Annotated in this window: 40 protein-coding genes and 1 tRNA gene; 21 read left to right on the top strand and 20 right to left on the bottom strand. The window is 73.0% G+C overall.

Annotated elements, in window-relative coordinates:
• From KSNIM_RS18305 to KSNIM_RS18285, 5 genes are all read right to left on the bottom strand, one after another.
• A partial coding sequence (locus KSNIM_RS18305; RefSeq protein ID WP_263104280.1) for a copper resistance CopC/CopD family protein occupies nucleotides 1-1496 on the bottom strand: 1496 nt, incomplete at its 3' end.
• A 5-nt stretch (nucleotides 1497-1501) separates the two neighbouring features.
• Nucleotides 1502-1978: a copper chaperone PCu(A)C gene (locus tag KSNIM_RS18300; protein WP_263104279.1), complete on the bottom strand. Its 477-nt coding sequence runs from the start codon at nucleotides 1976-1978 to the stop codon at nucleotides 1502-1504.
• Nucleotides 1975-2649: an SCO family protein gene (locus KSNIM_RS18295; RefSeq protein ID WP_263104278.1), complete on the bottom strand. Its 675-nt coding sequence runs from the start codon at nucleotides 2647-2649 to the stop codon at nucleotides 1975-1977. Before KSNIM_RS18295 ends, KSNIM_RS18300 begins: the two co-directional genes overlap by 4 nt.
• Nucleotides 2650-2727: 78 nt before the next feature.
• Nucleotides 2728-3462 (bottom strand): YcnI family protein, encoded by a 735-nt coding sequence (locus tag KSNIM_RS18290; RefSeq protein WP_263104277.1) that lies wholly within the window; start codon nucleotides 3460-3462, stop codon nucleotides 2728-2730.
• 137 nt (nucleotides 3463-3599) lie between these two features.
• Nucleotides 3600-4400 (bottom strand): hypothetical protein, encoded by an 801-nt coding sequence (locus KSNIM_RS18285; protein WP_263104276.1) that lies wholly within the window; start codon nucleotides 4398-4400, stop codon nucleotides 3600-3602.
• Nucleotides 4401-4627: 227 nt separating this feature from the next.
• Between KSNIM_RS18285 and KSNIM_RS18280 the strand changes: the two genes are divergently transcribed.
• From KSNIM_RS18280 to KSNIM_RS18260, 5 genes are all read left to right on the top strand, one after another.
• Complete coding sequence (locus tag KSNIM_RS18280) at nucleotides 4628-5281, top strand: ATP-binding protein (protein WP_263104275.1); 654 nt, start codon at nucleotides 4628-4630, stop codon at nucleotides 5279-5281.
• Nucleotides 5282-5356: 75 nt separating this feature from the next.
• Entirely contained in the window at nucleotides 5357-5587 is a 231-nt protein-coding gene (locus tag KSNIM_RS18275) for a hypothetical protein (RefSeq protein WP_263104274.1), read from the top strand.
• Nucleotides 5588-5632: 45 nt separating this feature from the next.
• Nucleotides 5633-6922: an amidase gene (locus KSNIM_RS18270; RefSeq protein ID WP_263104273.1), complete on the top strand. Its 1290-nt coding sequence runs from the start codon at nucleotides 5633-5635 to the stop codon at nucleotides 6920-6922.
• A 40-nt stretch (nucleotides 6923-6962) separates the two neighbouring features.
• Nucleotides 6963-7598, top strand: a complete 636-nt coding sequence (locus KSNIM_RS18265) for a TetR/AcrR family transcriptional regulator (protein WP_263104272.1) — start codon at nucleotides 6963-6965, stop codon at nucleotides 7596-7598.
• A 113-nt stretch (nucleotides 7599-7711) separates the two neighbouring features.
• Nucleotides 7712-8608, top strand: coding sequence for an alpha/beta fold hydrolase (locus tag KSNIM_RS18260; RefSeq protein ID WP_263104271.1), 897 nt, complete (start codon nucleotides 7712-7714; stop codon nucleotides 8606-8608).
• An 83-nt stretch (nucleotides 8609-8691) separates the two neighbouring features.
• On the opposite strand, the gene KSNIM_RS18255 is transcribed toward KSNIM_RS18260, so the two are convergent.
• A complete protein-coding gene (locus KSNIM_RS18255; RefSeq protein ID WP_263104270.1) occupies nucleotides 8692-8931 on the bottom strand; it encodes a DUF5302 domain-containing protein in 240 nt (79 codons plus the stop codon).
• A 335-nt stretch (nucleotides 8932-9266) separates the two neighbouring features.
• Here KSNIM_RS18255 and KSNIM_RS18250 point away from each other — a divergent pair, with 335 nt between their 5' ends.
• Entirely contained in the window at nucleotides 9267-10088 is an 822-nt protein-coding gene (locus tag KSNIM_RS18250) for a protein phosphatase 2C domain-containing protein (protein WP_263104269.1), read from the top strand.
• Nucleotides 10089-10190: 102 nt separating this feature from the next.
• On the opposite strand, the gene KSNIM_RS18245 is transcribed toward KSNIM_RS18250, so the two are convergent.
• Together KSNIM_RS18245 and KSNIM_RS18240 are read right to left on the bottom strand one after the other, a co-directional pair.
• Nucleotides 10191-11141 (bottom strand): pirin family protein, encoded by a 951-nt coding sequence (locus KSNIM_RS18245; RefSeq protein WP_263104268.1) that lies wholly within the window; start codon nucleotides 11139-11141, stop codon nucleotides 10191-10193.
• A 133-nt stretch (nucleotides 11142-11274) separates the two neighbouring features.
• Nucleotides 11275-11766 (bottom strand): SseB family protein, encoded by a 492-nt coding sequence (locus KSNIM_RS18240; protein WP_411543736.1) that lies wholly within the window; start codon nucleotides 11764-11766, stop codon nucleotides 11275-11277.
• Nucleotides 11767-11978: 212 nt separating this feature from the next.
• Between KSNIM_RS18240 and KSNIM_RS18235 the strand changes: the two genes are divergently transcribed.
• Both KSNIM_RS18235 and KSNIM_RS18230 read left to right on the top strand, forming a co-directional pair.
• Nucleotides 11979-13808: an acyl-CoA dehydrogenase gene (locus tag KSNIM_RS18235; RefSeq protein ID WP_263104267.1), complete on the top strand. Its 1830-nt coding sequence runs from the start codon at nucleotides 11979-11981 to the stop codon at nucleotides 13806-13808.
• Nucleotides 13809-14075: 267 nt separating this feature from the next.
• Nucleotides 14076-15377: a M18 family aminopeptidase gene (locus tag KSNIM_RS18230; protein WP_263104266.1), complete on the top strand. Its 1302-nt coding sequence runs from the start codon at nucleotides 14076-14078 to the stop codon at nucleotides 15375-15377.
• 75 nt (nucleotides 15378-15452) lie between these two features.
• Here KSNIM_RS18230 and KSNIM_RS18225 read toward each other — a convergent pair whose 3' ends face one another.
• On the bottom strand, nucleotides 15453-17273 hold the full coding sequence (locus tag KSNIM_RS18225; RefSeq protein ID WP_263104265.1) for an NHL domain-containing thioredoxin family protein: 1821 nt from the start codon (nucleotides 17271-17273) through the stop codon (nucleotides 15453-15455).
• A gap of 115 nt (nucleotides 17274-17388) precedes the next feature.
• Nucleotides 17389-18249: a hypothetical protein gene (locus KSNIM_RS18220; protein WP_263104264.1), complete on the bottom strand. Its 861-nt coding sequence runs from the start codon at nucleotides 18247-18249 to the stop codon at nucleotides 17389-17391.
• A gap of 129 nt (nucleotides 18250-18378) precedes the next feature.
• Here KSNIM_RS18220 and KSNIM_RS18215 point away from each other — a divergent pair, with 129 nt between their 5' ends.
• From KSNIM_RS18215 to KSNIM_RS18200, 4 genes are all read left to right on the top strand, one after another.
• Nucleotides 18379-19182: an aminoglycoside 3'-phosphotransferase gene (locus tag KSNIM_RS18215; protein ID WP_263104263.1), complete on the top strand. Its 804-nt coding sequence runs from the start codon at nucleotides 18379-18381 to the stop codon at nucleotides 19180-19182.
• Between the two features lie 91 nt (nucleotides 19183-19273).
• Nucleotides 19274-19858 carry a cysteine hydrolase family protein gene (locus tag KSNIM_RS18210; protein ID WP_263104262.1) on the top strand — a complete coding sequence of 195 codons (585 nt, stop codon included), beginning with the start codon at nucleotides 19274-19276 and terminating at the stop codon, nucleotides 19856-19858.
• Nucleotides 19855-20769, top strand: coding sequence for a GlxA family transcriptional regulator (locus KSNIM_RS18205; protein WP_263104261.1), 915 nt, complete (start codon nucleotides 19855-19857; stop codon nucleotides 20767-20769). Before KSNIM_RS18210 ends, KSNIM_RS18205 begins: the two co-directional genes overlap by 4 nt.
• A 383-nt stretch (nucleotides 20770-21152) precedes the next feature.
• Nucleotides 21153-21638 (top strand): LURP-one-related/scramblase family protein, encoded by a 486-nt coding sequence (locus KSNIM_RS18200; RefSeq protein ID WP_263104260.1) that lies wholly within the window; start codon nucleotides 21153-21155, stop codon nucleotides 21636-21638.
• A gap of 43 nt (nucleotides 21639-21681) precedes the next feature.
• On the opposite strand, the gene KSNIM_RS18195 is transcribed toward KSNIM_RS18200, so the two are convergent.
• The gene (locus KSNIM_RS18195; RefSeq protein ID WP_263104259.1) at nucleotides 21682-22902 is read right to left on the bottom strand and encodes a glutathionylspermidine synthase family protein; all 1221 of its coding nucleotides are present in this window, start codon (nucleotides 22900-22902) and stop codon (nucleotides 21682-21684) included.
• Between the two features lie 5 nt (nucleotides 22903-22907).
• Complete coding sequence (locus tag KSNIM_RS18190) at nucleotides 22908-23222, bottom strand: hypothetical protein (protein WP_263104258.1); 315 nt, start codon at nucleotides 23220-23222, stop codon at nucleotides 22908-22910.
• Between the two features lie 110 nt (nucleotides 23223-23332).
• On the opposite strand from KSNIM_RS18190, the gene KSNIM_RS18185 reads away from it, so the two are divergent.
• Nucleotides 23333-23755 (top strand): DUF350 domain-containing protein, encoded by a 423-nt coding sequence (locus KSNIM_RS18185; RefSeq protein WP_263104257.1) that lies wholly within the window; start codon nucleotides 23333-23335, stop codon nucleotides 23753-23755.
• 75 nt (nucleotides 23756-23830) lie between these two features.
• On the opposite strand, the gene KSNIM_RS18180 is transcribed toward KSNIM_RS18185, so the two are convergent.
• Entirely contained in the window at nucleotides 23831-24433 is a 603-nt protein-coding gene (locus tag KSNIM_RS18180) for a GNAT family N-acetyltransferase (RefSeq protein ID WP_263104256.1), read from the bottom strand.
• Nucleotides 24434-24580: 147 nt separating this feature from the next.
• The gene (locus tag KSNIM_RS18175; RefSeq protein ID WP_263104255.1) at nucleotides 24581-25864 is read right to left on the bottom strand and encodes an adenylosuccinate synthase; all 1284 of its coding nucleotides are present in this window, start codon (nucleotides 25862-25864) and stop codon (nucleotides 24581-24583) included.
• A 127-nt stretch (nucleotides 25865-25991) separates the two neighbouring features.
• Here KSNIM_RS18175 and KSNIM_RS18170 point away from each other — a divergent pair, with 127 nt between their 5' ends.
• The 3 genes from KSNIM_RS18170 to purM all read left to right on the top strand — a co-directional run bounded on the left by KSNIM_RS18170 (nucleotide 25992) and on the right by purM (nucleotide 29814).
• Entirely contained in the window at nucleotides 25992-26810 is an 819-nt protein-coding gene (locus KSNIM_RS18170) for an acylglycerol kinase family protein (RefSeq protein ID WP_263104254.1), read from the top strand.
• Nucleotides 26811-27029: 219 nt separating this feature from the next.
• Complete coding sequence (gene purF, locus KSNIM_RS18165) at nucleotides 27030-28607, top strand: amidophosphoribosyltransferase (protein WP_263104253.1); 1578 nt, start codon at nucleotides 27030-27032, stop codon at nucleotides 28605-28607.
• Nucleotides 28608-28728: 121 nt separating this feature from the next.
• Nucleotides 28729-29814, top strand: a complete 1086-nt coding sequence (purM, locus tag KSNIM_RS18160; protein ID WP_263104252.1) for a phosphoribosylformylglycinamidine cyclo-ligase — start codon at nucleotides 28729-28731, stop codon at nucleotides 29812-29814.
• Nucleotides 29815-29940: 126 nt separating this feature from the next.
• On the opposite strand, the gene KSNIM_RS18155 is transcribed toward purM, so the two are convergent.
• Both KSNIM_RS18155 and KSNIM_RS18150 read right to left on the bottom strand, forming a co-directional pair.
• A complete protein-coding gene (locus KSNIM_RS18155) occupies nucleotides 29941-30186 on the bottom strand; it encodes a DUF3073 domain-containing protein (RefSeq protein ID WP_263104251.1) in 246 nt (81 codons plus the stop codon).
• Nucleotides 30187-30566: 380 nt separating this feature from the next.
• Entirely contained in the window at nucleotides 30567-31742 is a 1176-nt protein-coding gene (locus tag KSNIM_RS18150; RefSeq protein ID WP_411543735.1) for a Glu/Leu/Phe/Val dehydrogenase dimerization domain-containing protein, read from the bottom strand.
• 161 nt (nucleotides 31743-31903) lie between these two features.
• Here KSNIM_RS18150 and KSNIM_RS18145 point away from each other — a divergent pair, with 161 nt between their 5' ends.
• Nucleotides 31904-32827, top strand: coding sequence for a hypothetical protein (locus KSNIM_RS18145; protein WP_263104250.1), 924 nt, complete (start codon nucleotides 31904-31906; stop codon nucleotides 32825-32827).
• 511 nt (nucleotides 32828-33338) lie between these two features.
• Nucleotides 33339-33545, top strand: coding sequence for a developmental transcriptional regulator BldC (gene bldC, locus KSNIM_RS18140; RefSeq protein ID WP_014137253.1), 207 nt, complete (start codon nucleotides 33339-33341; stop codon nucleotides 33543-33545).
• A 336-nt stretch (nucleotides 33546-33881) separates the two neighbouring features.
• Here the strand turns inward: bldC and KSNIM_RS18135 are convergent.
• Nucleotides 33882-33955: transfer RNA gene (locus KSNIM_RS18135), tRNA-Asp, on the bottom strand.
• A gap of 127 nt (nucleotides 33956-34082) precedes the next feature.
• On the bottom strand, nucleotides 34083-38048 hold the full coding sequence (gene hrpA / locus KSNIM_RS18130) for an ATP-dependent RNA helicase HrpA (RefSeq protein ID WP_263104249.1): 3966 nt from the start codon (nucleotides 38046-38048) through the stop codon (nucleotides 34083-34085).
• A gap of 205 nt (nucleotides 38049-38253) precedes the next feature.
• Between hrpA and KSNIM_RS18125 the strand changes: the two genes are divergently transcribed.
• The 3 genes from KSNIM_RS18125 to KSNIM_RS18115 all read left to right on the top strand — a co-directional run bounded on the left by KSNIM_RS18125 (nucleotide 38254) and on the right by KSNIM_RS18115 (nucleotide 40684).
• Nucleotides 38254-39075 carry a class I SAM-dependent methyltransferase gene (locus KSNIM_RS18125; RefSeq protein WP_263104248.1) on the top strand — a complete coding sequence of 274 codons (822 nt, stop codon included), beginning with the start codon at nucleotides 38254-38256 and terminating at the stop codon, nucleotides 39073-39075.
• Between the two features lie 74 nt (nucleotides 39076-39149).
• Entirely contained in the window at nucleotides 39150-39494 is a 345-nt protein-coding gene (locus KSNIM_RS18120; protein WP_263104247.1) for a WXG100 family type VII secretion target, read from the top strand.
• Nucleotides 39495-39556: 62 nt separating this feature from the next.
• Nucleotides 39557-40684, top strand: coding sequence for a hypothetical protein (locus KSNIM_RS18115; protein ID WP_263104246.1), 1128 nt, complete (start codon nucleotides 39557-39559; stop codon nucleotides 40682-40684).
• A gap of 60 nt (nucleotides 40685-40744) precedes the next feature.
• Here KSNIM_RS18115 and KSNIM_RS18110 read toward each other — a convergent pair whose 3' ends face one another.
• Both KSNIM_RS18110 and KSNIM_RS18105 read right to left on the bottom strand, forming a co-directional pair.
• Nucleotides 40745-41386 (bottom strand): hypothetical protein, encoded by a 642-nt coding sequence (locus KSNIM_RS18110; RefSeq protein ID WP_263104245.1) that lies wholly within the window; start codon nucleotides 41384-41386, stop codon nucleotides 40745-40747.
• Nucleotides 41387-41555: 169 nt separating this feature from the next.
• Nucleotides 41556-42228, bottom strand: a 673-nt coding sequence (locus KSNIM_RS18105; RefSeq protein WP_263104244.1) for a hypothetical protein, incomplete at its 5' end; no start/stop codon positions are given.

The raw sequence follows: 42228 nt of genomic DNA, 5'->3' as shown, positions 1-42228 counted from the left end.
CGGGCCAGTTGGGCGCGGCGCGCCCGGTCGTCGCCCTTCCCGCCCCCGGCGGCCGCCGCGGCCGCGCGCTTGCCGCCGACGGCAGCCCCCGTCCCGGCCTCCTGCTGCGCCGCCTCGTCCGGCCCGGTCCTGTCCGCGGCCCCGTCCGACGCCTCGCCGGCCGTCCGCAGCCGGGCCACCCAGGCGCGGGAGATCCAGGCCAGGCCGACCATGCCCGCCACCAGGCCGGTCTTGATCAGCAGCAGCCGCCCGTACTCCGTGTCGACCAGCGCCCCCCAGCTGCCCAGACCGCGCCAGGACTGGTAGACGCCCGTCACCGTCAGCACCGTCACGGCGCCCAGCGCCAGCTTGGAGAAGCGTTCGACCGCAGCGGCCGGCACGCCGTGCCGCAGTCCGACCAGCAGGGTGGCCAGGCCGCCCAGCCACAGGGCCATCGCCAGCAGGTGCAGCGCGGCGGTGGGCAGCGCCAGCGGCACCTGGATGCCGACCGAGGAGTGGTCCGCCCCGACCCAGGTCGCGCTCAGGGCGACGGCGAGCACCGCCCCGCCCACGCCCAGGCCCAGCCGGGCGTCCCGCAGCGGCCGCTCGGCGGCGCGCTGCTCCAGCGCCCGGAGCTCCGCCTCCTCGCCGTCCTCGGCGCCGCCCTCCGCGGCGGCCGTCGGCTCCGAAGAGTCCCCGGCGGCCCCGGCGTCCCGGGAGTCCTGCGCCGTCCGGTCCTGGCCGAGCTGGCCGACCAGCAGCGACAGGAAGACGCCGCCCGCGGCGAGCAGCAGCAGCCGGGCGGCGAGCGCGGTGCCGATCCGCTCGTCCAGGGTGGACCGCACCAGCGACAGGTCGAAGGCCTGCGAGATCCCGGTGCCGCGCTCGTACGGGCCGCGCAGCAGCAGCACCGCGACGGTGGAGACCAGCAGGGCGATCCAGCCGGTCATCAGCAGCCGCTGCACCTGGTGCACGGCGACGCCGCGCGGCCAGCAGATCAGCACGAAGGCGGCCGCGCCGACCAGCAGCGCGAAGGCCGCGTAGGCCACCGTCCGGGCGGTGCCGTAGGCGGCCGCGACCACGGCGTCCGGTTCGGCGCCCTGCACCGCGGAGGCGGAGACCGTGGTGTCCGAGGGCGCGCCGATGGAGAAGGTGAAGGCGCCGCCCACCGGGTGCGAGTCCTCGGAGACGGCCCGCCAGGCGACGGTGTACGTGCCGTTGCCGAGGCCGGGACGCAGCGTCACCCGGGCGCTGGCCTCCTTGCCGTCGGCGTGCGCCGCGTCGCCGTTGTCCACCTGCTTGCCGGCCGGGTCCAGCACCCGCACCGAGTCGGCGGTCAGCGAGACGCCCTCACTGAAGGTCAGCGTGACGGCGGCGGGTGCGGTGGCGGTGACCGCTCCCTGCGCCGGGTCGGTGGAGACCAGCGCGGCGTGCGCGGCGGCGGTGCCGGCGCCGCCGAACAGCACGGCGACGGCCGCCGCCAGTACGGCCAGCAGCGCTGCGACTCTCCTCGGCATCAGTGTCAGCTCCCGGGCCGGTAGGTGAGCGGCTTCACCGGCACGGTGACGGTGATGGTGCCGCTCTTGGCGAAGGTGAGGTCCAGTTCCAGTTCGTCCCCGACGGCCGGCGGCTTCTGCCATCCCATGATCATGAGATGGTGGCCGCCGCGGGCCAGCTCCAGCGCGCCGTGGGCCGGCACCTGGAGGCTGTCGACCGCGGTCATCGTCGACTCGCCGGAGGTGTGCATGGTGACGGAGCCGGCGTCCGGGCTGGTCACCGCGACGAGCCGGTCGGCCGTCCCGCCGTCGTTGCGGACGGTGAGGTAGCCGGCGCCCATCCCGCCGGGCAGCGCCGGCACCGGGACGTAGCTGCCGATGACGCTGAGCTCGGCCCGTCCGTCGTCGGATCCCGTCCCGCACGCCACGAGTATCGTCCCGGTGGCCAGCACCGCCGACAGTCCCGCGCCGATCAGCGCCGAACGCCGGAACGCCCGGCTCACGCCGGCACCCCCTTCGCCAGCAGCGCCAGGTCGTGGGTGTAGGTCTCGACGGTGCTGCTGCCCATCCACAGCAGGTGCGCCTTGTCGTCGGAGGGCAGGAAGGCCAGCACCTGGGCGCCGTGCGCGGAGGTCACCGAGCCGTCGGCGTTCACCACCGGGTCCTGCACGGCGACGCCCACCGTCCGGGCCGCGGTCTTCACCTTGGCGAGGTCGCCGGTGAGGCCGATGAAGCCCTTGCCCATCGAGTCCAGCCAGGTGCGCAGCACCTTCGGGGTGTCCCGCTCCGGGTCGGTGGAGACGAACACGACGTCGATCTTCTTCTGCTCCTCGGCGGACAGCTTCGACATCGCCACACCGATGTCGCCCATGGTGGTCGGGCAGACGTCGGGGCAGCTGGTGTAGCCGAAGAACAGCACCACGGGCCGGCCGGCGGTCCGCTTGCGCAGGTCGAACGGCTGCCCGGAGGTGTCGGTCAGGAGCAGGTCGGGCTTGTCGAAGTGCTTGCTCAGCACGCTGCCCTGGTACGCGGACCTGCTGCTCTCCTTGCTGACCGTGGCGGCGCCGCTGCCGCCGCCCCCGGAGGAGGAGCAGGCGGTGAGCGCGAGGGCGCCGGACAGGGCCAGGGCGGCCGCGCCGAGCAGCCGGGCCTTCGGACGGGGGGTGTGGGCCATGGCGTTGGGATTTCCGATCGTGCGGGTCGGGGGTCGGCCCGGCGGGCCGCACCGGGGTGCGGCCCGCCGGGCACCGGGTCAGGAGGTGGAGCCGCTCTTGCGGCGCAGGCCGGCCACGCCGAGCGCGGCACCGATCACGCCGACCACGATGCCGACCACGCCGAGGGTGCGGGCGGTGGAGTCGTCGGACTTGGCGGCGGCCTTGTCACCGGAGGCGTCCTGGGAGGCGTGGTGGTCGGCGGCGGGCGCGGCGGAGCCGGACGCGTCGGCGGCCTTGGTGAGGGTCAGCACCGGGGCGGGCTTGGCGGGCTCGGGCTGGCCCTCCTTGGCCTCCTCGATCCAGCGGACGACCTCGCCGTTGTCGTAGGTCTGCAGCGCCTTGAAGGTCAGCTTGTCGGTGTCGGTCGGCATGGCGCCGAGCGAGACCCGGAACTCCTGGAACTGCCCGGGCACGATCTTGGTGCCGGCGTCCGCGGTCCAGGTGATCTTGGAGACCGCCTCGGTGATGTCCTTGCCGTGCGAGCTCAGCGGCTTGTCGAGCTTGGACTTCTCCAGGACGGCCGTCCACCCGGGCAGCGGCTGGATCCGCACCGAGGCCAGCGGGTGGTCCATCGGCAGGCTCACCTCCAGCTTCACGGTGGAGGCGGTGTCACTCTCGTCCGGCACCCGGAACGCCACGGCGGTGTAGCCGCCCTGCGGGACGCTGCCCGGCTGGACGGTGACGTGGGCGGCGGCCGGCCCGGCCAGCGTGACGACGGCGGCACCGGCGACGGCGGCGGCGAGGGCGGTCCGGCGGGCAGGAGTGGTACGCATGACGGGCTCTCCCTGGGGAGCGGGGCGCACGGCGGCGGGGCCGCAGGGTGCGCCGGGCTGGTGGTGGGGCTGGTGAGGGCCGTTCCGCATCGGTGCGGTCCGGCCGGCAGCGCGCGCCACGGGCCCGTGCGGGCCGGTCAGCGCGCGAACGCCACCACGGGCGGCCCGCGCCGCACCAGGCTGTGCACCAGGGCGAGCGCCCCGGGCAGGGGGACGTCCTCGGCCCGGCGGCGGGGCACGGCCGGCGCGGCCGCGGGAACGCCGAGCAGGACGGCGGCGAGCATCGCCACCGCCCGGCGCAGCGGCGCGGACCACTCGCGGGCCGCCGCCGCGGTGAGCTTCACCAGGCGCCAGAGCGCGGCCTCGCCGCGCCGCAGCCACCAGCCGGCCACGACCGCCGCCGCCAGGTGGCCCAGCAGCATCGCCGGGCTCGTCCCGAACATGCCCGAGGCGGCGTGCCCGGCGCCCGCCGCGGCGTACGCGTGCGGGTCCAGGCCGGCGTCGCTGATCACCTGCTCCGGGGTCGTCCCCGCGGGGAGGTGCGTGACCCCGTTGCCCGGTACGTCGTCGCAGAGCAGGCGCCCGGCGGCCTCCGGCATCGACATGCCCGCCATGTGGTGGGCGCGGGCCGGGGTCAGCGCGTGGAAGAGCAGGTGCAGGCCCAACTGGCTCGCGCCGAGCGCCGCGGTGATGGCCGCGAGCGAGCGCTCGCGCCCGCCGAGCGCCGACGCCAGCAGCACCACCGCGGTGAAACCGGCGGCCAGCGCGGGCAGGGCGACGTCCCCGCCGCCCACCACCGCGTGACCGGCGGCCGCCACGAGTGTGCACACCAGCGCGAACGGCACGGCACGCGCCACCCGCAGGTCCCAGGCCGCGGCCGGTACCCCGTCGGAGGGGGCGGCGGCGCCTGCGAACGGGGCGGCGGAGTGGGCAGTCATGGCCGGGACATCATCTCACCGCTCACACCTCCCCCACGGGCAGGGTGGGAAATACGCCGAATGACCCTTTCGGCCCGGCGTGCAGGCCTGAGCGCGCGCCGCACGGCACACTGTTCCGCACCAGTCCATCCACCGAACGGGCGGTCGCGGCCCGAGCCGACGGTTCGCCGCCGAAACCCCCGGAGATACCAAGGTGTATGTGGAGCCGTAGCCAGGAGGGACCTCCCGTGGACATCTGGTGGACTCTGCACCTCAAGCGCGACCCGGCCAGCGTGCCGCTCGCCCGCCGCATCCTGCTCGGCGCCATGGACACCGCCGGTGTCGACCCGCAGATCGCCTACGACCTCGGGGTCGCCCTCACCGAGGCCTGCGCGAACGCCGTCGAGCACGCCGCGACCGGCCGTCCGGACGACGGGTTCCAGGTCACCGCCGCGATCGCCGGCGACCGGCTGCGGATCGAGGTCGTCGACTCCGGGCCGGGCCTGCCGCCGATCGCCCCGGCCGTCCCGGGCGTGCTGCCCGCCGAGGGCCACCGCGGCCCGGCCGGCGCCGTGTCCCGCCCGGCCCCGCGCCGCTGCCGCACCCGCCGTGGCCGGGCCACCCTCGGCCCCCCGCCGGTCGGCGGCCACCGCCCGCGCCGCACCGACCGCCCCGGCCCGTACGACACCCACGTCCTGCCGGCCGGCCGCCCCGCCCCGGTCCGCACCCCCGACCCGGACCTGCTGCCCGACCTCGGCGCCGAGTCCGGCCGCGGCCTCTTCCTGATCCACGCCCTCACCGACCACGTCCAACTCCGCAACCACCCCCTCCGCGGCGCGATCGTCAGCTTCGACAAGATCCTCAAATGGCAGGACGACGCCCTGCTCCGCGCCGCCTCCTGACCGCGTGGGGCGGCGGCCCCGGCCGCACCGGCCCTCCGGATTGCCGCCCGCCCGGCCCCGGCGCAGCATGGCGGCATGAGGTATCAGATGCACGCCGAGTACGGCCCGTCCGGTCCGTCCGACGGGGTGAAGACCTGGCACATCACCCATGACGGTTCGTCCGTCGCCCTGTGCGGGCGGGAGTTGAGCCCGGCAGCGACCGTCCAGGACCCGGAGTTCTGGTCCCGTTCGCCGGACCTCAACTGCCACACCTGCGGGGCGCTGTTCCTGCGCGAGACGCCGTACATGCCGGCCGAGCACGAGTGATCGGATCGCCTGTGCCGGGCCCGGCGGGCCCGTAGCGTGGGCGCCATGGAGCCGATCACGCCCCTCGTCCCCGCGGCCGCCCGCCTGCGGGCCGGCGAGCCGCCGCTCGGCGAGCACGTCGAGCGTCTGTGCACCCGGGTCGACCGGATCGACCCGGCGCTGCGCGCCTTCGTCCCGGAGCCCGGCCGGCACGACCGGCTGGCGGCGGCCGCGAAGGAGCTGGAGGCGCGCCACCCCGATCCGGCCCGGCGTCCGCCGCTGTACGGCGTGGCGGTCGGCGTCAAGGACGTGGTGCACGTCGACGGCCTGCCCACGCATGCCGGTTCGGCGCTGCCGCCGGGTGTGCTGGCCGGGCCGGAGGGCCCGCTGGTGGGACGGCTGCGCGCGGCCGGGGCGCTGATCGCGGGCAAGACGGTGACGGCCGAGTTCGCCGTCCTCGCACCCGGGCCGACCCGCAACCCGCACGACCTCGGCCACACCCCGGGCGGTTCGAGCAGCGGTTCCGCGGCGGCGGTCGCGGCGGGCCTGGTGCCGCTGGCGATCGGCACCCAGACCGTCGGGTCGATGATCCGCCCGGCGGCGTACTGCGGCGTGGTGGGCTTCCGGCCGACGTACGGGCGGATGCCGCCGGAGGGGGTCGTCCCGCACGCGCCGACCCTGGACACCCCGGGCTGCTTCGCGGCCGACCTGGCCGGCGTCCGGCTGGCCGCCGCGCTGCTCTGCGACACCTGGGCCGAGGAGCCCGCCGCGGCACCGGAGCGGGAGCCCGTCCTCGGCGTCCCGGCCGGCGGCTACCTCGACGAGGTGCACCCCGAGGCACTGGCCGCCTTCGAGCGCACGGTGCGGGGGCTCGGTCCGACGGTCCGCCGGGTCGACGTGCTGGGCGACTTCGACACCGTGAAGCACCACCTGCGGACGATCATCCGGTACGAGCTGGCGCAGGTGCACCACGATCTGTTCACCCGCTTCGGCAGCCTGTACCGGCCGGAGACGGTGGCCGCGATCCGGCACGGCCGGGAGGTCGACCGCGCCGACTACCGGGCCGCGCTGGCGGCGCGGGCGGACTTCCGGCGCCGGGTGGCCGAGGTGACGGCGGAGCAGGGTGTGGACGTGTGGGTGACCCCGGCGGCCACCGGCCCGGCGCCGCTCGGCCTTGACTCCACCGGCAGCGCGGTGATGTCGCTGCCCTGGAGCCACGCGGGGCTGCCCGCCGTCTCGCTGCCGGCCGGTGCGCTCGGCGGCCTGCCGCTCGGCCTGCAGTGCGTGGGCGCGGAGGGCGGCGACGAACGGCTGCTGGCCGCCGCGGCCGTGATCGGGGAGCGCCTCGCGGCGTAGGCTGGCCGCCGACAGCGAGGACGGCCGGCGGAGGAGCGCGGTGGAGACGCCGACCACGGACGGGCGGGTGCAGCGGGGCAACGAGACCCGCCGCGCGGTGCTGGGGCGCGCCGTGGAGGTCGCCTCCGTCGAGGGGCTGGAGGCCCTGTCGATCGGCCGGCTGGCCACCGACCTCGGGCTGAGCAAGAGCGGGGTGTTCGCGAGCTTCGGCTCCAAGGAGGAGCTGCAGCTGGCCGCCGTGCGCGCCGCCCAGCGGATCTTCCGGGACGCGGTGGTCGTCCCGGTCGAGGACCTGCCCCCGGGGCTCGGCCGGCTGCGGGCGGTCTGCGACTCCTGGCTGGCGTACTCGCGGCGCAGGGTCTTCCCGGGTGGCTGCTTCTTCTACGCGGTGTCGGCCGAGTTCGACGCCCGGCCCGGCCCCGTCCGGGACGCCCTGGCCGCGGCCGCCAGGGCCTGGGAGGAGCACCTCGCCGAGCTGGCGCGGGCCGCCCGCGCGGCCGGCGAGCTCCGCGCCGACACCGATGTCGACCTGCTGGTCTTCGGCCTGATCGGCATGCTGGAGGCGGCCAACGCCCAGTCGCTGCTGTACGGCGAGGAGCGCCGCTACGACCTCGCCGCGGCCGGTGTCCTGGCGCTGCTGCGCGGTGCCGCGGCCGCCCCGGAGCAGCTGGCCTGACCCGTTCCGTACTGCCCCGGGCGGCGCCGCCGGGGTAAAACTGCACGAACGGTCGTGCTAATATCTCGCTCCGTTAGGCTCCACCCACCCCGCACCTCCACCGGGGAGACACCATGGACCGCACCAAGACCCTCGTCGGCGCCGCGCTCAACACGACCGCGCTGATCTCCCCGGAGCTCGCCGGCCGGGCCGCCTTCGGCCTCTTCCGCCGCCCCGGCGGTCGCAGCCGCGTCCGCCCGGCCGAGCGCGAGGTCCACGACCGGGCGCGCACCTCGTACCTCACCGTGGCCGGCAAGCGCACCGCGGTGTACCGCTGGGGCGACGGCCGCCGTCCGGTGCTGCTGGTGCACGGCTGGCAGTCCCGGGCCGCGCGCTTCGCGCCGCTGGTGGCCCGGCTGCTGGCCGAGGGCCGCAGCCCGGTCGCCTTCGACGCGCCCGGCCACGGCGGTTCGGCCGGGTCGACCACCACGATCCTGGAGTTCGGCGAGGCCATCGGCCGGCTGCACGCACAGGACGGCCGCTACGAGGCCGTGGTCGCGCACTCCTTCGGGGTGGCCTGCGCCTTCCGCGCCCTGGACGAGGGACTGCGGGCCGACCGACTCGTGGCGGTCGCCGGGGTCACCGACTTCCGCTTCGTGATCGGCGGCTTCCGTGCGCAGCTCGGGCTGTCCGAGCGCGTCTCGCAGCAGGTCGCCCGACGCGTCGAGGAACTGCTCCTCCCCGGAGCCGGGACCGTCTGGCAGCGCTTCGACGCCGCGGGCCGCCCGGCCGACGTCGTTCCGACCACCCTGGTGGTGCACGACGAGGGCGACCCGGTGGTGCCGTTCCGCCAGGCCGGCCGGCTGCAGGCCGCGTACGGGGAGCGGGTGCGCCTGCTCGCCACCCGCGGGCTCGGCCACCAGCGGGTGCTGAGCGACCCGGCCGTGCTCGACAACGTGCTCGGCTTCCTGGCCGAGCCGGCCCGCCCGGCCGCCGAACCGGCGGACCGCACCGCGGGCGCAACCGCGTAGCGGAGGCGCGGCACGGGAGCACCGGCACGGGAAACGCGACGGCGGGCGGACCCCGTGGGGATCCGCCCGCCGTCGGCGCTCGGTCAGCCGCCGCTCTTGCGGCGGAAGGTGCGCTTGCCGCCCGCCGCGGCATGGGTGCCGTGGATCTTGGAGCCCTCGCCGCCCTGCCCGGCGCCGCCGCTCCCGCGGCCGCCCTGCTTGCGCTCCAGCGCCGCGAGGAACTTCGCCTTCACGTCCTCCTGGGCGGGTGCCGGTGCGTCCTCCTCGACCGGGGCGGCCCCGGTCTCGGCCTGCTCGGCGGGTGGGGCTGATTCCTTGCTCATGGCGCGACCTCCGGTACGGGGCCCCGGGACAGGGGCCGGGTGCAGTGCACACCCTGCCACGGCGGCGGCCGCTCGGCGGGTTCATTTCACTTCGTCGGGGAACCGGGGCCCACCGATCAGGTAGAAGAGCGCCAGGATCGGGAAGCCGATCGACGCGATCACGAGGACGAAGAACTGCCAGACCATCGCACACTCCTGGGGCGAGAGCGGGTGATCTTCCGACCGTAAGCCGCGCTCCGACCGGTCGCCACCGCGCGCTCCGGCGCACGCCGGCAGTGCCGCACAGGACCGTCCGACCCCTGTACCGGGCGGCCGCCCGCCCGCAGACTGGTCCGATGCAGGTACAGCTCGCCGGAGAACCGTACGGGCAGGGCCGTGAGAGCGAGGACTTCGCCGCCGCCTCCGCCGAAGCGCTGGTGCTGCTGGACGGCTCCAGCATGCCGACGGAACTGGAGTCCGGGTGCCGCCACGGCACCGCCTGGTACACCAGACGGCTGGGGGTCCACCTCCTCGCCCGGCTCACCGACCGGGCCGACCGCTCGATCACCGAGTGCCTGGCCGACGCCATCGTGGAGACGGCCGCCCTGCACGGCGGTCGCTGCGACCTCGGGAACCCGAACACCCCGGCGGCCATGGTGGTCGCCGCCCGCACGGTCGGCGGCTCGCTGGAGTACCTGGTGCTCGGGGACTCGCTGCTGGTGCTGCACCCGCGCGAGGGTGCGCCCCGGGTGATCGGCGACAACCAGCGCTTTCCCGGCGGCGAGCTGCTGCGCCGCCAGGTCTGGACGACGGTGCCGGGCAGCACCGAGCGGGCCGAGCTCTACCTCGCGTACGCGCAGGCCGTCCGGGCGGCCCGGAACTCCGGGCACGGGCCGTGGATCGCCGCCGCCACGCCGCGCGCCGCCGAGCACGCGGAGACCGGCTTCGTCCCGCTCGCCGACCTGCGGGGGGTGGCGGCGCTGACCGACGGCGCGGCGCGCTTCACCGAGCGCTTCCGGCTCGGCAGCTGGTCGGACGCGCTGCGGCTGCTGGCGGAGTCGGGGCCGGCCGAGCTGATCGCCCAGGTGCGGGCGGTCGAGGAGGCCGACGCCGACTGCACGCGCTGGCCGCGCGGCAAGAAGTCGGACGACGCCTCCGCGCTCTACGCCCGGATCTGACCGCGCGGGTACCGTCCGGATCCGACCCGACCCGTCCCGGCCGCGGACGCGCCCCGGGGCCCGGCGTGTCGCCGGGCCCCGGTCGGGTCGATCGGTGCGGGGTCAGTCGATCGGGTGGCCGAACGAGCCGGACTGGAAGTCCCGCATGGCCTGTTCCAGCTCGCGGTGGCTGTTCATCACGAACGGGCCGTACCAGGCGACGGGCTCGCGGATCGGCTGCCCGCCCAGGACGATCACGTCCAGGTTGGGGTGGCGGGAGTCCTGCTTGGCGTCCGCGGTGATGGTGATGGTGTCGCCGTCGCCGAAGACCACGGCCTGGCCGGTGTGCACCGGCCGCCGCTCGGTGCCGACCGTGCCGTCGCCGTTGAGCACGTAGGCGAGGGCGTTGAAGTCGGGCCGCCAGGGCAGGGTGACCGAGGCGCCCGGGGTGACGGTGGCGTGCAGCAGGGTGATCGGGGTGTGGGTGGCGCCCGGGCCCTGGTGGCCGTCCAGCTCGCCGGCGATCAGCCGCAGCACGGCGCCGCCGTCCGGGCTGGTCAGCAGCTTCACGTGGCCGCCGTGGATGTCCTGGTAGCGCGGCTGGGTCATCTTGTCGCTCGCGGGCAGGTTGACCCACAGCTGGATGCCGTGGAACAGGCCGCCGCTGAGCACCAGCGACTCCGGCGGGGTCTCGATGTGCAGGATGCCCGAGCCGGCCGTCATCCACTGGGTGTCGCCGCCGCCGAGGTGGCCGCCGCCGCCGTGCGAGTCCTTGTGGATGAACTCGCCGTCGATCAGGTAGGTGACGGTCTCGAAGCCGCGGTGCGGGTGCCACGGGGTGCCCTTGGGCTCCCCGGCGGCGTACTCCACCTCGCCCATCTGGTCCATCATGATGAACGGGTCGAGGAACTTGGTGTTGATCTTGGCGAAGGCGCGGCGGACGGGGAAGCCCTCGCCCTCGAAGCCCTCCGGCGCGGTGGCGACGGCCAGCACCGGGCGGGCGGCCGCGACCGCGGGGTCGGGGGTGGCGACGCGCGGCAGGGTCAGCGGGTTCTCGACGGTCACGGCGGGCATGTCGGCCTCCTTCTGGGGGTTCTCTGGCCTACGTCCGACAGGTTAGTTCAATCCTCAACCAATAGCAAGTTGAACATTGAACTAAATGGATGGAGGTGTGCGGGAGGTCATGGACCTCCCGCTGGGCTCTGGGTCAGCCGTACATCCGGCGCATGGTGAAGTCCACCATCTGCTCGACGGCCTTCGCGTCGAAGACCATCCGGTGCTCGCCCTCCATGTCGAGCGCGAAGCCGTAGCCGGTCGGCAGCAGGTCCAGGATCTCCGCGCCGGTGACGCTGAAGTGCTTGGACTCCTTGCCGGCGTAGCGCCGCAGCTCCTTGAGCGAGCTGAACATCGGGATCACGGGCGTCGGGGTGTTGTGCAGGGCGAGGAAGCCGGGGCGGTCGCCGCGCGGGCAGTGCACCTTGGAGGTGATGAAGATCGCCTGGAAGTCCTCGACCGGCATCGAGCCGGTGGTGAAGGCCCGGACCGCGTCGGCCAGCGAGGGCGGCGAGGGCTCCGGGTAGAGGGACTGCTGGGCGGCCCCCTGCTGGGGGTCGCCGTACGGGCCGGGGCCGGGCATGCCGTTCATCCCCGCCTGCTGCTGGTAGGGGTCCTGGTACGCGGTCTGCTCGTAGCCGTACACGGGACAAGGCTAGCGGGCCGGGCCGCCTCACAGGGGGGACGGATCGCACAAGGTGTGCGCGTCCGGGGTTGTGGGACGTGACCACGTTCATAAGGCTTTGCCGTGAGAGGGCTTGCCCAAGTTACTGCCGGGTAGCATCATGGTGCGTACTGGTGGGTAAGTGGCGCTCGATCGGCGGGCCCACGGCAAGCAGACGAACCGGAGAAACGGTCATGGGTCACTACAAGTCCAACCTGCGGGACGTGGAGTTCAACCTGTTCGAGGTGTTCGGCCGCGAGCAGGTGTACGGCACCGGCCCGTTCGCCGACATGGACGTCGACACCGCGAAGAACATCCTCAGCGAGATCTCCCGCCTCGCCGAGAACGACCTCGCCGCGTCCTTCACCGACACCGACCGCACCCCGCCGGTCTTCGACCCGGAGACCAACACCGCGCCGATCCCGGCCACGTTCAAGAAGAGCTACCAGACCTTCATGGACGCCGAGTGGTGGCGCCTGGGCATCCCGGAGGGCATCGGCGGACAGGTCACCCCGTCCTCCCTCGTCTGGGCCTACGCGGAGCAGGTCCTCGGCTCGAACCCCGCCATCTGGATGTACTCCTCCGGCCCGGCCTTCGCCGGCGTCGTCTACGAGGAGGGCACCGAGGAGCAGCACAAGGTCGCCCAGCGCATGGTCGACGGCCTCTGGGGCGCCACCATGGTGCTGACCGAGCCCGACGCCGGCTCGGACGTCGGCGCCGGCCGCACCAAGGCGATCAAGCAGGAGGACGGCTCCTGGCACATCGAGGGCGTGAAGCGCTTCATCACCTCCGGTGAGCACGACATGTCCGACAACATCATCCACCTGGTGCTGGCCCGCCCCGAGGGCGGCAAGCCCGGCACCAAGGGCCTCGGCCTCTACATCGTGCCGAAGTACGACTTCGACTGGGAGACCGGCGAGCTCGGCGAGCGCAACGGCGTCTACGCCACCAACGTCGAGCACAAGATGGGCCTCAAGGCCTCGAACACCTGCGAGATGACCTTCGGCGCCAAGCACCCGGCCAAGGGCTGGCTGCTCGGCGAGAAGGTCGACGGCATCCGCCAGATGTTCAAGATCATCGAGTTCGCCCGCATGATGGTCGGCACGAAGGCGATCGCCACCCTGTCCACCGGCTACCTGAACGCCCTCGAGTACGCCAAGGAGCGCGTGCAGGGCGCGGACATCGCCAACTTCCTGGACAAGACCGCCCCGCGCGTCACCATCACCCACCACCCGGACGTCCGCCGCTCGCTGATGACGCAGAAGGCGTACGCCGAGGGCATGCGCGCCCTGGTGCTCTACACCGCCTCCGTCCAGGACGACGTGCTGGCCGCCCGCCTGCGCGGCGAGACCGACGAGGCCGCCGAGCGCCTGAACGACCTGCTCCTGCCGATCGTCAAGGGCTACGGCTCGGAGAAGTCCTACGAGCAGCTCGCCCAGTCCCTGCAGACCTTCGGTGGCTCCGGCTACCTGCAGGAGTACCCGATCGAGCAGTACATCCGCGACGCCAAGATCGACACCCTGTATGAGGGCACCACCGCCATCCAGGGCCAGGACTTCTTCTTCCGCAAGATCGTCAAGGACGGCGGACAGGCGCTCACCGCCGTCTCCGAGCAGATCCAGAAGTTCATCGCCACCGGCGAGGGCGGCGACGCCCTGGCCGCCGAGCGCGAGGCGCTCGGCAAGGCCGCCGGCGACCTGGAGGCGATCGTCGGCAAGATGCTCGCCGACCTGACCGCCGTCCAGCAGGACGTCACCAACATGTACAAGGTCGGCCTCAACGCCACCCGCCTGCTGCTGGTCTCCGGCGACGTCGTCATCGGCTGGCTGCTGCTCCGCCAGGCCGCCGTCGCGCTGGCCAAGCTGGAGGCCGGCGCCTCGGAGAAGGACGTCCCGTTCTACCGGGGCAAGGTCGCCGCGGCCCGCTTCTTCGCCCGCAACATCCTCCCCACCACCGCCCCGCAGCGCCTGATCGCGGAGGCCGTGGACAACGAGATCATGGAGCTCGCGGAGGAGGCCTTCTGAGGCCCCTGAAGTCTGCCTGACACACCCTCACGCCGTGGGGCCCGGTCCGCCGACCGGGCCCCACGGCGTTTCGCTGCCGGACGGAACCGGGCAAACACCGCGTCACGGACGGCATGACGGCCCGTCGGGAATGCGCTGTGTCCCGGTGTTCTCACCGTTGTGTCACCGTTTTTGAGTTCGCCGCGTCATGTCCGTGTACGGGCATATGCTCAGATGCGGACCCGGTACCCCCATCCGGCGTCCGACCTCCCTCAACCCAGGAGCAGCATGTCGACCGCCGACCGCCCGGCCCACTTCGACCGGACGCACACCGACGATCTGATCGCCTTCCTCGGCGCCGCACCCTCGCCCTACCACGCCGTGGCCGCGTCGGCCGAGCGGCTGGAGAAGGCGGGCTTCCGCAGGGTCCTGGAGACCGACGCCTGGGGGGCCGAGGCCGGCGGCCGGTACCTGATCCGCGGGGGCGCGCTGATCGCCTGGTACGTGCCCGAGGGGGCCGGGCCCGAGACGCCGTTCCGGGTGGTCGGCACCCACACCGACTCGCCGAACCTCCGGGTCAAGCCGATCCCGGACACCGGCTCCTCCGGCTGGCGCCAGGTCGCCGTGGAGATCTACGGCGGCGTCCCGCTGAACACCTGGCTCGACCGCGACCTCGGCATCTCCGGCCGCCTCGCGCTGCGCGACGGCACCGCCCGGCTGGTCCAGATCGACGAGCCCCTGCTGCGGGTCCCGCAGCTCGCCATCCACCTGGACCGCGCGGTCAACGACGGCCTGAAGCTCGACAAGCAGCGTCACCTCACTCCGATCTGGGGGATCGGCGAGGTGACCGAGGGCGCACTCCTCGAGTACGTCGCGGGCAAGGCCGGCGTGGCCGCCGCCGACGTCGCCGGCTGGGACCTCATGACCCACGACGTGCAGCCCGCCTCCTACCTCGGCCGGGACCGCGAACTGCTGGCCGGCCCCCGGCTGGACAACCTGCTCTCGGTGCACGCCGGCACCGCAGCCCTGGCCGCCTCCGCCACCGGCGACGCCCCGCTGTCCTACATCCCGGTGCTGGCGGCCTTCGACCACGAGGAGACCGGCAGCGAGTCCGACACCGGTGCGCAGAGCCCGCTGCTCGGCAACGTGCTGGAGCGCACCGTGTACGCCCGCGGCGGCACCACCGAGGACCGCGCCCGGGCACTGGCCGGCACCGTCTGCCTCTCCTCCGACATGGGGCACGCCGTACACCCCAACTACAGCGAGCGGCACGAGCCGGGCCACCACCCGATGCCCAACGGCGGCCCGATCCTCAAGGTCAACGTCAACAACCGGTACGCCACCGACGGCGTCGGCCGGGCCGTGTTCGCCGCCGCCTGCGAGAAGGCCGGCGTGCCGTGGCAGACCTTCGTCTCCAACAACGCCATGCCGTGCGGCACCACCATCGGCCCGATCACCGCGGCGCGGCTCGGCATCACCACGGTGGACTGCGGCATCGCCGCGCTCTCCATGCACTCCGCCCGCGAGCTGTGCGGCGCGGAGGACCCGTACCTGCTGGCGAGCGCCGTCAAGGCCTTCCTGGAGGGCTGAGCCGGGGCCGGGGGCGGTCCGCGGGCGGTGGGGGCCGCCGCGCGGACGGCCCCCGGACCGGTCACCCGCCGGCGGTCACTCCATGCCGGCGAGGACCAGCGGCAGCCGGCTCACGCCCTCGGCCGCCAGCTTCACCGGTACGCCCCAGTCCTGCTGGTGGACGTGGCAGGCCGGGTACTCGATCTCCGGGTCGTCGTCGCAGGACGCCGCCATCGCCGACACGTGCAGCACGCCCTCGGCGACCGCCTCGTTGAGCACCAGCTCGCGGGAGAGGTCGGTGTCCGCGCCGGCGCCCGAGAGCAGCAGCTCCGGCGGGGTGGAGCTGACCAGCAGCCGGGTCGACGGGCCGTAGCGCTCGTCCAGCTTCTGCCCGGACGGCGCCTGGAAGACCACGTCCAGCTGCAGGGCCCCGGGGGCGACCTCGGTGGCGGCGCGCTGGGTGCGGTGCGCCACCGACTCGACCTGGACGGCCTCCTCGGGCAGGCGCAGCCGGGTCAGCCGGTGCCGCGCCGACTCCACCACGACGATGTCGCCGTCCACGACCACGGCCCCGGAGGGCTCGCGGACATCGGTGGCGAGGGTGGTCACCTCGCCGGTCGCCGGGTCGAAGCGGCGCAGCGCGTGGTTGTAGGTGTCGCTGATCGCCACCGAGCCGTCCGGCAGCACGGTGACACCCAGCGGGTGCTGGAGCAGCGCCTGGTCGGCGGCGCCGTCGCGGTGGCCGAAGTCGAACAGGCCGGTGCCGACCGCGGTGTGCACCGAACGGGTTTCACGTGAAACCCAGCGCACCGCCGAGGTCTCCGAGTCGGCCACCCAGAGCCGCTCGCCGTCCGCGGAGACCGCGAGGCCGGACGGCTGGGCGAACCAGGCCTCGGCCACCGGGCCGTCGACCAGGCCCTCGTTGGTGGTGCCGGCCGCGGCCGCGACCGTGCCGGCCGCCGGGTCGAAGGCCCACAGCTGGTGCACGCCGGCCATGGCGATCCACACCCGGCCGTCGAACCAGGCGACGTCCCAGGGCGAGGAGAGGTCGACCTCGCGGGCCGGGCCCTCGGTCGCCGAGCCCTGCCACCACTGCCGGCCGGTGCCGGCCAGCGTGGTGACGCTGCCGTCGGCGAGCCGGACACCGCGCAGCGCGTGGTTCACGGTGTCCGCCACCACGACGTCGTAGCCGAGGTCCAGGCCGGCCGGCACCAGGGCCAGGCCCTGCGGCTCGCTGAACCGTGGCGCGGCACCGTCCACCAGGCCGCGCTCGCCGTCGCCGATCCGGCGCAGCACCGTCTCGCCGTCCTCGGCCAGCTCCACCAGCGAGTGGTGTCCCGAGTCGGCCACCAGGTAGTGGCCGTCCGGCAGCCGCACCGCCTTGCCGGGGAACTTCAGGTCGCCCGCCTGCGGCTCCGGCGCCACGTACGGTCCGTCGCCGCGGCGCAGCGTGCCCTTGGCGGCGTGCTCGGCCTCCAGCTCCTCGACCAGGGCGGCGATCGCGTGCGCATGGCCCTCGCCGGCGTGCTGCGCGACGACGTACCCCTCGGGGTCGATCACCACCAGCGTCGGCCAGGCCCGCACCGCGTACTGCTTCCAGGTGGCCAGCTCCGGGTCGTCCAGCACGGGGTGGTGCACCTCGTAGCGGGCCACCGCGTCGACGACCGCCAGGTGGTCGGCCTCGTGGACGAACTTGGGCGAGTGGACGCCGACGATCACCACCGTGTCGCGGTGCTTCTCCTCCAGCTCCCGGAGTTCGTCCAGGACGTGGAGGCAGTTGATGCAGCAGAAGGTCCAGAAGTCGGCGATGACGATCTTGCCGCGGAGGTCGGCCAGCGTCAGGTCCTTGCCGCCGGTGTTGAGCCATCCGCCCTTGCCCACCAGTTCGGGGGCGCGTACGCGTGCACGAGAAGCCATGTCCTCATCCAACCCCATCGGCCGGCGGGCGCATTCCGCTGCCGGCCGGCGAGGTGTCCGGGAGCCCCGCCGGACGGGGGCGGGGCTCCGAGGACGGGGCACCGGGCGGTGCAGGCTAGCGGTTCCCCCAGGTTCCGGTGCTCCACAGTGCTCCGGCCGGGTCGCTCCGGCCCTTCCGGTAGATCACCAGGTTGCCGTCGTCCTGCACCCTGGCGTAGGCACCGGGCGAGTGCAGATTCGGCGTGGACCACCCGATCAGGCCGTTGGACACGGTGGAGAGGTACAGCGCGCCGGTGACGTTCGAAACGAAGGCGATCGAGCTCGGCCTGTTCGAGGTCCGGGTGGACCACAGCGCGGCGCCGTCCCGCTTGCGGTACAGCACCAGGTTCCCGTCCGTCTGGTTGACCAGCCAGACCGAGTTCGACGTGATCCACTGGCCCGGCCTGATGCCCCGGCTGGAGTCGAGCACGCTCTCCGGGCGGGAGGGCCCGTCGACGGCCGGTGCGACACCGGTGGCGGTCTGCCAGAGCATCCCGCTGGTACTGCTGTTGACCCCCCACCAGCCGTCCAGCAGCTGCGCGTACGCGCCCGGGTGGCCCCAGCTGCCGCTGCTCCACAGGGCGTCCGACGGAGCGGATCCGCCTCGGCGGTAGACCACGAGGTTGCCGTCCGGCTGCATGTAGGCGTACGCCCCCGGGTGGCCGAACGTGCCGCTGTGCCAGACCGCCGGGCCGTGGTTGCCGGTCGGGCCGACCAGGTAGAGCACCAGGTTTCCGTCGCCCTGCATCACCAGGCTGGACTCTCCGCTGGTGAGGCTCTGCCCGGGTGCGAGCCGCTCCCCGCTCCCCAGGAAGGACGTCCCCGCGGTGGCCGTCGGCTGCAACGCGGGCGCGGCGGTGGCGGCAGGAGCCGCGACGGCGAGCACGACGGAGCCGAGCAGGGCCGCGGCGACGCGTCCGAGCGTCTTGTTCCGCATGTGGCGGAACCCCCTCTTCTCTTGTAGGCCCACGATTCATACACCCTGGCGGCACCGGCCGGTAAGCGGGTTTTCCGTCGGGGCCTGCGGACCTCGCGCTCCCCGTGCGGCGGGGACGAGAATGGGCCGGTGATCATCGCCAGTGCGCCCTCCGGGCCGGTCGAGGTGCCGCCGTTCGTCGTGGAGTTCGCCCGGGGGCGGCCGGTGCGGGCGGTGTGGCGCAACACCCTCGGCGGGCTGACCTTCCAGGTCGGGGCGGACGGCGGACGGCAGTTCGTGAAGTGGATGCCGGCCGGCCGCGGCGCGCTCACCGCCGAGGCGGTCCGGCTGCGCTGGGCGGCGCGGTTCGCCGCCGTGCCCCGGGTGCTGGACGAGGGCTCGGACACCGCCGGCTCCTGGCTGGTCACGGCCGGCCTGCCCGGCCGCTCGGCGGTGGACGGCCGCTGGCTGCGCGAGCCCGCCGTCGCGGTGCGCGCCGTCGGCGAGGGGCTGCGCGCCCTGCACGAGGCGCTGCCCGCCGCGGACTGCCCGTTCGACTGGTCCGCCGGGCCGCGTCTGGACGCCGCCCGTGCCCGCGCCGCCGCCGGCCGGACCTCCCTGGCGGACTGGCCGGAGGAGCTGCCCCGGTTCCGCACCGTCGACCGGGCCCTGGCCGCCCTCGCGGAGGTCCCGCCCGCCGACCGGCCGGTGGTCTGCCACGGCGACGCCTGCGCGCCCAACACCCTGGTCGACGTGGACGGCCGGCCGAGCGGCCACGTCGACCTCGGCGCGCTCGGCGTCGCGGACCGCTGGGCCGATCTCGCCGTCGCCACCTGGAGCACCCGGTGGAACTACGGCCCGGGCTGGGAGCGGCCGCTGCTGGACGCCTACGGCATCGCGCCGGACCCGGAGTGGACGGCCTACTACCGGCTGCTGTGGCACCTGTCCGACTGAGCCGGGGCGCCCCGACCGGTGACCGGATCGGTCCGGGTCGGGGCGTGATCATGTCTGGGGCGCGGGCCCCGCACCGGCCACCATGGAGGACATGAAGAGCGCACTCGTCGTGATCGACGTCCAGGAGTCCTTCCGCCGCCTGCCCAACTGGGAGGCCGTCTCCGACAAGGGGATCGTCGACAAGGTCGGCCGGCTGGTCGCCGCCGCCCGGGAGAAGGGCGACCTCGTGGTGTGGATCCTGCACACCGAGCCGGGCAGCGGCACCCCCTTCGACCCGGAGTCCGGGCACGTCCGGCTGATGGACGGCCTCAAGCCCGAGGACGGCGAGCCCGTCCTCACCAAGACCTCGCACAACGCCTTCACCACCACCAACCTGCAGCAGCAGCTCACCCGGCACGGCGTCGGCGAGGTGGTGGTCAGCGGCATCCGCACCGAGCAGTGCTGCGAGACCACCGCGCGGGTCGCCTCCGACCTCGGCTACCAGGTCGTGTTCGTCACCGACGCCACCGCCACCCACCCGATCGAGCACCGGGAGGCCCCCGCCGGCCGCAGTCTGGCGGAGATCCTCGCGGACCCGCGTACCCTGTCCACCGACGAGATCATCGCCCGGACCGAGTACGCCCTCGCACGGCGGTTCGCCCGGATCGCCACCGTGGAGGAGCTGACCGGATCGTGACCAGGGTGGTCTTCCTGCTGGCGCCGCGACTCCACCTGCTGGACCTCGCCGGTCCGGCCCAGGTGTTCTCCTCGGCGGCCGACCTCGGCCACGCCTGGGAGATCGGGTACGTGGCCGAGCAGGAGGACGTCACCACCGCACAGGGCATCGGGCTGAAGGCCGCCACCTGCTGGCCCGAGCTGTCCGCCGGCGACCTGGTGGTCGTCCCGGGCTGGCGCTCGCCGAGCCTGCCGAGCGGGCCGGTCTTCACCCGGGAGACCCTGGAACGGGTGGTCGCCCACCACAGCGCCGGCGGCACGGTGGCCAGCATCTGCTCCGGCGCGGACGCGCTCGGCCGGGCCGGCCTGCTGGACGGCCGCCGCTGCACCACCCACCACGACCTGCAGGACGAACTCGCCAGCCGCTACCCGCGCGCCTCCGTCGTCCCCGACGTGCTGTTCGTCCAGGACGGCGGCGTCCTCACCTCCGCCGGGATCGCCAGCGGGATCGACCTGGCGCTGCATCTGCTGGCGGTCCGCCACGGGCCGTACGTCGCCGCCCAGGTGGCCCGCTCGATGGTCGTCCACACCCGCCGCAACGGGGACGAGCAGCAGGCCAGCGCGATGCTGCGGCACCGCGCCCACCTCAGCGACGCGGTGCACCGGGTGCAGGACGTCATCGACGCCCGGTTCACCGACCCGCTGCTGCTCGCGGGGCTGGCCGCCGGCGCCGGCGTCAGCGAACGGACCCTCACCCGGCGCTTCACCGAGGCGACCGGCCTCACACCGCTGCGCTACCAGCAGCAGCTGCGGCTGGAGCACGCCGAGCACCTGATCACCCAGGGATCCACCGTCGAGTCGGCCGCCCGCACCGTGGGCTTCCAGGACGCCCGGATGCTGCGCCGGCTCCGCGCCCGGCCCGCCGCGGACTGACGCAGCGGGCGCCGGTGGGACGGCGCCGGCGGATCAGAACGGACCACGCCGGGGCGGTGGCCACCCGCGCCGGGGTCCGCGGCCGCTCGTACGACGGGGAGAGCCGGGGCCCCTACGGCGCTGCGCCGACGTGCTAGGCGACGAGGCTGTTGAGCCAGCCGTCGAGTACCACGCGCCACGCCCGAGGGGCGGCGCGCCGAACGCCGGTGCCGGTTCTGGGGAGGCCTCGGCCGCCTGGTCGTGCGGGCGTTCCCTGCTCGGGGCCACGCCACTGTGGATCTGGATCGTGGTCTTCCTGCTCTTCCACACGGCGGAGGGCTGACCTGCGGCCCCGCGTCCGGCACGATGTGCTCGGCAGTGTCCGTCGAGGGAAGCAGGCAGGCATGAAGTACGTGGTCAAGGAGCGGCTGTTCGCGGTCGGCGACGACTACTGGATCGAGGACGGCGACGGCGAGAAGGCCTTCCTGGTGGACGGCAAGGTGCTGCGGCTGCGCGACACCTTCGAGCTGCAGGACCCGTCCGGCACCGTGGTCGCCGTCATCAAGGAGAAGGTGCTCACCGTCCGCGACGCGATGCGGATCGAGAACGCCGAGGGCGACACCGTCGCGACCGTCCGCAAGAAGCTCTTCACGCCGTTCCGCGACAAGTACCTGGTGGAGCTGGAGGCCGGCGGCGAGCTGGAGGTGCACGGCGACCTCATCGACAAGGAGTACAAGGTCGAGTCGGACGGTGAGACCGTCGCCGAGATCTCCCGCAAGTGGTTCCGGATCCGCGACACCTACGGCGTGGAGATCGCGGACGGCGCGGACGTGCCGCTGCTGCTCGCCGTCGCCGTCTGTCTGGACCGGATGGTCGAGCACAACGCCTGACGCCCCGACGGCCCGCGGCGCGCCGCCGCGGGCCGGCCGGTGCTCAGACGATGACGTGCGGCAGGAAGCGCGCCCCGACGTGGGTGATCGGCGAGTCGTGCGTCTCCCGGATGCCGAGCCCGGCGGCCTCGCCGTCCACCACCCAGGCGCCCAGCACCGGCTGGTTGCCGTCGAACACCGGGAGTGGGCACAGCTGCTGGAAGCAGAAGCCCTCGGCGCCGTACCGGTCCGGGTCGCCGGCCCAGGCCGGCAGCAGGGTCTCGTCGCCGCCCGGCTCGACGATCCGCACGCCCGCGCCCTCCCGGCCGAGCAGCGGCTTCGCCGCGTAGCCGGTGGCGGCGAGCTCGCGCGGCCCGTCCAGGTAGGCCGGCAGCAGGTTGGGGTGGCCGGGGTGGAGCTCCCACAGCACCGCCAGCAGCGCCTTGTTGGAGAGCAGCATCTTCCACGGCGGCTCGATCCACAGCGTGGAGCCGGTGGAGCCGCCGAGGTCGACGGTGGCCAGCAGCTGCGCGCCGAACTCGTCCTCCGCCAGCCACTCCCACGGGTAGAGCTTGAACGCGGACCGGATGTAGCGGTGCTGCAGGTCGACGAACCGGCCGGTCAGCCCGTCGAGGCCGATGTCCTCCATGGCGATCGACACCGTCTCCAGGCCGGCCTGCCCGGCCGTCTCCTGGAGGTAGAGGGTGGTCATCCAGTCCTCGCCCTCAAAGTCGCCGCGCGAATGCGCGAAGTGCACCGGCCCGGGCGGCAGCAGCTCCTTCTGCCGGCCCCAGGCGGCGACCAGCCGCTCGTGCAGCGAGTTCCACTGGTCCGCCTCGGGGAAGCGCTCCTCCATCCAGAACCACTGCGGGCTGGCGGCCTCGATCAGCGAGGTCGGGGTGTCCGCGTTGTACTCGAACAGCTTGGCCGGGCCCGTACCGTCGTAGGCCAGGTCGAACCGCCCGTAGAGGGACGGCTGCTCCTCGCGCCGCCGCCAGGAGGTGGCGATCACCTCGGCGAGCCGCGGATCGGTGATGCCGTAGTCGGCGAACCGGCCCGAGCGCACCACGTGGTCGGCGGCCTCCAGGCACATCTCGTGCAGTTCCTCGACGACCTCCTCCAGTGCCTCGACCTCGGGCAACGAGAACTCGTAGTAGGCGCTCTCGTCCCAGTAGGCGTACTCGGTGCCGGGGTCGCGCGGGTCCTCGCAGACGGCGTAGATCAGGCCCTGGGCCTCGACCGTGGCCTGCCAGCCCGGCCGCGGTTCGACGGTGCGGCGGCGCATCGGGGTCAGCCCCCGCTCGAGCCGGAGCTGCCGCTCGGGCAGCCGAAGCCGCCGCGCTTGGTGGCGGCCTTGTCGAAGGTGCCGCCGGCGGCGGTCAGCGAGCCCGAGCCGCAGTAGTACCAGCGGCCGGCGGCCGCGGTGGTGCCGCCGGAGCAGGAGTGGTCGTCGAGCACCTTGAGGGTGCCCGGGTCGACGCAGCGCCGGGGCGAGCTGCCGCCGGACGAGGAGCAGCCGGTGAGGGCCAGCGCCAGCGTCCCCACCATGCCGAGGGCGACGACGCCCGAGCGGCGGCGGGCGGAGGAGGGGTCGGTCTGCGTCATGACGGGTGATGGTACTTAAGGCTCCCCAGAGCCGGAACCATGGGGTATCTTTTGCCGGTCCTTGACACTTCGGGTGGCACCTGGCGTGCACTCCGCCCTGGGGGAGCAGCATGAACGACATCGTCCACGGCCTCGGCGTGGCCGCCGCCTACGGCGCCGTGGGCCTCGTGCTGCTGCTGCTCGGCGTGGGTCTGGTCGACGCCCTGACGCCGGGCAAGCTCGGCCGGCAGATCTGGCTGGAGCGCAACCGGAACGCCGCCGTGGTGCTCAGCTCCGCGCTGATCGGCATCGGCGGCATCGTCTTCACCGCGATCATGTACACCTACGACGAGTTCGGGAAGGGCCTGGCCGCGACCGCCCTCTTCGGCCTGCTCGGCCTGGTGCTGATGGCCGCCGCGTTCTGGCTGGTCGACCTGCTGACCCCGGGGAGGCTCGGCGAGGTGCTGGTCGACCCCGAGCCGCACCCGGCGGTCTGGGTGACCGCCGCCTGCAACCTCTCCGTCGCCGCCATCGTGGCCGCGTCGATCGCCTGAGCCGCGCGAGCGGCCCGAACGCGGCCGGCATCCCGTCACCGGGGTGCCGGCCGCTGCTGTTGCTGCGGTGCCGGCTCAGCCCGCGGCCAGCCGCTCCGTCAGCCGTGCCTTCGCCGCAGGCCACTCGTCTCGGAGCATCGAGAAGTAGACGCTGTCGCGCCAGCTGCCGTCCGGCCGGCGGCGGTGGCGGCGCAGGGTGCCCTCGTACCGGGCGCCGAGGCGGCGGATCGCGTTCTGCGAGCGCTCGTTGAGGTGGTCGGTCTTCCAGGTGACGCGGCCCATGCCGAGCTCCTCAAAGGCGTGCGTGAGCAGCAGCAGCTTGGACTCGGTGTTCACCGCGGTGCGCCAGACCCGCCGCGCGTACCAGGTGCCGCCGATCTCCAGCAGCTCGTCGAGCGCGCTGAAGTCGAAGTAGCAGGTGACGCCGACCGCCCGGCCGTCCGCCAGGGACACCACGGCGAACGGGACGCAGCCGCCCGTGGCCGCCTCGGCGAGCCGGCCGGCGATGTTCGCGGCCATCGCCTCCTCGGTGCCCGGCACCTCGTATGGCAGCCAGCGCCACACCTCCTCGTCGCCGCCGCTCGCGGCGAACAGGTCCGGCACGTGGGCGGGGGTCAGCGGCTCCAGCCGGACGTGGCGGCCGGTCAGGACGGTCGGTGCGGGCAGTTTCGCGGTCATGCCGCCGACCATAGCCGTGGTCTGCACTAGGGGCAATCCATTTCTGCACTAGTGCAATGAGTCCGGGGCATGCGGAAGGGCCCCGCACCACGGTCGGTGCGGGGCCCTTCGACGGGCGTCCCCGGGGTTGTCCCGGCGGGAGCGCCGCTAGATGAAGGAGTTGATCTGGATGGTCTCGGTGCGGCCGGGGCCGACGCCGATCGCCGAGATCGGCGCGCCGGACATCTCCTCCAGCGCCTTCACGTAGGCCTGTGCGTTCTTCGGCAGGTCGGCGAAGGTCTGCGCCTTCGAGATGTCCTCGCTCCAGCCCGGCAGGGTCTCGTAGATCGGCTTCGCGTGGTGGAAGTCCGACTGGTTGTAGGGGAGCTCCTCGACCCGGCGGCCGTCGATCTCGTACGCCACGCAGACCGGGATCTGCTCCCAGCCGGTGAGCACGTCCAGCTTGGTGAGGAAGAAGTCGGTGAGGCCGTTGACGCGGGTGGCGTAGCGGGCGATCACCGCGTCGAACCAGCCGCAGCGGCGGTCGCGGCCGGTGGTGACACCGCGCTCGCCGCCGATCCGGCGCAGCGCCTCGCCGTCCTCGTCGAGCAGCTCGGTCGGGAAGGGGCCCGAGCCGACGCGGGTGGTGTACGCCTTGAGGATGCCGATGACCCGGTCGATCTTGGTCGGGCCGATGCCGGAGCCGGTGCAGGCGCCGCCGGAGGTCGGGTTCGACGAGGTCACGAAGGGGTACGTGCCGTGGTCGACGTCCAGCAGGGTGCCCTGGCCGCCCTCCAGCAGGACGACCTTGCCGGCCTTCAGCGCCTCGTCGAGGACGAGGGTGGTGTCGGCCAGGAACGGGCGGATCTTCTCGGCGTAGCCGAGGTACTCCTCCAGCACCAGGTCGGCCGGGATGGCGCGGCGGTTGTAGAGCTTGACCAGGATCTGGTTCTTGTCGTGCAGCGCCGCCTCGATCTTCTGGCGGAGGATCGACTCGTCGAAGAGGTCCTGCACCCGGATGCCGACGCGGTTGATCTTGTCCGCGTAGGTCGGGCCGATGCCGCGGCCCGTGGTGCCGATCCGGCGCTTGCCGAGGAAGCGCTCGGTGACCTTGTCCAGGGTGCGGTGGTACGGCGTGATCAGGTGGGCGTTGCCCGAGATCAGCAGCTTGGAGGTGTCGATGCCGCGCTCGTTCAGGCCGTTCAGCTCGGAGAGCAGCACGCCCGGGTCGATGACGACGCCGTTGCCGATGACCGGAGTCACGTTCGGACTGAGGATGCCGGAAGGCAGCAGGTGGAGGGCATACTTCTGGTCGCCGATGACCACCGTGTGACCGGCGTTGTTGCCGCCCTGGTAGCGGACGACGTAGTCGACGGAGCCACCGAGGAGGTCAGTAGCCTTCCCCTTGCCCTCGTCTCCCCACTGGGCGCCAACGAGCACGAGTGCCGGCACAGGCGTACACCCCTTCCGGTTGGGGCATCCTGCGGAAGACCGCAGTCTGCCCCGAGATAGACGAAGCCCCTGGCGCAATAGCGCAAGGGGCTCTTGCACCGAGAGATTACCTGAGGAAGGACCGGTCGTGTCGTCCCTGTCCACGCCCGCATCCCGCCCCGACGGACGCGGTGCGGGGGAGCCGCTGCTGGTACTGGTCGACCCGGCGGCCGGTCGGGCCGACGGCGAGTCGGTGCGGATCGCCCGGGACGTGCTGAGCGGGGGCGCGGACGCCAAGGTCGTGCTGCCCGAGAGCCGGTCCGAACTCGACCGCGTGCTGTCCCACCGGGGTCGTCGGCGACCGGTGGTGATCGGCTCCGACCAGGCCGTTCAGAAGGTGCTGCAGGCCCTCCATCGACAGCGTGACCTGGGCACGGATCCGGTGGGAGTGGTTCCGGTCGGCCCGGCCGCCTCCGTCCTCGCCTGCCGCACGCTCGGGGTGCCGGAGCAGCCGGTGGCCGCCGCCCGGGCGGTGCTCGGAGGTGCGCCCCGCAAGCTCGACCTGGTGGTGGACGACGGCGGCGGGGTGGTGCTCACCGAGTTGCGGATCGGCGCGGAGCCCCGGCGGACCCTGCCCTCACTGCGTTCGCTATGGGCGAAACGGGCTGCGCCCGACCAGGCGACCGTTCCCGACCCGGAGTCCACCCCGATGCGGGTCGAGGCGGACGGGCGGCTGCTCGCCGACGTCCACGAGCGGATCCGGCTGCTGGAAGTGCGGCCGGCCGGCGGCGAGCTGGAGCTGGTCATCCGCACCGCCGGGACGGAGCGCCGGCTGCGCGCCGCCGCGCTCAGCGTGGCCGGCCGGGGCTTCGGCTACAGCGCGGACGGCTGCCCGGTCGGGCCCGTCCGGCATCGGACGTGGACGGTGCATCCGGGGGCCTGGTCGCTGCTGCTGCCGGCCGGGTGAGCAGGATCACGCCGGGCCCCGGCCGTCGACGCCCCGTCAGGCGCAGCTGCGGCCCGAAGAGCGCGCGTGACAAGGGAGTGCGCCGATCGGCGGAAAACGCGCCGGAGAAATGGCGCGTGGTGTAAGGGGTTTTGTCTACGCGCGTTGCCGTCCGTTCGGCCAATAATCCGCGGCTCCCCTGTTCGGGAAGGCGTACGGAACTGTCCTAGACTCGAAGACGTGCCACGTGGTGACGGACGACTCAACCACGATCTTCTTCCCGGCGAGAAAGGCCCCCAGGACGCTTGCGGCGTCTTCGGTGTCTGGGCTCCCGGCGAGGAGGTCGCCAAGCTCACGTACTTCGGCCTCTATGCCCTGCAGCACCGCGGTCAGGAATCCGCGGGCATCGCAGTGAGCAACGGGTCCCAGATTCTCGTCTTCAAGGACATGGGACTCGTCTCCCAGGTCTTCGACGAGACCTCCCTGGGATCGTTGCACGGGCATATCGCCGTCGGACATGCCCGCTACTCGACAACAGGTTCGTCGGTCTGGGAGAACGCCCAGCCGACCTTCCGGGCGACCGTTCACGGGTCGCTGGCCCTCGGCCACAACGGAAACCTGGTGAACACGGCCGAACTGGCGGCGATGGTCGCCGAGCTGCCCGGCGAGGAGCACGTCTCCCGCTCCGGGCGCACGGCCGCGACCAACGACACCGACCTGGTGACCGCGCTGCTCGCCGGCCACCCGGACCTCTCCATCGAGGAGACCGCCCGGAAGGTCCTGCCCCAGGTCAAGGGCGCCTTCTCGCTCGTCTTCATGGACGAGCACACGCTCTACGCCGCCCGCGACCCGCAGGGCATCCGCCCGCTGGTGCTCGGCCGGCTGGAGCGCGGCTGGGTGGTCGCCTCCGAGACGGCGGCCCTCGACATCGTCGGCGCCTCGTTCATCCGCGAGGTCGAACCCGGCGAGCTCATCGCCATCGACGAGCAGGGCATGCGCACCTCGCGCTTCGCCGAGGCCAAGCCCAAGGGCTGCGTCTTCGAGTACGTCTACCTGGCCCGCCCCGACACCACCATCGCCGGCCGCAACGTGCACCTCTCCCGCGTGGAGATGGGCCGCAAGCTGGCCGCCGAGGCGCCCGTCGAGGCCGACCTGGTGATAGCGACCCCGGAGTCCGGTACGCCGGCCGCCATCGGCTACGCCGAGGCCAGCGGCATCCCCTACGGCTCCGGCCTGGTGAAGAACGCCTACGTGGGCCGCACCTTCATCCAGCCCAGCCAGACCATCCGCCAGCTCGGCATCCGGCTCAAGCTGAACCCGCTCAAGGAGGTCATCCGGGGCAAGCGCCTGGTGGTCGTCGACGACTCCATCGTCCGCGGCAACACCCAGCGCGCCCTGGTCAAGATGCTCCGCGAGGCGGGCGCCGCCGAGGTCCACATCCGGATCTCCTCGCCGCCGGTCAAGTGGCCCTGCTTCTTCGGCATCGACTTCGCCACCCGCGCGGAGCTGATCGCCAACGGCATGACCATCGAGGAGATCGGCCGCACGCTCGGCGCCGACTCGCTGGCGTACATCTCGATCGACGGCATGATCGAGGCCACCAAGCAGCCCAAGGACAAGCTCTGCCGCGCCTGCTTCGACGGCGAGTACCCGATGGAGCTGCCGGACCCGGCGCTGCTCGGCAAACTGCTCCTGGAGGCCGAGATCGCCGGCAGCCAGCAGCCGCCGGCCGTCCGCGGCAAGCCGACCAGCGACCTGGACGGCGTCCAGTCCCTGATCGGCGGGCACGGCGCGGCGGACGCGCTCCGACGGCCGTAGCACGATGTACCACCCGGGGCGCGGGGCACTGCGCGGCCGGGCACTCCACGGAGTCGCCCGGCCGACCGCGCAGCCCCCGCGCCCCCACGGGTTTAACCGTTTCTGAAAGGGCCACACCAAGGTGACCAGCAACGAGGGCGGCGCGACCTACGCCGCCGCAGGTGTCGACATCGAGGCCGGCGACCGCGCCGTCGAGCTCATGAAGCAGTGGGTGAAGAAGGCGAACCGCCCCGAGGTGGTCGGCGGCCTCGGCGGCTTCGCCGGGCTCTTCGACGCCTCCGCCTTCAAGCGCTACGAGCGTCCGCTGCTGGCCACCGCCACCGACGGCGTCGGCACCAAGGTCGCCCTCGCCTCGGCGATGGACAAGCACGACACGATCGGCCACGACCTGGTCGGCATGGTCGTCGACGACCTGGTGGTCTGCGGCGCCGAGCCGCTGTTCATGACCGACTACATCTGCGTCGGCAAGGTCGTCCCCGAGCGGGTCGCCCAGATCGTCAAGGGCATCGCCGAGGGCTGCGCCCTGGCCGGCTGCGCGCTCATCGGCGGCGAGACCGCCGAGCACCCGGGCCTGCTCGGCCCGGACGAGTACGACGTCGCGGGCGCCGGCACCGGTGTCGTCGAGGCTGACGCCCTGCTCGGCGCGGACCGCGTCCGGGCCGGCGACGTGGTCATCGCGATGGCCGCCTCGGGCCTGCACTCCAACGGCTACTCGCTGGTCCGCCACGTGTTGCTCAACCAGGCGGGCTGGAAGCTCGACCGCCGGGTCGAGGAGTTCGGCCGCACCCTCGGCGAGGAGCTGCTGGAGCCCACCCGGATCTACTCGCTGGACTGCCTGGCGCTGGCCCGCGCCACCGAGATCCACGCCTTCTCGCACGTCACCGGCGGCGGCCTGGCGGCCAACCTGGCCCGGGTGATCCCGGACGGCCTACACGCCCGCCTGGACCGCGGCACCTGGACCCCGATGCCGGTCTTCCAGACCGTCGCCGAGGTCGGCGGCATGAAGGCGCTGGAGATCGAGAAGACCCTGAACATGGGCGTCGGCATGGTCGCCGTCGTCCCGCCGTCCTCGGTGGACGTGGTGCTCGCGCTGCTGGAGGACCGCGGCGTGGAGGCCTGGCTGCTGGGCGACGTCGTCGAGCGCACCGACGAGCACGACGGCGGCGCCGCGCTCTACAACTCCTACGAGGGCTTCACCCTCGCCTGAGCCCGTCCGCGGGCCCGCCCACGCCGGGCGGGCCCGCGGAGGCCCGGGACGGGCGCCGTACGGCTGCGGACACGCCGAAGACCGGCCCGGCGCTCGATGAGCACCGGGCCGGTCTCGTGCGTGCTGTCAGGCTCGGCGGCGGGAGTGACCGTTGTCGGCGGAGTCCTCGTCGTCTTCGTCCTCGTCGGCGTACAGATCCGCATACGCCGCGTAGGGGTCGTCCTCGTCGTCCTCGATCGGCTCAGGCTCGATCGCGGTGGACGGAGATACGCCCAGCTCATGAGACAGACGGTTCGCGTCGAACCCGCCGCTGTTGTACTTCAGCTCGCGGGCGACCTTCGTCTGCTTGGCCTTGGCCCGGCCGCGCCCCATGGGTCGACCCCCTCAACGATGGGGCTCACGGCCCCGAGTCTGACACGTGTTCATGATCAGGAGCGGCTTGCCCGGAGTGGGAGAGCCGTCCCTTGGAGCATTAACGGTACCTGTTTCCGCCGCCGGACGGTACGTCGCGCGTGTGACGTGGCGCGCACGGCCAACCTCCGAAACCGGGTCTTTCCAGGTCACAGGAGGTTTCTCGGGCTTCTGCAGGCTGCCCGGAGCGTACCCGGGCCCGTCGTTACGGTTCCGATTATCCCTCGCCAGAGGGTTCGGTATCGCCCGATCGGGCTACGAAGTGAGAATCCGGTTCCACATTGTGATCCGGAGGGGGGCGAAGCGACTTCGCCCCCCTCCGGATCACCGCACACGGTCGATCAGGACCGGCGGGCGCCCGGGAGCAGGATCGTGCGCAGGGCACTCACCTCGCGCATCCGCTTCTCCGCGAGCCGGTCGGCGGCGACCGCCGGCGGCACGCCGTCGGCGGCGGCCCGGGTGAAGATCTCCAGGGTGGTGTCGAAGATCTTGGTCGCCTTGTTCTTGGCGCGGTCGAAGTTGAAGCCCTCGATCTCGTCGGCGACCTGGATGACGCCGCCCGAGTTCACCAGGTAGTCCGGCGCGTAGAGGATGCCGCGGTCGGCCAGGTCCTTCTCCACGCCGGCGTGCGCCAGCTGGTTGTTGGCCGCACCGCAGACGATCGAGGTGCCGTTCGCGCCCAGCACGCCGACGGTCGCGTCGTCCAGCGCACCGCCCAGGGCGCAGGGGGCGTAGACGTCCAGGCCGGACTGCAGCAGCGCGGCGGTGTCGCCGGCGACCTCGACCTCCGGGTGGGCCGCGCGCACGCGGTTCACGGCCGCCTCCGAGACGTCCGTGACGACCACGGTGGCGCCGTCGGCGACCAGGTGGCCGACCAGGTAGTGGCCGACCTTGCCGACGCCGGCCACACCGACCCGCTTGCCGCGCAGGGTGGGCTGGCCCCAGCGGGCCTTGGCCGAGGCGCGCATGCCCTGGAAGACACCGAAGGCGGTCAGCACCGAGGAGTCGCCCGCGCCGCCGTACTCGGGGGAGCGGCCGGTGACGAAGCGGGTCTCGCGGGCCACCACGTCCATGTCCTGGACGTACGTGCCCACGTCGCACGCGGTGACGTAGCGGCCCTGCAGCGACTCGACGAAGCGGCCGTACGCGCGGAGCATCGCCTCGTTCTTGTCACCGCCCTCCGCGCTGGCGGCGGGGTTGCCGATGATCACTGCCTTGCCGCCGCCGAGGTCCAGGCCGGCCAGCGCGTTCTTGTAGCTCATGCCGCGGGACAGCCGCAGCGCGTCCTCCAGCGCCTCCTCCTCGGAGTCGTACTGGTGGAAGCGGGTGCCGCCGAGCGCGGGGCCCAGCGCGGTGGAGTGGATGGCGATGATCGCCTTGAGACCGGTCGACCGGTCGTGGCAGAGGACGACCTGCTCGTGGCCGTCCCCGGGGGCAGCGTCCTGCCCGGTCGCGAAGATCCTGCTGAGCACTCCTGATGCGGGGTGCGCGGCGGACGCGGTGTGTACGTCGGTCACTGTGGTGACTCCAGTATTCGTGGGCCCGCGGCGGTGGTGCGGGCGTCTGATCGAAGCCTAGCCCCGGGGCCGTCGCCCGATCTGCCCCCTGACGGTCCCATGGACATAACGACGGCGGGCGCCGTACGGCACCCTCCCCGGCGGCCCCGGGCCGTGCGACGATGCCGGGTGTGACCGCCGTGCGCACTTCGGTGCTCCCGCCCTACGCCGCCCAGCTGCGGGTGTACGAGCCGCTGGCCGCCTATCCGGAGCCGGAGCGGGCCCGCTGGCAGGCGTACGCGGCGGAGCACGGCCCGGACGCCGAGGGGGCCGCCGAACCGGTCGCCGCGGCCGCCCTGGCCGAGCAGCGGCAGGCCCTGGCGGAGCTGGCCGGGCGGACCCCGGGCGCGCTGCCCGACCGGGAGAGCGGGCGGGCGCTGGTACGGGTCGTCGACCGGGTCACCTACATCTGCCCGTGGACGGTCCGGCTGCGCAGCTGGCAGGCGATGGACGAGCTCCGTGCGGCGCTGCCGGCCTTCCTGCTGGACACCGTGCTGCCACCGGCCGTCCGGGCCGAGGCGGAGGCCGACCAGGCCCGCTGGCGGACGGCGCACCCGGACGCCCGGCCGTGGATCCTCACCTCCCGCTGGGAGGTGCCCGTCCGCTGGTGCCTGCCGTTCGGCGAGGAGGACCGGCACTTCGTCCCGGCCGGGCCCGGGCGGACGACCGGGGACCGGCCCGTGCCGGCCTCCCTCTTCTACCTGACGCCGATGGCGCAGGCGCGCCGGCGGGTCGCCCGCGGCTACCGGGCGCTGCGGACGGCGGTGCCCGGTTCGCAGAACGGGCCCGGCGGCGAGCTGGTGCTGGGCGTGGAGCAGGTCGGCCGGTGGCTGGAGGAGTTCCACCCGCGCTCGCTGGTGGAGCTCGACTACGGCGGCCTGGTGCACCTGCTCGGCGCCGAGCGACTGGCGGCGGAGCGCTCGGTGGCCGAGGTCGAGGCCGGGATCGGCGCACTCCGGGCCGGGGACACCGCGGCGGCGGTGCGGGCGTACGAGGCGGTGACGGCCCGTTGGCGCCGGGTGCTGGCCCTGCGGCACGCCAGCTGACACCGGGTCAGCGCGGCCGGGTAGCCGGGGGTCGGACGGGGGTAAGGGAAGGAGGGACCTTCGGCCCTTGCGCCGGGGGCCGAGGTCCCGAGCCGGTCAATCCCCCAGGAACGTGACACTACTCACCGTTGACGCGAACTTACCCCTATATGCAAAAATGGGACAACCAGCCCAAGTTCAACCTGGTGTGTCCACTTCTGGGTCGATCTGACGGTGGTGCGTACTTTGTGGGGAAGCGGAGGGTCTGGTCGTCTCGTCACTGGATGTCACGAAATCGTGACTGTCCGTTATGAGATGGTCCATGGCCATCCGTCTTGCTTGAACCCCTGAGGGGCCAATTTAGGCGGTTTGGCCGATGGGGCTGGACGGATGGTGTAGTTGTAGACATCAGGACAAGCCGTTCGTCCTATAACCGACTCGGTCCGTGTGTGCCATTTCGGGCATCGCGGGTCAAGGTGCAGAATTTGAAGGATAGAACCGCCCTGGTTCGGTTCTCCCGAGGAGGCCGCTCATGACCGCTCGTACCCCTGACGCTGAACCTCTGCTGACGCCGGCGGAGGTTGCCACCATGTTCCGCGTTGACCCCAAGACGGTCACTCGCTGGGCCAAGGCGGGCAAGCTCACGTCCATTCGCACGCTGGGCGGCCACCGCCGCTACCGCGAGGCCGAGGTGCGTGCTCTGCTGGCCGGGATTCCGGCTCAGCGAACCGAGGCCTGACAGGTCTCAGGGGTTTTCCCGAAGGGCCGTGTCCCCGACTCCGCCGGGTCGGGGGGACGGCCCTTCGGCATGCCGGAATCGGACATTCCCGATGGGGCTGATGGGGGTGGGGGGAATTGCCGGGAATGCATGTGCAATTTTACATATTAAATCTCCACCCCCGGCGAGGGTGCGTCCGGTGTCCGATCTCAAGAACGGATAAGTGACGACTGTCACGCCGTCGTTATCTTGAGGTCTAGACCTAGGCCGGTGTAGGGGCTGACCCGGTGTCAGCGATCCGGCGGAGCGAACGCCAGAGGCCCGGAACCTTACGGCTCCGGGCCTCTGCCTGTACTGCGATCCCGACGGGACTTGAACCCGCGACCTCCACCTTGACAGGGTGGCGAGCTAACCAACTGCTCCACGGGACCAGAGATTTCTGATCCGTCCGCTTGCTCTCGCTCGCGAACAAGACAGATCGTACTGCATGGCGGGGCCCCAGGTCGAACCGGCCGCGGCGGGCCCCGTCCGGGAACCGCTGGACGGGGCCCGCCGCGGTCAGAGGGTGGCCGCCGCGGCGTCCATCGCCTTGAGGATGCGCTTCTCCGAGACGGGCGCCGGCGTGCCCAGCCCCTGGGCGAAGAAGCTCACCCGCAGCTCCTCGATCATCCAGCGGATCGCCCGGATCTCCGGCGAGGGCTCGCGCCCGGCCGGCACCCGGGCCAGCAGCTCGCCGTAGGCCTGCTGCACGCCCTGCACCTTCAGCAGGTTCTGGGCGTCCCGCTGCGGATGGTCCGGCAGCGCCTCCAGGCGGCGGTCCACCGCCAGCAGATAGCGCTTCAGGTCCGGCAGCCGCTGCCAGCCGGTCTCGGTCACGAACCCCGGGTACACCAGCGAGGCCAGGTGCAGCCGTACGTCGTTCACCGCGTTCAGCAGCACCGGGCTGGAGACCGCCTTCAACCGGGTCGACGCGCGGTGGAAGGCGATCAGTGCGGTCGCCGTCTTCAGCGTGGCGTCCGCCGACAGGTCGTACAGGTCCGCCCGGACCTTGTCGAACAGCGCGGTGAACGCCGCCTCGTCCCAGGCCGGGCCGCCGTTCAGCTCCATCAGCCGGTCGACCGCCGCCCCGACCACGTCCTCGAACAGCGCCGGGATCGACCCGTGCGGGTTGTACGAGAGGGCGAGCTTCGCCTGGTTGCCCAGCCGGCCCTGGATCGACTTCGCCGGGGAGTTCACCCGGAGCATCAGCAGCCGGCGGGTGCCGGCCCACATCGCCTGCTCCTGGGCCTCCGGGGTGTCGAACAGCCGCACCGCCACCGAGTCGCCCTCGTCCACCAGCGCCGGGTAGGCCCGCACCGAGTGGCCGCGGGAGCGCTGCTCGAAGGTCCGCTGCAGCACCGGCAGCCCGGCCGGCCAGGCGGTCAGCCCGGCCTGCTCGATGCCCCGGCCGGAGGCGGCGCTGGAGAGCGTCGCCGACAGCTTCGGCTGCAGCATCCGGCGCAGCTCCTCCAGGTCCTTGGACTCGGCGAGCTTCTTGCGCCCGTCGACCACCCGGAAGGTGACCTTGAGGTGGTCCGGCACCCGCTCGTCGTCCCAGGCCTCCGGCGGGACCACCACCCCGCCCATCCGGTGCAGGATCCGCTCCAGGGTCGGCAGCAGCGGCTCCTGGCGGTCCTTCACCTGCCGCAGCGCGGCCGCCGCGAAGTCCGGCGCCGGCACGAAGTTGCGCCGGATCGCCTTCGGCAGCGAACGGATGTACGCGGTGACCAGCTCGGCCCGCAGACCCGGGATCTGCCAGTCGAAGCCCTCGTCGGTGACCTGGTTGAGCACCGGCAGCGGGATGTGCACCGTGACGCCGTCCGCGTCGCTGCCCGGCTCGAACTGGTAGGTCAGCCTGAAGCGAAGCTCGCCCTGGTGCCAGTGGTCCGGGTAGTCGGCCTCGGTCACGCCGTCGGCCGACTCGTTGATGAGCATCGACTTCTCGAAGTTCAGCAGGTCCGGCTGCTCGTGCCGGGCCTTCTTCCACCAGGAGTCGAAGTGCCGGGTGGAGACGATCTCAGCCGGCAGCCGGGCGTCGTAGAAGTCGAACAGGGTCTGGTCGTCGACCAGGATGTCCCGGCGGCGGGCCCGGTTCTCCAGCTCCTCGACCTCGCCGAGCAGCTTGCGGTTCTCCGCGAAGAACCGGTGATGGGTCTCCCAGTCGCCCTCGACCAGCGCGTTGCGGATGAACAGCTCGCGGCACAGCTCCGGGTCGATCCGGCCGTAGTTCACCTTGCGCTGGGCGACGACCGGCATCCCGTACAGGGTCACCTTCTCGTACGCCAGCACCGCGCCGGCCTTCTTCTCCCAGTGCGGCTCGCTGTACGACTTCTTGATCAGGTGGCCGGCCAGCGGCTCCACCCACTCGGGCTCGATCTTCGCGTTGATCCGCGCCCACAGCCGCGAGGTCTCCACCAGCTCGGCGGACATCACCCAGCGCGGCGGCTTCTTGAACAGGCCCGACCCCGGGAAGACCGCGAACCGGGCGCCCCGGGCGCCGCCGTACTCGCGCTTCTCCACGTCGAACAGGCCGATGTGCGAGAGCAGACCGGACAGCAGCGCCTGGTGGATGCGGTCGGCATCGGGCTCGGCATCGGGATGGGGCTCGTCGATGGTCACGCCGAGCTGCTTGGCGACCGTCCGCAGCTGGACGTAGACGTCCTGCCACTCGCGTATCCGCAGGTAGTTCAGGAACTCCTGCTTGCACATCCGGCGGAAGGCCGAGGAGGAGAGCTCCCTCTGCTGCTCCCTGACGTAGCGCCACATCGCCAGGTAGGAGAGGAAGTCCGAGGTCTCCGAGGTGAACCGGCGGTGCCGGTCGTCGGCGGCCTGGCGCTTCTCGGCGGGCCGCTCGCGCGGGTCCTGGATGGACAGCGCGGCGGCGATCACCATGACGTCGCGGACGCAGCCGAGCCGGTCCGCCTCCAGCACCATGCGGGCCATCCGCGGGTCCACCGGCAGCTGGGCCAGCTTGCGGCCGAGCGGGGTGAGCCGCTTGCGGTGGTCCTTCTCCGCCGGGTCGAGCGCGCCCAGCTCGTGCAGCAGGTTGACGCCGTCCTTGATGTTCCGCGAGTCCGGCGGGTCCAGGAACGGGAAGGCCGCGATGTCGCCCAGGCCCGCCGCCGTCATCTGCAGGATGACCGAGGCCAGGTTGGTGCGCAGGATCTCGGCGTCGGTGAACTCCGGACGGGAGAGGAAGTCCTCCTCCGAGTAGAGCCGGATGCAGATGCCGTCCGAGGTGCGGCCGCAGCGGCCCTTGCGCTGGTTGGCGCTGGCCTGGCTGACCGCCTCGATCGGCAGCCGCTGCACCTTGGTGCGGTGGCTGTACCGGGAGATCCGGGCGGTGCCCGGGTCGACCACGTACTTGATGCCGGGCACGGTCAGCGAGGTCTCGGCGACGTTGGTGGCGAGCACCACGCGCCGGCTGTTCGACCGCTGGAAGACCTTGTGCTGCTCGGCCGAGGAGAGCCGGGCGTACAGCGGCAGTACCTCGGTGGACTTCAGCTTCATCCGGTTCAGCGCGTCCGCGGTGTCGCGGATCTCACGCTCGCCCGAGAGGAAGACCAGGATGTCGCCCGGGCCCTCCGCCTGCAGCTCCTCCACCGCGTCGCAGATCGCCTGGACCTGATCGCGGTCCCGGTCGACCTCGTCCTCCTCGGCGCCCTCCTCCAGCATCGGGCGGTAGCGCACCTCGACCGGGTAGGTGCGGCCGGAGACCTCGACGATCGGGGCGTCGTCGAAGTGCGCGGCGAACCGCTCCGGGTCGATCGTCGCCGAGGTGATCACGACCTTGAGGTCGGGACGGCGCGGCAGCAGCTGCTTGAGGTAGCCGAGCAGGAAGTCGATGTTGAGGCTGCGCTCGTGCGCCTCGTCGATGATCAGCGTGTCGTACTGGCGCAGCTCCCGGTCGGTCTGGATCTCCGCGAGCAGGATGCCGTCGGTCATCAGCTTGACCAGGGTGTCCTGGCCGACCTGGTCGGTGAAGCGGACCTTCCAGCCGACCGCCTCGCCCAGCGGTGTCGCCAGTTCCTCGGCCACCCGCTCGGCGACCGTGCGGGCCGCGATCCGGCGCGGCTGGGTGTGGCCGACCAGGCCCTTCACCCCGCGGCCCAGCTCCAGGCAGATCTTCGGGATCTGGGTGGTCTTGCCGGAGCCGGTCTCGCCCGCGACGATCACCACCTGGTGGTCGCGGATCGCCGCCAGGATCTCGTCCTTCTTCTGGCTGACCGGCAGCTCCTGCGGGTAGCTGATCTCCGGCACCGCGCCGCGGCGCTGTTCGACGCGGAGCTCGGCCTGCGCGATCTCGGCGGCCAGCTCGTCGGCGATCTTCTGCCGGGCCTCCGGGCTGCGCACCCGCCGGGTGCCGTCCAGCCGCCGACCGATCCGCTGCTGGTCGCGGAGCATCAGCTCGGGCAGCCGGGCGGCCAGCTCCGCGATGGTGGACGCATCTGCGGACCGGGCTACGGGAGAACTCACTGCGGGCATCCCTCTAGATTCGCAAGGAGGCACGGGGCGGCGCACCTCGGTTTTCGAGCCCCTCCAGTGTCACAGCCCCGGCCCGGGATCTGCGAACGGCCCGGCGGGCGGGCGCCCGGCCGCCTCACCCCGGCGGCGCACACCGCGGTGCGCGGGCCGCGTCGGGCAACCGTTCGGGCCCGTTCGAGCGGCCGGTAGGGTGCTCGGGCCAGTCGTGACGATCAAGGGGGAGACCGTGGCCGGTGAGTTCGACGCGCACGAGCGACGGATGTGGGCGGGCAAGGCCGTCCCGTACGAGCGGACCTTCGCGGCGCTCTGCGGGGCCGCGGTGCCGGAGCTGGTGGCCGCGGCCGGTGTCGGCGTGGGGACGGCGGTCCTGGACGTCGGCACCGGGCCGGGGACGGCCGCCTCGTCCGCGGTGCGGCTCGGTGCCTCGGTGACGGCGGTGGACGCCGAGCCCGGGATGGTGGAGCTGGCCGCGAGGAACCTGCCCGGGGTGGACGTCCGGCACGCCGTCCTGCCCGAGCTGCCCTTCGCGGACGACTCCTTCGACGCCGTGGTGGCCAACTTCGTGATCAATCACGTGGAGGACCCGGCGGCCGCGCTGGCCGAGCTGCGGCGGGTCACCCGGCCCGGCGGGCGGATCGCCGTCACCGTGTGGGCGGCGAGCGGCAACACCGCGATGGGCCTCTTCACCGAGGCGCTGGACGCCGCCGGGGTCGGACGCCCGGTCTTCCCGTCGCTGCCGGTCGACTTCGAGCGGACCCCGGAGGGCCTGGCCGGCCTGCTGGCCGGCGCGGGGTGGCGGGACCCGGAGGGCCGGCAGCTGGCCTGGACGCACCGGGTCTCCCCCGAGGAGTTCTGGCAGGGGCCGGCCTCCGGCATCGCCAACCTCGGGCTGGTGATCACCGGACTGCCGTCCGCCACGGTCGCGACGGTCAAGGAGCACTACGACCGGATCGCCGGTGGGCGCACCGGCGGGGACGGGTTGCTGGCCCTGCCGGCCGCGGCCGTTCTCGCCGTCGCCCGCTGCTGACCGGGTCCGCCCGGTCGGCTAGCCTTTTGACCGACTATCAGCCTGTAGTGCAAGAGAAGCATGGGGGAACGGCTGTGGGACTGTGGGACGACGTCAAGGACCTCGGAAGCGCGGCGGTCAACGTCGTTGAAGACGTGTTCTGGGCACCGACCAAGATTGCCAAGTGGGTGCTCGGCGAGATGTTCGGCGACCCTGACGCCGAACTGGAGAAGTACGCCGCCGAACTGCAGCAGATGGGCAAGGACGTCGAGGCGTTCGGCAAGGAGATCAGCACCGCGCTGAGCCACCTCACCTGGCACGGCCCGGCCTCCGACGCCTTCGTCGCGCACGCGCAGAGCCGGGTGAAGGAGCTCAACACCGTCGCCGACGAGCTCGACGAGCTCGGCAAGGCGATCAAGGGCCTCGCCGACGCCTTCTGACCGGCCGTCGCATCACCCACCGTCCCAGGCACGTATCAGCAGGCACGAGGAGACACCGCGCCATGGCCGATCAGTTCGGCGTCCAGCTGCAGGAGCTGGCGAAGATCCAGAGCGACTTCCAGAAGATCAACGCCAAGATGACGGAGATGAGCCAGCGCGTCGGGGCCATCAAGAACGCCGTCGCCAAGGCCGCCGCGACCGACCTGAGCGCCGGCGGGCTGCTCGGCGTCGCCAACTTCTTCGCCGTGGCCGCCCAGGTGGCGTCCAAGGTCAAGGACATCTCCGACCGGGCCGACGCCCTGGAGAAGACCAAGAAGCAGCTCACCGAGGAGCTCGGTCAGGACGCCCAGAAGATCAAGCAGGTCCTCGCCGAGTACAAGGAGATCGAGCGCAAGATCGAGGAGGCGCTCAAGAAGCCCCACGCGGGACAGGAGAAGCCCAAGGGCCCGCACACCGGCATCGACGGCACCGGGAGCGGGAACGGCGGCGGCAACGGCGGCGGGAACCACGGCGGTGGCGGCCACACGGGCGGTGGCGGCCACACCGGCGGCGGGAGCACGGGCGGCGGCGGGAACCACGGCGGCAGCGACGACTCGGGCAGCGACGGCACCGGCATCAGCACCCGGCCCGGCGGCCGCCACGACGGCCCGAAGATCAAGGACCGCAGCCGCGGCGACTGGCAGACCCACATCATCAACGGCTCCGGCTGGGACTCCTGGAGCGACCACTGGCACCGCCACAACGGCCAGGGCCTCGGCCCCAAGGACCAGCCCATCCTGGACGGCGCCTCCGACGAGCGGAAGGCCATGGTCGAGCGGGCGATGGAGCGGGTGAACCGCAAGCTCGGCTACAGCCAGGGCGCCGAGACCAACGGCTACCGCGTCGACTGCTCCGGCTTCGTCTCCGCGGCGTGGGGCCTGCCCGGCCCCGGCACCACCACCGGCCCGCTGATCAGCGAGAGCGGCGGCATCGCCCACCACATCTCCAAGAGCTCGATGATGCCCGGTGACGCCATGGTCGTCCACCAGGCCCACGGCGAGCAGCACGTCGTCCTGTTCGGCGGGTGGGCGGACAAGCAGCACACCCGGATGGTCATCCTCGAGGACAACGGCAGCCTCGGCTGCGTCTCCCGGGAGGTCCCGCTCTCCAAGTACTCGGAGTACACCGCCATCCGCAAGAACGGCATGTGACGACGCCCGTCCCCGCAGGCCCCCGGCGGCGCACGACCGCCGGGGGCCCTTCGTGCCCGGTCAGGAGCTCCAGGTCTCCTTCAGCGAGGTGATGGCGCCCTTCGCGTCCACGGTGTACTCGTACATGTCCTGGTAGCAGAAGTAGCCCTTGGGCAGGCTGTCCGGGTCGGTCGCGTGGTTGCTCTCGGCGCAGGTCTTCACGTGCGCCAGGCCGTCGCCCGCGGTGCCCGACCGCACGGTGACGGTCCTGGTCTTCAGGCTCTCGTCCGTGTAGACGGTGATCTTCGCGTCGGGCGAGACGGTGTACGGCTTGGGCTTCTCGTCCGGGTTGAAGAAGAGGCCGTTGGGGCTGCAGTTCGCCTCGACGGAGTCCGCCGTCAGCTTGCCCGTGCCCTTGTCGACCGTCCGGACCCGGACGACCTTGTGGGTCTTGAAGTACTCCTTGCAGTTCGGCCCGCGACCGCCGTTGTCGGCGTCCGCCGCGCCGGGGGCGGCGGACCCGGCGCCCTTGCCGGCCGAGGCGGTGGCGGCCGGGTCCGGCCCGCCCGCCGACGGCTCGCCCGCCGGGGCCGACGGCGCCACGGCCGTCCTGCTCGGCGCGGCGGCCGCACCGTCGCTCCCGGAGCCCTCCGGGCCGCAGGCGGCCGCACCGAACACGGTCGCGACGAGCAGAGCGGCAACGGCCGCAGGACGGATACGCATGACGGACTCCCCCTGGATGACTCCCGTGCGGCCCGCCGTTCACGCCGGCCGGCCGCCCCCCGGGCCGCGGCGGTCTGCGCGCGGCCGTTCACGCGGAGCCTACTGGCCGGCACCGACCACCTGCGCCGCAGCCCGCCGGGATCCTGTCGCACCGTCGGCTGACGACGGGTCACATCGGCACGTCGACCCGCAGCCGGTCGCGCAGCTCGCGCAACCGGTCCGCAGGGGCGCCCAGGCCGTTGATCCGCTGCCGGGCGGCCTCGCTGCGCGGGCGGTGGTGGCCCGCGAACGCCAGGTTCGCCGACTGGTGCAGCATCCACTGGTGGTACGCCACCAACCGGATCGCCAGATCGCGGACGCCCGCCAGATCGCCGTCCGCCGGCAGTGCCCGCAGCCAGCCCGCCAGCCTCCCGTACCGGACCGCCTGCCGGGACAACTGCTCGGCCAGCCCCGGCGGCACCGGGCCCGGCTCCCCGCACACGGCGAGGGCGCGGTCCGCCGCGGCCTGCTCCGTCACCGCCGCGTCCAGCACCGCCAGCAGGGCGGCCGCCTGCGTCTCCCGGTCCGGCGGACGGTTCCCCGGGTCCGGCAGCGGACGGCTGCGGCCCCGCCCGAGCCCGCCCGCCAGCCGGCGCAGCACGGCCGAGGGGCCGCGCCGAGGGGTTGCCGGGGCTGAGGACACGGGCACCTCCGGGCCGGGGGCGGGCGGCGGACGGCCGGCCGCGGAGCTGCCACCGGTCCCTTCCGCCGCGCCGGAGCGCCCGGCGTGCACCTCCAGTGTGCGCCCGCCCCGCCCGCCGCGGGCGGCAGCGAGGGCCGTCCGGTGCCGGCGCGGCGCGGCG

The organism is Kitasatospora sp. DSM 101779, from assembly GCF_025655475.1.
GTDB lineage: Bacteria > Actinomycetota > Actinomycetes > Streptomycetales > Streptomycetaceae > Kitasatospora.
This window is presented reverse-complemented; position numbering and strand designations above follow the sequence as displayed.

Coding starts and splice junctions, on each gene's coding strand:
- KSNIM_RS18250 (WP_263104269.1), top strand. CDS start 9,267: ATGCAGGTACAGCTCGCCGGAGAACCGTACGGGCAGGGCCGTGAGAGC.
- KSNIM_RS18185 (WP_263104257.1), top strand. CDS start 23,333: ATGAACGACATCGTCCACGGCCTCGGCGTGGCCGCCGCCTACGGCGCC.
- KSNIM_RS18180 (WP_263104256.1), bottom strand. CDS start 24,433: ATGACCGCGAAACTGCCCGCACCGACCGTCCTGACCGGCCGCCACGTC.
- KSNIM_RS18270 (WP_263104273.1), top strand. CDS start 5,633: ATGGAGCCGATCACGCCCCTCGTCCCCGCGGCCGCCCGCCTGCGGGCC.
- bldC (WP_014137253.1), top strand. CDS start 33,339: ATGACCGCTCGTACCCCTGACGCTGAACCTCTGCTGACGCCGGCGGAG.
- KSNIM_RS18285 (WP_263104276.1), bottom strand. CDS start 4,400: ATGACTGCCCACTCCGCCGCCCCGTTCGCAGGCGCCGCCGCCCCCTCC.
- KSNIM_RS18235 (WP_263104267.1), top strand. CDS start 11,979: ATGGGTCACTACAAGTCCAACCTGCGGGACGTGGAGTTCAACCTGTTC.
- KSNIM_RS18115 (WP_263104246.1), top strand. CDS start 39,557: ATGGCCGATCAGTTCGGCGTCCAGCTGCAGGAGCTGGCGAAGATCCAG.
- KSNIM_RS18155 (WP_263104251.1), bottom strand. CDS start 30,186: ATGGGGCGCGGCCGGGCCAAGGCCAAGCAGACGAAGGTCGCCCGCGAG.
- KSNIM_RS18275 (WP_263104274.1), top strand. CDS start 5,357: ATGAGGTATCAGATGCACGCCGAGTACGGCCCGTCCGGTCCGTCCGAC.
- KSNIM_RS18220 (WP_263104264.1), bottom strand. CDS start 18,249: ATGCGGAACAAGACGCTCGGACGCGTCGCCGCGGCCCTGCTCGGCTCC.
- hrpA (WP_263104249.1), bottom strand. CDS start 38,048: ATGCCCGCAGTGAGTTCTCCCGTAGCCCGGTCCGCAGATGCGTCCACC.
- KSNIM_RS18110 (WP_263104245.1), bottom strand. CDS start 41,386: ATGCGTATCCGTCCTGCGGCCGTTGCCGCTCTGCTCGTCGCGACCGTG.
- KSNIM_RS18210 (WP_263104262.1), top strand. CDS start 19,274: ATGAAGAGCGCACTCGTCGTGATCGACGTCCAGGAGTCCTTCCGCCGC.
- KSNIM_RS18230 (WP_263104266.1), top strand. CDS start 14,076: ATGTCGACCGCCGACCGCCCGGCCCACTTCGACCGGACGCACACCGAC.
- KSNIM_RS18225 (WP_263104265.1), bottom strand. CDS start 17,273: ATGGCTTCTCGTGCACGCGTACGCGCCCCCGAACTGGTGGGCAAGGGC.
- KSNIM_RS18290 (WP_263104277.1), bottom strand. CDS start 3,462: ATGCGTACCACTCCTGCCCGCCGGACCGCCCTCGCCGCCGCCGTCGCC.
- KSNIM_RS18295 (WP_263104278.1), bottom strand. CDS start 2,649: ATGGCCCACACCCCCCGTCCGAAGGCCCGGCTGCTCGGCGCGGCCGCC.
- KSNIM_RS18260 (WP_263104271.1), top strand. CDS start 7,712: ATGGACCGCACCAAGACCCTCGTCGGCGCCGCGCTCAACACGACCGCG.
- KSNIM_RS18255 (WP_263104270.1), bottom strand. CDS start 8,931: ATGAGCAAGGAATCAGCCCCACCCGCCGAGCAGGCCGAGACCGGGGCC.
- KSNIM_RS18190 (WP_263104258.1), bottom strand. CDS start 23,222: ATGACGCAGACCGACCCCTCCTCCGCCCGCCGCCGCTCGGGCGTCGTC.
- KSNIM_RS18145 (WP_263104250.1), top strand. CDS start 31,904: ATGCCGGGTGTGACCGCCGTGCGCACTTCGGTGCTCCCGCCCTACGCC.
- KSNIM_RS18195 (WP_263104259.1), bottom strand. CDS start 22,902: ATGCGCCGCCGCACCGTCGAACCGCGGCCGGGCTGGCAGGCCACGGTC.
- KSNIM_RS18245 (WP_263104268.1), bottom strand. CDS start 11,141: ATGCCCGCCGTGACCGTCGAGAACCCGCTGACCCTGCCGCGCGTCGCC.
- KSNIM_RS18200 (WP_263104260.1), top strand. CDS start 21,153: ATGAAGTACGTGGTCAAGGAGCGGCTGTTCGCGGTCGGCGACGACTAC.